The sequence below is a fragment of the Ralstonia insidiosa genome, assembly GCF_008801405.1.
GTDB lineage: Bacteria > Pseudomonadota > Gammaproteobacteria > Burkholderiales > Burkholderiaceae > Ralstonia > Ralstonia insidiosa.
Window position 1 is genome coordinate 458,399 of record NZ_VZPV01000002.1, and the last position, 56,053, is coordinate 514,451.

Annotated in this window: 57 protein-coding genes and 1 riboswitch (2 of these 58 cut by a window edge); of the genes, 21 read left to right on the top strand and 36 right to left on the bottom strand. The window is 63.1% G+C overall.

The features are described from left to right. The 4 genes from F7R11_RS18800 to F7R11_RS18815 form a co-directional block, all read right to left on the bottom strand. Window positions 1-1,097, bottom strand: the 5' portion of a protein-coding gene (locus F7R11_RS18800) for a multicopper oxidase family protein (RefSeq protein WP_064808816.1). 211 nt of this gene lie to the left of the window's left edge; only the first 1,097 of its 1,308 coding nucleotides appear in the window; the start codon lies at window positions 1,095-1,097; its stop codon lies beyond the left edge, outside the window. A gap of 2 nt (window positions 1,098-1,099) precedes the next feature. Further along, entirely contained in the window at window positions 1,100-2,506 is a 1,407-nt protein-coding gene (locus F7R11_RS18805) for a TolC family protein (RefSeq protein ID WP_064808814.1), read from the bottom strand. A gap of 10 nt (window positions 2,507-2,516) precedes the next feature. Continuing rightward, window positions 2,517-2,870, bottom strand: a complete 354-nt coding sequence (locus F7R11_RS18810) for a hypothetical protein (RefSeq protein ID WP_231973334.1) — start codon at window positions 2,868-2,870, stop codon at window positions 2,517-2,519. A gap of 119 nt (window positions 2,871-2,989) precedes the next feature. Next, complete coding sequence (locus tag F7R11_RS18815; protein ID WP_249042861.1) at window positions 2,990-3,460, bottom strand: DUF2946 family protein; 471 nt, start codon at window positions 3,458-3,460, stop codon at window positions 2,990-2,992. A gap of 124 nt (window positions 3,461-3,584) precedes the next feature. On the opposite strand from F7R11_RS18815, the gene F7R11_RS18820 reads away from it, so the two are divergent. Next, window positions 3,585-4,097, top strand: coding sequence for an acyl-CoA thioesterase (locus F7R11_RS18820; RefSeq protein WP_021193017.1), 513 nt, complete (start codon window positions 3,585-3,587; stop codon window positions 4,095-4,097). Between the two features lie 149 nt (window positions 4,098-4,246). Here F7R11_RS18820 and F7R11_RS18825 read toward each other — a convergent pair whose 3' ends face one another. The 5 genes from F7R11_RS18825 to F7R11_RS18845 form a co-directional block, all read right to left on the bottom strand. Beyond that, window positions 4,247-4,792, bottom strand: coding sequence for a cysteine hydrolase family protein (locus tag F7R11_RS18825; protein ID WP_064808810.1), 546 nt, complete (start codon window positions 4,790-4,792; stop codon window positions 4,247-4,249). 6 nt (window positions 4,793-4,798) lie between these two features. Next, window positions 4,799-5,614, bottom strand: coding sequence for an alpha/beta fold hydrolase (locus F7R11_RS18830; RefSeq protein WP_064808808.1), 816 nt, complete (start codon window positions 5,612-5,614; stop codon window positions 4,799-4,801). A gap of 142 nt (window positions 5,615-5,756) precedes the next feature. Further along, entirely contained in the window at window positions 5,757-6,152 is a 396-nt protein-coding gene (locus F7R11_RS18835) for a carboxymuconolactone decarboxylase family protein (RefSeq protein ID WP_064808806.1), read from the bottom strand. A gap of 37 nt (window positions 6,153-6,189) precedes the next feature. Then, complete coding sequence (locus F7R11_RS18840) at window positions 6,190-6,975, bottom strand: sulfite exporter TauE/SafE family protein (protein ID WP_064808799.1); 786 nt, start codon at window positions 6,973-6,975, stop codon at window positions 6,190-6,192. 102 nt (window positions 6,976-7,077) lie between these two features. After that, the gene (locus F7R11_RS18845) at window positions 7,078-7,854 is read right to left on the bottom strand and encodes an NAD(P)H-dependent oxidoreductase (protein ID WP_064808798.1); all 777 of its coding nucleotides are present in this window, start codon (window positions 7,852-7,854) and stop codon (window positions 7,078-7,080) included. A gap of 85 nt (window positions 7,855-7,939) precedes the next feature. On the opposite strand from F7R11_RS18845, the gene F7R11_RS18850 reads away from it, so the two are divergent. Next, window positions 7,940-8,833, top strand: coding sequence for a LysR family transcriptional regulator (locus F7R11_RS18850; RefSeq protein ID WP_064808797.1), 894 nt, complete (start codon window positions 7,940-7,942; stop codon window positions 8,831-8,833). A 28-nt stretch (window positions 8,834-8,861) separates the two neighbouring features. Here the strand turns inward: F7R11_RS18850 and F7R11_RS18855 are convergent, their stop codons facing one another. Together F7R11_RS18855 and F7R11_RS18860 are read right to left on the bottom strand one after the other, a co-directional pair. Then, entirely contained in the window at window positions 8,862-9,500 is a 639-nt protein-coding gene (locus F7R11_RS18855) for a LysE family translocator (RefSeq protein ID WP_064808794.1), read from the bottom strand. 54 nt (window positions 9,501-9,554) lie between these two features. Further along, complete coding sequence (locus F7R11_RS18860) at window positions 9,555-10,001, bottom strand: helix-turn-helix domain-containing protein (RefSeq protein WP_064808792.1); 447 nt, start codon at window positions 9,999-10,001, stop codon at window positions 9,555-9,557. A gap of 74 nt (window positions 10,002-10,075) precedes the next feature. Between F7R11_RS18860 and F7R11_RS18865 the strand changes: the two genes are divergently transcribed. Beyond that, a complete protein-coding gene (locus F7R11_RS18865) occupies window positions 10,076-10,942 on the top strand; it encodes a class I SAM-dependent methyltransferase (RefSeq protein WP_064808790.1) in 867 nt (288 codons plus the stop codon). Then, entirely contained in the window at window positions 10,935-11,441 is a 507-nt protein-coding gene (locus F7R11_RS18870; protein ID WP_064808788.1) for a DUF2938 domain-containing protein, read from the top strand. The genes F7R11_RS18865 and F7R11_RS18870 overlap by 8 nt, the downstream gene beginning before the upstream one ends. A 15-nt stretch (window positions 11,442-11,456) precedes the next feature. Here F7R11_RS18870 and F7R11_RS18875 read toward each other — a convergent pair whose 3' ends face one another. Both F7R11_RS18875 and F7R11_RS18880 read right to left on the bottom strand, forming a co-directional pair. Beyond that, the gene (locus F7R11_RS18875) at window positions 11,457-11,903 is read right to left on the bottom strand and encodes a GNAT family N-acetyltransferase (RefSeq protein WP_064808786.1); all 447 of its coding nucleotides are present in this window, start codon (window positions 11,901-11,903) and stop codon (window positions 11,457-11,459) included. Window positions 11,904-12,319: 416 nt separating this feature from the next. After that, entirely contained in the window at window positions 12,320-13,294 is a 975-nt protein-coding gene (locus F7R11_RS18880; protein WP_064808784.1) for a D-2-hydroxyacid dehydrogenase family protein, read from the bottom strand. A 268-nt stretch (window positions 13,295-13,562) separates the two neighbouring features. Next, window positions 13,563-13,654, top strand: a riboswitch (cyclic di-GMP riboswitch). A 63-nt stretch (window positions 13,655-13,717) separates the two neighbouring features. On the opposite strand from F7R11_RS18880, the gene F7R11_RS18885 reads away from it, so the two are divergent. Beyond that, window positions 13,718-14,560: a spherulation-specific family 4 protein gene (locus F7R11_RS18885; protein ID WP_064808782.1), complete on the top strand. Its 843-nt coding sequence runs from the start codon at window positions 13,718-13,720 to the stop codon at window positions 14,558-14,560. Window positions 14,561-14,783: 223 nt separating this feature from the next. After that, window positions 14,784-15,866, top strand: coding sequence for a calcium:cation antiporter (locus F7R11_RS18890; protein WP_021193031.1), 1,083 nt, complete (start codon window positions 14,784-14,786; stop codon window positions 15,864-15,866). Window positions 15,867-15,884: 18 nt separating this feature from the next. Here F7R11_RS18890 and F7R11_RS18895 read toward each other — a convergent pair whose 3' ends face one another. Beyond that, window positions 15,885-17,198, bottom strand: coding sequence for a sensor histidine kinase (locus F7R11_RS18895; RefSeq protein WP_064808780.1), 1,314 nt, complete (start codon window positions 17,196-17,198; stop codon window positions 15,885-15,887). Next, window positions 17,195-17,935, bottom strand: coding sequence for a response regulator (locus F7R11_RS18900; RefSeq protein ID WP_064808778.1), 741 nt, complete (start codon window positions 17,933-17,935; stop codon window positions 17,195-17,197). The genes F7R11_RS18895 and F7R11_RS18900 overlap by 4 nt, the downstream gene beginning before the upstream one ends. 383 nt (window positions 17,936-18,318) lie before the next feature. Here F7R11_RS18900 and F7R11_RS18905 point away from each other — a divergent pair, with 383 nt between their 5' ends. Both F7R11_RS18905 and F7R11_RS18910 read left to right on the top strand, forming a co-directional pair. Next, window positions 18,319-19,032 carry a cytochrome c biogenesis CcdA family protein gene (locus F7R11_RS18905; protein ID WP_064808776.1) on the top strand — a complete coding sequence of 238 codons (714 nt, stop codon included), beginning with the start codon at window positions 18,319-18,321 and terminating at the stop codon, window positions 19,030-19,032. A 142-nt stretch (window positions 19,033-19,174) separates the two neighbouring features. Next, window positions 19,175-19,639 (top strand): RidA family protein, encoded by a 465-nt coding sequence (locus F7R11_RS18910; RefSeq protein WP_064808774.1) that lies wholly within the window; start codon window positions 19,175-19,177, stop codon window positions 19,637-19,639. 19 nt (window positions 19,640-19,658) lie between these two features. Here F7R11_RS18910 and F7R11_RS18915 read toward each other — a convergent pair whose 3' ends face one another. Continuing rightward, window positions 19,659-20,570: a LysR family transcriptional regulator gene (locus F7R11_RS18915; RefSeq protein ID WP_064808772.1), complete on the bottom strand. Its 912-nt coding sequence runs from the start codon at window positions 20,568-20,570 to the stop codon at window positions 19,659-19,661. 191 nt (window positions 20,571-20,761) lie between these two features. On the opposite strand from F7R11_RS18915, the gene F7R11_RS18920 reads away from it, so the two are divergent. Next, on the top strand, window positions 20,762-21,472 hold the full coding sequence (locus tag F7R11_RS18920; RefSeq protein ID WP_021193037.1) for an SDR family NAD(P)-dependent oxidoreductase: 711 nt from the start codon (window positions 20,762-20,764) through the stop codon (window positions 21,470-21,472). Window positions 21,473-21,490: 18 nt separating this feature from the next. Here the strand turns inward: F7R11_RS18920 and F7R11_RS18925 are convergent, their stop codons facing one another. Both F7R11_RS18925 and F7R11_RS18930 read right to left on the bottom strand, forming a co-directional pair. Further along, complete coding sequence (locus tag F7R11_RS18925) at window positions 21,491-22,870, bottom strand: FAD-containing oxidoreductase (RefSeq protein ID WP_064808770.1); 1,380 nt, start codon at window positions 22,868-22,870, stop codon at window positions 21,491-21,493. A gap of 175 nt (window positions 22,871-23,045) precedes the next feature. Then, window positions 23,046-23,474, bottom strand: a complete 429-nt coding sequence (locus F7R11_RS18930; protein ID WP_064808768.1) for a hypothetical protein — start codon at window positions 23,472-23,474, stop codon at window positions 23,046-23,048. Between the two features lie 205 nt (window positions 23,475-23,679). On the opposite strand from F7R11_RS18930, the gene F7R11_RS18935 reads away from it, so the two are divergent. Then, complete coding sequence (locus F7R11_RS18935) at window positions 23,680-24,189, top strand: DUF1697 domain-containing protein (RefSeq protein ID WP_064808766.1); 510 nt, start codon at window positions 23,680-23,682, stop codon at window positions 24,187-24,189. 1 nt (window position 24,190) lies between these two features. Here the strand turns inward: F7R11_RS18935 and F7R11_RS18940 are convergent, their stop codons facing one another. Further along, complete coding sequence (locus F7R11_RS18940) at window positions 24,191-25,324, bottom strand: helix-turn-helix transcriptional regulator (RefSeq protein ID WP_064808764.1); 1,134 nt, start codon at window positions 25,322-25,324, stop codon at window positions 24,191-24,193. 234 nt (window positions 25,325-25,558) lie between these two features. After that, the gene (locus F7R11_RS18945) at window positions 25,559-26,686 is read right to left on the bottom strand and encodes a DJ-1/PfpI family protein (RefSeq protein ID WP_231973332.1); all 1,128 of its coding nucleotides are present in this window, start codon (window positions 26,684-26,686) and stop codon (window positions 25,559-25,561) included. A gap of 259 nt (window positions 26,687-26,945) precedes the next feature. On the opposite strand from F7R11_RS18945, the gene F7R11_RS18950 reads away from it, so the two are divergent. After that, the gene (locus tag F7R11_RS18950; RefSeq protein WP_231973330.1) at window positions 26,946-27,893 is read left to right on the top strand and encodes a GlxA family transcriptional regulator; all 948 of its coding nucleotides are present in this window, start codon (window positions 26,946-26,948) and stop codon (window positions 27,891-27,893) included. Between the two features lie 4 nt (window positions 27,894-27,897). On the opposite strand, the gene F7R11_RS18955 is transcribed toward F7R11_RS18950, so the two are convergent. Both F7R11_RS18955 and F7R11_RS18960 read right to left on the bottom strand, forming a co-directional pair. Further along, on the bottom strand, window positions 27,898-28,749 hold the full coding sequence (locus F7R11_RS18955; protein WP_064808757.1) for a c-type cytochrome: 852 nt from the start codon (window positions 28,747-28,749) through the stop codon (window positions 27,898-27,900). An 81-nt stretch (window positions 28,750-28,830) separates the two neighbouring features. Then, window positions 28,831-30,168: an aminotransferase-like domain-containing protein gene (locus tag F7R11_RS18960; RefSeq protein ID WP_064808755.1), complete on the bottom strand. Its 1,338-nt coding sequence runs from the start codon at window positions 30,166-30,168 to the stop codon at window positions 28,831-28,833. Window positions 30,169-30,282: 114 nt separating this feature from the next. Between F7R11_RS18960 and F7R11_RS18965 the strand changes: the two genes are divergently transcribed. Continuing rightward, window positions 30,283-30,885, top strand: coding sequence for a DJ-1/PfpI family protein (locus tag F7R11_RS18965; protein WP_064808753.1), 603 nt, complete (start codon window positions 30,283-30,285; stop codon window positions 30,883-30,885). Between the two features lie 10 nt (window positions 30,886-30,895). Here the strand turns inward: F7R11_RS18965 and F7R11_RS18970 are convergent, their stop codons facing one another. Further along, complete coding sequence (locus F7R11_RS18970; protein WP_064808751.1) at window positions 30,896-31,705, bottom strand: 5'-methylthioadenosine/adenosylhomocysteine nucleosidase; 810 nt, start codon at window positions 31,703-31,705, stop codon at window positions 30,896-30,898. A gap of 86 nt (window positions 31,706-31,791) precedes the next feature. Beyond that, complete coding sequence (locus tag F7R11_RS18975; RefSeq protein WP_064808749.1) at window positions 31,792-32,478, bottom strand: DJ-1/PfpI family protein; 687 nt, start codon at window positions 32,476-32,478, stop codon at window positions 31,792-31,794. Window positions 32,479-32,622: 144 nt separating this feature from the next. Between F7R11_RS18975 and F7R11_RS18980 the strand changes: the two genes are divergently transcribed. Next, window positions 32,623-33,558, top strand: a complete 936-nt coding sequence (locus F7R11_RS18980; protein WP_048933782.1) for a GlxA family transcriptional regulator — start codon at window positions 32,623-32,625, stop codon at window positions 33,556-33,558. A 110-nt stretch (window positions 33,559-33,668) separates the two neighbouring features. Further along, window positions 33,669-33,851, top strand: a complete 183-nt coding sequence (locus tag F7R11_RS18985) for a hypothetical protein (RefSeq protein WP_151180546.1) — start codon at window positions 33,669-33,671, stop codon at window positions 33,849-33,851. A gap of 23 nt (window positions 33,852-33,874) precedes the next feature. Here F7R11_RS18985 and F7R11_RS18990 read toward each other — a convergent pair whose 3' ends face one another. After that, the gene (locus F7R11_RS18990) at window positions 33,875-34,534 is read right to left on the bottom strand and encodes a helix-turn-helix transcriptional regulator (protein ID WP_231973328.1); all 660 of its coding nucleotides are present in this window, start codon (window positions 34,532-34,534) and stop codon (window positions 33,875-33,877) included. A gap of 183 nt (window positions 34,535-34,717) precedes the next feature. Between F7R11_RS18990 and F7R11_RS18995 the strand changes: the two genes are divergently transcribed. Next, window positions 34,718-36,574 carry a bifunctional helix-turn-helix transcriptional regulator/alpha/beta hydrolase gene (locus F7R11_RS18995; protein WP_064808745.1) on the top strand — a complete coding sequence of 619 codons (1,857 nt, stop codon included), beginning with the start codon at window positions 34,718-34,720 and terminating at the stop codon, window positions 36,572-36,574. Between the two features lie 14 nt (window positions 36,575-36,588). Here F7R11_RS18995 and F7R11_RS19000 read toward each other — a convergent pair whose 3' ends face one another. The 3 genes from F7R11_RS19000 to F7R11_RS19010 form a co-directional block, all read right to left on the bottom strand. Further along, window positions 36,589-37,575, bottom strand: a complete 987-nt coding sequence (locus F7R11_RS19000) for a threo-3-hydroxy-L-aspartate ammonia-lyase (RefSeq protein ID WP_064808743.1) — start codon at window positions 37,573-37,575, stop codon at window positions 36,589-36,591. Continuing rightward, window positions 37,572-38,486 carry an amino acid ABC transporter substrate-binding protein gene (locus F7R11_RS19005; RefSeq protein WP_064808740.1) on the bottom strand — a complete coding sequence of 305 codons (915 nt, stop codon included), beginning with the start codon at window positions 38,484-38,486 and terminating at the stop codon, window positions 37,572-37,574. The genes F7R11_RS19000 and F7R11_RS19005 overlap by 4 nt, the downstream gene beginning before the upstream one ends. Before the next feature lie 123 nt (window positions 38,487-38,609). Then, on the bottom strand, window positions 38,610-39,524 hold the full coding sequence (locus F7R11_RS19010; RefSeq protein ID WP_064808738.1) for a DMT family transporter: 915 nt from the start codon (window positions 39,522-39,524) through the stop codon (window positions 38,610-38,612). Window positions 39,525-39,799: 275 nt separating this feature from the next. Here F7R11_RS19010 and F7R11_RS19015 point away from each other — a divergent pair, with 275 nt between their 5' ends. Continuing rightward, the gene (locus F7R11_RS19015) at window positions 39,800-41,203 is read left to right on the top strand and encodes a sensor domain-containing diguanylate cyclase (RefSeq protein ID WP_231973326.1); all 1,404 of its coding nucleotides are present in this window, start codon (window positions 39,800-39,802) and stop codon (window positions 41,201-41,203) included. A 48-nt stretch (window positions 41,204-41,251) separates the two neighbouring features. Here the strand turns inward: F7R11_RS19015 and F7R11_RS19020 are convergent, their stop codons facing one another. The 5 genes from F7R11_RS19020 to F7R11_RS19040 all read right to left on the bottom strand — a co-directional run bounded on the left by F7R11_RS19020 (window position 41,252) and on the right by F7R11_RS19040 (window position 45,420). After that, window positions 41,252-41,731 (bottom strand): hypothetical protein, encoded by a 480-nt coding sequence (locus F7R11_RS19020; protein ID WP_064808734.1) that lies wholly within the window; start codon window positions 41,729-41,731, stop codon window positions 41,252-41,254. A gap of 5 nt (window positions 41,732-41,736) precedes the next feature. Then, window positions 41,737-43,287: a tetratricopeptide repeat protein gene (locus F7R11_RS19025; protein WP_064808732.1), complete on the bottom strand. Its 1,551-nt coding sequence runs from the start codon at window positions 43,285-43,287 to the stop codon at window positions 41,737-41,739. 55 nt (window positions 43,288-43,342) lie between these two features. After that, window positions 43,343-44,191, bottom strand: a complete 849-nt coding sequence (locus F7R11_RS19030; protein ID WP_064808729.1) for a hypothetical protein — start codon at window positions 44,189-44,191, stop codon at window positions 43,343-43,345. Between the two features lie 36 nt (window positions 44,192-44,227). Next, the gene (locus F7R11_RS19035) at window positions 44,228-44,830 is read right to left on the bottom strand and encodes a hypothetical protein (protein WP_064808727.1); all 603 of its coding nucleotides are present in this window, start codon (window positions 44,828-44,830) and stop codon (window positions 44,228-44,230) included. Window positions 44,831-44,958: 128 nt separating this feature from the next. Then, window positions 44,959-45,420, bottom strand: a complete 462-nt coding sequence (locus F7R11_RS19040) for a GFA family protein (RefSeq protein WP_064808725.1) — start codon at window positions 45,418-45,420, stop codon at window positions 44,959-44,961. A gap of 164 nt (window positions 45,421-45,584) precedes the next feature. Between F7R11_RS19040 and F7R11_RS19045 the strand changes: the two genes are divergently transcribed. From F7R11_RS19045 to F7R11_RS19065, 5 genes are all read left to right on the top strand, one after another. After that, window positions 45,585-46,328, top strand: a complete 744-nt coding sequence (locus F7R11_RS19045; protein WP_064809121.1) for an alpha/beta hydrolase family protein — start codon at window positions 45,585-45,587, stop codon at window positions 46,326-46,328. A gap of 41 nt (window positions 46,329-46,369) precedes the next feature. After that, window positions 46,370-47,377 carry a serine hydrolase domain-containing protein gene (locus F7R11_RS19050; RefSeq protein ID WP_064808723.1) on the top strand — a complete coding sequence of 336 codons (1,008 nt, stop codon included), beginning with the start codon at window positions 46,370-46,372 and terminating at the stop codon, window positions 47,375-47,377. 79 nt (window positions 47,378-47,456) lie between these two features. After that, window positions 47,457-48,008, top strand: a complete 552-nt coding sequence (locus F7R11_RS19055; RefSeq protein WP_151180547.1) for an invasion associated locus B family protein — start codon at window positions 47,457-47,459, stop codon at window positions 48,006-48,008. Between the two features lie 152 nt (window positions 48,009-48,160). After that, complete coding sequence (locus F7R11_RS19060) at window positions 48,161-49,171, top strand: alpha/beta hydrolase family protein (protein ID WP_064808719.1); 1,011 nt, start codon at window positions 48,161-48,163, stop codon at window positions 49,169-49,171. 59 nt (window positions 49,172-49,230) lie between these two features. Continuing rightward, complete coding sequence (locus tag F7R11_RS19065; RefSeq protein ID WP_151180548.1) at window positions 49,231-49,812, top strand: hypothetical protein; 582 nt, start codon at window positions 49,231-49,233, stop codon at window positions 49,810-49,812. 177 nt (window positions 49,813-49,989) lie between these two features. Here the strand turns inward: F7R11_RS19065 and F7R11_RS19070 are convergent, their stop codons facing one another. The 3 genes from F7R11_RS19070 to F7R11_RS19080 form a co-directional block, all read right to left on the bottom strand. Then, window positions 49,990-50,268, bottom strand: coding sequence for a hypothetical protein (locus F7R11_RS19070; protein ID WP_064808715.1), 279 nt, complete (start codon window positions 50,266-50,268; stop codon window positions 49,990-49,992). 450 nt (window positions 50,269-50,718) lie between these two features. Continuing rightward, window positions 50,719-55,626, bottom strand: coding sequence for a hypothetical protein (locus tag F7R11_RS19075; protein ID WP_151180549.1), 4,908 nt, complete (start codon window positions 55,624-55,626; stop codon window positions 50,719-50,721). 133 nt (window positions 55,627-55,759) lie between these two features. Beyond that, a protein-coding gene (locus F7R11_RS19080) for a restriction endonuclease (protein WP_418324525.1) crosses the window boundary here: on the bottom strand, window positions 55,760-56,053 show its 3' end. Its footprint extends 627 nt past the window's final position; only the last 294 of its 921 coding nucleotides appear in the window; the start codon falls outside the window, past its right edge; its stop codon occupies window positions 55,760-55,762.

The following is a 56,053-nucleotide window of genomic DNA, read 5'->3' on the forward strand; positions in this document are numbered from 1 at the left end:
TCGGCCATGCCGGCCTCGCCCATGCCCATGTAGTCGGGCACCAGGTTGCGCATCTTCTTGGCGAGGTCTTTCTGCTGCACGCCAATCATGGTCGGCACGTTGTGCCCCATGGCGTTCATCGTGTGATGCGACTTGTGGCAGTGGAAGGCCCAGTCGCCCGGGTTGTCGGCAATGAACTCGATGGCACGCATCTGGCCGACGGCGATGTCGGTTGTCACCTCCGGCCAGCGCGCGCTGGGCGGGACCCAGCCGCCATCGGTGCCGGCCACTTCAAACGTGTGGCCGTGCACGTGCATCGGGTGATTCGTCATCGTGAGGTTGCCCATGCGGATACGCACGCGGTCACCCAGGCGCACAGGCAGCGGGTCAATGCCGGGGAAGACGCGGCTGTTCCACGTCCACATGTTGAAGTCGGTCATCTCGGCCACGCGCGGCGTGTACGAGCCCGGGTCGATGTCGTACGCGGCAAGCAGGAAGACGAAGTCGCGGTCCACGCGATGCAGCGCCGGGTCTTTCGGGTGCACGACGATAAAGCCCATCATGCCCATCGCCATCTGCACCATCTCGTCGGAATGCGGGTGGTACATGAAGGTGCCGGACTTCTTCATCTCGAACTCGTAGACGAAGGTCTTGCCCGGCGGGATGTGCGGCTGCGACAGGCCACCCACGCCGTCCATGCCAGCGGGCAGAATCATGCCGTGCCAGTGCACGGTGGTGTGCTCGGGCAGCTTATTGGTGACGAAGATGCGCACGCGGTCGCCTTCCACGCATTCGATCGTGGGGCCAGGGCTCTGGCCGTTGTAGCCCCACAGGTGGCCTGTCATGCCGGGGGCGAATTCGCGCTCGACGGGTTCGGCCACGAGGTGGAATTCCTTCCAGCCGCCGCGCATGCGCCAGGGCAGCGTCCAGCCGTTGAGCGTAACAACGGGGTTGTAGGGCCGGCCGTTGGGCGGCGCAAGCGGCGGCTGCGTGGCGGGCTTCGATTGCAGCGGCGCTTCAGGCAGCGAGGCGGCGCCGGCGCGCGAGACCATCGCCGCGCCCAGCATGGCCGCGCCCGTGCCACTAAGACTGCCGAGAAATTGACGTCGGGAAACCATCTTCAGTGTCCTTGGGGTTGAGAGGAGGCGTCGGCCTCGACCGGCGGGAGCTTGCCGCCCAGCGCCATCTGCAGATCGGTCTGAGCGATCCAATAGCCGCGCAGCGCGTCGATGTAGCCATTGACGGCATTGACCTGCTCGCGTGCATCGGCCAGCAGCTCGAACACGCTCACGAGCATGCCGTTGTAGCGCAGCAGCATCTCGTCGGAGATGGTCTTGCGTACCGGCACCACCTCGTCGCGGTAGTGGCGTGTCAGGTCGTACGCGGTCTGGTAACGCACGTACGACTCACGCACCTCGGAGCGTGCCCGCACGGCCGTGTCGGCGAGTTGATCAGCAGCCTGCATGTAGATCGCCTGCGCACGCGCCACGCGGGCACCACCCCAGTCGAACAAGGGGATCTCGATGCCGATTTCGTAGCCCGTCTCGCGCGGCTCGCCAGTCTTGCTATTGCGCACGTAGCCGAGATCCAGCACGTTGATGAAGCGCGTGGCTTGCGTCAGCCCCAGTGACGAGGCCAGACCATCGACCTGCAGCTTGCCGGCCTGGATGTCGAGCCGGTTGCGTAGCGCATAGGCCTCGATCTGCTGGAGTTCCGGACGCTCCTTCGGCAGGTCGGGCAGACGCTCGGGCAACTTGAAGCCTGTGTCCACGCCCCACACGCCGAGCTGGCGGATGAGCGCTTCGCGCTCGGCTTGGGCTTGTTGGCGCATGCGCGCGAGGTTGGCGGTGGCTTCGGCATAGAAGGCCTGTTCGCGCGCGCGGTCGAGCTTGCTGAAGTTGCCAGCCGCGGCCAGACGCTTTGCAAATTCGGCACCGGCTTCTGCCGCTTGCTGGACCTGCTCGGCGTAACGCGCAGACTGCTCCGCCGCCACGGCGTTGACGTACGCACGGCGCGTATCGGCCACGACCTGCAGCATCTGGTTGGCGACCAGCAGCTTGGTCTGCTCGAAGTAGCGCCCTTCGATACGCGCGGCCACCGGCAGCGTCAGCAGGCTCAGGAACGACAGCGAGAACGTGCGCTCGATCGACAAGTCATCGCCGCTGCGCGTGCGCTTGAAGCTGAAGCCCGGATTCGGCAAGCGGCTGGCCTGCACGAGCGCCGCTTCGGACAGGCCAAGCTCCGCGTACGACGCCTGCAGCCCACGGTTGTTCAGTAGCGCGATCTGCACGGCGCTGTCCATCGTCACCGGCTGAGCCAGCAGTTCGCGCGTGCGCTGGGCGGCGCTGTCGCGGGCTTCGGGTGAGCGCTGCCAGGTGGCGTCCTTGCCGAGCCGGTCGCGAGCGACATCCGCAACGGTCTTGAAGCCGCTGTCCTGTGTGACGGTGGCGCAGCCGCCCAGCAGCAGCACCGCAGCCAGCGCGCCCAGCGCACCTGGTACAAGGCGACGTGTGGAGTGATTCAACATGGCGGCCTCCTCAGTGGTGATGCATGCCGGGCATGGCGTCGCCGGCAGGCTTGACTGGGGAGACCACGGGCTCGCTCGCGGGCATTGCATGCCCTGCAGGCCCAGCGTGAGCGCCATGTGCGTCGTGCCCGGAAGCAGCGCCCGGCTTTGGGTTGACAGCCGCATTGGTCTCGCGCCACGGCGCGGGGCCAGCGTCGCGGTATGCGTGATAGCTATCGAACGTGCGGGGTGCGGACACGGCAGGTACCACCGCCTCCGCATTCAGTGGGTCAGGTGGAGCCGTAGCCGGCGCAGAAGCCGCACCCTGTGCCAATACCCATGGCGACGCGAGTGCCGTCCATGCCAGCAGCGGTGCTGTGGCCATGAACCATCGTGTGAGAAACATGAGAAACCTCGATCAAGCGTAATGACGCACGGCCGCGCACTCGTGCACGGTGCCGTGAAACCAAAGGCCAGATCCGTTCTATGGACGGACTGGTGGCGTCAAACGCGAATCGAGGGTGGGCGTTGCAGCGCTTCGGGAATGAAGCTGTGGAAGGCGGTGGAGAGCTCGCGCGGCGCATCGGCCGGCAACTTGAGCAGCGGCACGCCAAGGCTGGCGGCCAGGGGGATGACCGAACCGAGCGAACAGGCCGCGCAGATCGGGCAAGTCTTGCAGTGCGATTGTGTGGGCGATTGCGTGGGCGCTTTTGCGTCGCCATCGGCGGCCATCGCCTCTTCGTGTTCGTGGCAGGCATCTGCCATAGCGGCGCTGTCGTGCGCAGGCATTGCCATGGCAACGGTCGCCTCGTCCATCACGCCGGCGCGCGCCATCATGGTCGTCGCGGCCATCCCCTGCAGGGGGAGCGCCAGGACAACCAGCCAGAGCAGGAGGCGAGTCAGCAAGCGATGCATGGAAGAGAAATGTCGACCAGAAAGGCGGCCACGAAAGCGGGTAGTGTAGCGCGATGCCATCAATTTTTGCCCAGCGGCGGACAAGACAGCGCACAAAATGGCCCCGGCGCGGCACAATGGCACGCCACAGCGTACCCGTTTCTGCGCGCCGCATTTCCCCATTTTTTTCCAGTTTCAACGCCCCATGAATACGCAATCCCACCAGCTCAGCATGACCGTGCTGATGACGCCCGACATGGCCAATTTCTCCGGCAACGTGCACGGCGGCCACATCCTCAAGCTGCTCGATCAGGTGGCGTATGCATGCGCCAGCCGCTATGCCGGCCGCTACGTCGTCACGCTGTCGGTCGATCAGGTGGTGTTTCGCCAGCCGATCCACGTGGGCGAACTGGTGACATTCCTCGCGTCGGTCAACTACACGGGCCGTACGTCCATGGAGATCGGCATCAAGGTGGTGACGGAGAACATCCGCAACCAGGTCGTGCGCCATACCAATAGCTGTTACTTCACGATGGTGGCGGTGGACGATGACGGCAAACCCGCCGACGTGCCACCGCTCACGCCCGCCAATGCGGAAGAGAAGGAGCGCTTTGAAGCGGCCCAGCAGCGTCGTGCGCTGCGCCAGGAAATGGAAGCGCGCCACAAGGCCATCAAGGCCGCGTACGGTACGCCGGGCACATCGGACACAGTCAGCTAAGACAACATCGGCACCACGCGCGTCTGCCTACGCAGTCAGCAATGCACTGCAAACCGCATGGCGCCGGGCACTCCCATCGTTATCCACAGGCTTACCCACTGTTTCTGTGGATAAATCATGGCGACTGATCACGCTTGCGCAAACGCATATCAAGCGTGCGCAAGCCCTGCCGACACGATCGCCTCGGTAGACTGGGCCACGATCGGCACCCCGAAGCTCTCAATCGACGACAGCGTCGCGTTGTGGTGGCGCCGAATCAGTTCACCGCTGGCGTGCGGCTTGTCATGCGTCGTATGCGCATCGGCCGCTAACGTGATGGCATAACCCAGCGCGGCAGCCTGGCGAATGGTGGTGTCCACACAGAACTCGGTGGCGTATCCGCAGACGATCAGGTGCTCGACACCGAGGCTCGCAAGCAATGCCGCCAACCCTGTGCGCAGAAACGAATTCGGTGTCGTCTTGCGGATCACCGGATCGTTGGGGCGAGCCTGCAATGTTTCGACAAGGCTCCATGCCGGCGAGCCGTAGGGCAGCTCATCGTTTGCCGTCTCGTGCTGCACGAAGATCACCGGCACATGCTCTTCACGCGCACGGGCAATCAGTTGATTGATGGCGGCCAGAACACGTTCGGCCTGCGCAGGCGGCGGCGTGAACAAGCCGGTCTGCACGTCGATCACAATCAAGGCGGTCATCATACGGTTCTATGTCTGTTGTTGAGAGCGTGGCCCCAGAAAGGCCAGCACCGCTTCATTGAACAACTCGGGGCGCTGCAACGGCGCGAAATGGCTCACACCCGGCAGCATCACAAACCGCGCGCCAGGAATCGTCTGCGCCAGATACTGCGCGTGCTCGGGCTGGATGAACTCGTCGTGCGCGCTCTGCGCAATGGTCACGGGCACGCGAATCGCAGCCAGTTCATCGGCCGTGGCGTTCGGCTGTGTCTGCATCATCTCGGTGACGGCAGCAACGAACGCGTCGAAGTCGTCAGGTGTGGCGGACAGCGCAGCATAGTCCTGCCGGTGGCGGCTGAAGCAGCGGTCGATCGTCGGCGTCGGCTGGAAAGGCTTGGCACCGCTCGGGTCCATATTGCAGCCGAAGAAAAACACGCCAGCCACACGCTCGGGCGCTTGCATGGCGAGCGTGAGTGCAATGCAGGCACCATCGCTCCAGCCGACGAAAGCAGCTCGCTCCATGCCTAACGCATCCATGACGGCGCGCACGTCCGCGGCCATGCGCTCGTACGTGTAAGGCCGTGCATCGCGCGTGCTGCGACCGTGCCCGCGGCTGTCGATGAGAAGCGCACGATAGCCCGCAGCCACCAACGCCGGCACCTGATACCCCCAGTTGCCGCCGTGGCCGAGCCCGCCGTGCAGCAAGATCACCGGTGTGCCGGTGCCAAACGTTGCGTACCAGATGCTGGCGCCGTCATGCGCCACATGGCCTTGCTCGGCTGCCGCCGGCAAAGGCACTGCACCTTGCGCGGCAAAACGCGTGAGGTCGTCGTCGGTGAAGTCCACATCAGCCTCCCTGTCAGGTGCCGTATCCCTGCGCCGCAAACTGCTTGCTGCTTGAACCACGAGTAGAACATTGCCGCCAGCAGGATTTCGCGAGCATAGGGAGGCCATTCTCGTCACGCAAGTTGTGTTAAGCGCGTTAACACTAGCGGCCGTCTTCGATGCGCACGCCCAATTCGTTGAGAACCTCATGCGCGCAGCGGAATGCCTCGATGGCTGCCGGAGCACCCGCATAGATGGCGCTGTGCAGCAGCACTTCGCGAATCTCCACGGCCGTTGCGCCGTTATTGATGGCGCCGCGCACGTGGCCCTTGAGCTCAGTGCTGCGGCCCAGTGCAGCCAGCATGGCGCACGTGCACAGGCTGCGTGTCTTGAGGTCGATGCCGTCGCGCTGCCATGTGCTGCCCCAGGCGTGTTCATTGAGCCAATCCTGCAGTGGCGCGGAGAAAGCATCGAGCCCGCTCATCGCCCGCTCCACAAACGCATCGCCCATCACCTGTGCGCGGCGTGCGCGCCCGGCTTCCTTGTCCTGTTCTGCCACGACCCCTCCTCCGTTCCGAAAACCCGTTGCAGGCCGATCATGCTGGCTTGACCAGCAACATCATCAACGCGGTACCCAGCAGCACTGCGCAGAACGTCAGCCGCAAGCGCAACGGCGAAAACCTGTGCGCGAGCGTCACACCCCACGACACGCTGATCATGCCGCCTACCGCCAGCGGAATACCCGTGCCCCAGTTCACATGGCCCGCGTGTGCATACGTTGCCAGCGCGATCAGCGTGCCTGGCACCACCAGTGCCAGCGCCATCCCCTGTGCGCGCGTCTGCGGCATGCCGAAGAAAGTCACCAGTGCCGGCACAACCACCAGCCCGCCGCCCACGGTAAAGATGCCCGACATCGCCCCGCTGGCGATCCCCATCAGCGGCATGGCCGCGGCTGGCATGGTGCGTGGAGGAGCGTGCTCAGCATCCTTGGCCGCGTCCGGCTTGTTCTTGAGTTGCGAAGCAAAGTACACCGCCAGTGCGATCAGGAACACCGCAAACGCGGTGTGCAGATGGTGCGCATCCAGCCCCGCTGCGAAGCGCGCCGCCACATACGTTGCCGCCATCGAGAACACGCAGATCAACGCCACCGAGCGCAGATGCACCGGATGCCGCTGGTGATACCGCAGGAAGCCGATCAGCACATTGGGCGCAATCATCACCAGCGCGGTGCCCTGCGCCAGATGTTGGTCCATGCCGTACAGATAGCCGAGCACGGGAATAGCGATCAGCCCCCCGCCAATGCCCAGCAGCCCGCCCGCCACACCCAGGCCCATACCGAGCAGCAGGTTGAACAGGCCGATGAGAACAGCGTGGGACGTCATGCGCGCAAGGAAAGGAGGAGGAGAAAAGCAAACACGGCGGCGCGCCGTGATGAACACAGCGCGCCGCCGGAAGGTCGAGCGGGAAATTGTAGCGTCAGCGTCTCAAGCGATGTGCGCGGCAAAGCCGGATTTGTCGGGCGCGATCTCTGCGCGCAGCGTGAGGGCTGGGATCTCGTAGTCGCCCGCGTTCTGCTGGCGGAATGGGATCGGATCGATAGTGAACAGCGTATCGAGCCGGTCGCCAAGCGCCAGGGTGGTCTGCGCAAAGCGTGCGTCGTCCATGCGGCCGGCGCGGTGGGTGACGAATGGCGGCAACACATCAAAGCCGGGGTAATGCAGGATGCCGTGCTGGATCGGGAACAACACATCGTCGATCGGACCATTGATGCCACGTGGGCCGTAGTGCGACTCCCAGCCGCCCGTGGTGACGATCAGCATGGCGCGCTTGCCAGCGAGTGTGCCCTCGCCATAGCGATCGCCCCAATGCGTATCGGAGTGCTCGCCCACGCCGTAGGCGAATCCGTACGCATACACGCGCTCAACCCAACCCTTGAGGATGGCCGGCATGGAGAACCACCAGAGCGGGAACTGCAGGATCACGGCATCAGCCCACTGCAGCTTGGCTTGCTCTGCGGCAATATCAGCCGTCTGCAGGCCGTTCTCAAACGCGTGCTTGGAGTCCAACGACGGGTGAAAGTGCTGGCCGATCGGCGCAACGGTGCTGTCGCCTGCGTCGAGCGGGGCCTTCCACCGCATGGCGTACAGGTCCGACACCTGCACCTCGTGACCGGCGGCTTCCAGGCGCTGAACGGCGAAGTCCTTGAGGGCACCGTTGAGTGATTTGGGTTCGGGGTGGGCGTAGACGATCAGGACATTCATGGCAGCAACTCCAATCTGAGAAGGCTCAAGCATGGTGGCCACCAAGGTATATTGGAAATGAATAATCCATATTCCAGGCATAGCCATGAATAATCTCAGACGGCTGGACCTCAACCTGCTGGTGACGTTGGACGTGCTGCTGACCGAGCACAATGTCACGCGCGCGGCAGAACGGTTGAACTTCTCGCAGCCCTCCGTGAGCGTGCATCTGGCCAAGCTGCGCGACATCTTGGGAGACCCGTTGCTGCTGCCCGGCCCGCGCGGCATGCGCCCGACCGCTCGCGCAGAGGCACTGCGCGAACCACTGCGGCAAGCACTGGAGGCGTTGGAGCAGGCCGTTGCGCCCGCCAGCCCGTTTGATCCGGCGCACGCCACCAACACCTGGCGCGTGGCCGCTACCGACTACGGTGAATCGACCATCGTGCTGCCAGCGCTCAACACCCTGCGCGACGCTGCACCGGGCACACGGCTGGCCATTCTCGAACTGGTGCCACCGCGCATTGAAAAGCAGGCCGAGCACGGCGAGATCGACCTCGCCTTCCACACCACCGACGGCGCGCCACCCGGCCTGCGCCGCCGCGCGTTGTTCACCGAGCGTTATGTCTTGATCGGCCGTGCGGGGCACCCGCGCCTCAAGCGCAAGCCGACATTGGCGCAGTTCTGCGCGCTCGACCATGTGATCGTGTCACCTGATGGCGGCGGGTTCTTCGGCGTAACGGACGAAGCGCTCAAGGCTGCCGGTGCCACGCGACGCGTGGTGCTGTCGGTGCCGCACTTCCTGTTTGTGATGACGGCGGTGGCCAGCACCAACATGGTGGCGATGCTGCCCGAGCGGCTCGTGCGCGGTGTCAGCGCACTACAGGTGGTCGAGCCACCGGTGGAAGTGCCCGGGTATGAGATGTCGATGCTGTGGCACGAGCGGGTGCATCGAGACCCGGCGCATCAGTGGCTGCGGGAGACCGTGGCGAGAGCGGTGTAATCCGCCCCGGGGCCACTCAGACGGAGCGTTACAGTCCGGCCTTCGGCGCCGTCAGGATCAAGCGCAGCCCAAGCGTGGCAATCGCAACGGCGGCCACGCGGTCTACCCAGGCCTTGGCGCGCAGATACATCTCGCGCGGCACGCGGCTCGAAAAGCACAGCGCGACGATCGTGTACCAGCCGAACTCCACCAGGAACACCAGCGGCGGCAATACGAAATAGCACCACACTGGCGGATGCTGCGGCAGCAGCGCAGCAAAGATACTGCCGTACCAGATCGCCGTCTTGGGGTTGCTCATCTGCGTGGTGATGCCCGTCCAGAACGACTTGCGCGCGCTGCCGGCCTGCGGGGCAACGCGCTCGTCCATGGCGATGGGATGCTTGGCACCGCGCCAGATCTTCCACGCCATATAGATCAGGTAAGCGCCACCGGCCATCTTCAGGCCGATATAGAGCCACTCGACAGCTTGCAGCAACGTGTAGAGCCCGGCCAGCGCCAGACCGCCAAAGAAGAGCGCACCCGCGCCCATCCCCAGCGCAGTGGCCAGGCCATCGCGACGCGACAACCCGATGGCGTTGCGCGCCACCAGCACAAAGCTCGGCCCCGGGATCATCGCCCCAAGCAGCAGCGCAACGAGAATGGCGAATACAGCAGCAGAGGCGGTCATCGGGGTCTCCTGGTTGGTCATGCGCAACTTGGGGTGCCGAATTCTCGCACGCCGCTAGCGCGCCCGTTGGCGCCGGGTAAGCGGCCCCGGGGTTGCGGTCAGTGCGATTGCGCCCGACGTGGCCGCCCGCACGATCCGCTGAAACGTCGGGCACTCCATGTGGCTTGGCGCGGGGCAGACCGCCGCGTGCCGCAAGCCGTCGCGCATGGCAGTGAGCCGGCGGATCGTCCGGTCCAGCTCGTCGGCCTTGGCGGCCAGCATCGGCCGGTCGACCTCCAACTGCCCGCCGGGCGCGAACATGTGGGCGATCTCGTCGAGCGAGAAGCCCGCCGCACGCCCCAGCGCAATCAGTGCCAGGCGTTCCAGTACATCGGCGTGGAACTGGCGTCGCAACCCGCGTCGGCCGGTCGAGACAATCAGCCCTTTTTCTTCGTAATACCGCAGCGTTGATGCGGGCACACCCGCGTGCTGCGTCACCTCGGCAATGTCCAGTGTGCTCACCGCTTGACCTCAAGTTGACTTGAACTTGCACAGTGTAGTCCTCGCGCCTGGAGTGCGCGCACAGGACACCCATCATGAAGACCATGCCCCCAACCGACGTCAACCAGGCCGCCCTCTGGAACGGCCACGCCGGACACGCCTGGGTTGCCAGCCAGACGGCGCTCGACCAGATGTTCCAGCCGCTTGAAGACCAGCTTGTTGAAGCGGTGAGCACCCAGCGGGCGCAGCACGTGCTCGATGTCGGCTGCGGCACCGGCAGCACGACGCTCGCCATTGCGCGCCAGCTTGGTGCCAACGGTAGCTGCCTCGGTATCGACATCTCAGCGCCCATGCTGCAGACCGCCCGCGAGCGCGCCCAACGCGAACCGACACCCGCGCGCTTCGTCTGTGCCGACGCACAGACCTATGCCTTCCAACCTGCCGCCTTCGACATGATCGTCTCGCGCCTGGGCGTGATGTTCTTCGACGATCCGGTCGCGGCCTTCACCAACCTGCGGGGTGCCGCACGCGATGGCGCAGCGCTCTGTTTCATTGCGTGGCGCGGCCCCGCCGACAACCCGTTCATGACCGCGGCAGAACGTGCGGCAGCGCCACTGCTGCCAAACCTGCCACCGCGCAAACCCGGCGCACCTGGGCAGTTCGCCTTTGCGGACCGCAGCCGGGTGACCTGCACCCTGGCCGCCAGCGGCTGGACCGATATCGACATCCAGCCTGTCGACGTTGCATGCACCCTGCCCGAGCGAGAACTGGTGCCTTACCTCAGCCGGCTCGGCCCTGTCGGGCTGGAACTGCAAGAGGCCGACTCGCAGACGCGTACGCGTGTCATCGATGCAATGCGCACGGCGTTCGAGCCTTATGTGCACGGCACAGAAGTCCGCTTCACTGCTGCGTGCTGGATCGCCCGTGCGCGCGCCACGCGAGTGGAGGCGGCACATGACTGAAACCACACGCACACTGCTCTGCGCGCTGCTGATCGGCACCGGAGCCACGGTCGTCATGGACATCTGGGCCATCATCCGGCAACGGATGCTTGGTGTGCCGCCGTTGGACTATCGCCTGGTCGGGCGTTGGCTTGGCCATCTGCTCCAGGGGCGCGTCCGACACCATCCCATCAGCGGTTCAGCACCCATCGCGGGCGAACACGTGATCGGCTGGACGGCGCACTACATCATCGGCATCGCCTTCGCGGGCGTGCTGCTGGCGGGTTGGGGGCTCGACTGGGTGTGTCATCCAACGATCGGCCCTGCGCTCATCGTCGGTATCGGCAGCGTGGCGGCGCCCTTCTTCGTGATGCAGCCTGCCATGGGTGCCGGCATTGCCGCCAGCCGCACGCCACGCCCGGCGGCGGCGCGGCTGCACAGCTTGGTGACGCACACGGTGTTCGGTCTGGGGTTGTATGCGACGGCGTTGGTGATCAGCGTGGCGATGCGTGTCTGCTAACCACCCGATCCCGCGCTATCGCAAGTCACACCGCATGCACAACGCCGAAGTGCGTTCCGCGCTGCGAAAGACCATCGACGCGCGCACTTCTGCCGGCACCTTTTCCGCCGGAAACAGCGAGAAACCCCAGCGTGCGAAGTAAGACGGCGCGGTCGTCGACAAGAGATACGCCTCACGTGCGCCGGTACCGCGTGCGCGTAGCAGCAGCGTCTCGATCAGCCGGCTGGCGATACCGCGGTCCCGGTAGATGGGGTCGACCGCCGCCGAGCGGACCACGATGGCGCGGCCGCCTTGCTCTCCCGCCACGCAGCCGATGATGCGGCCCTTGTCCAGGGCCACGTGAAAGGCGTCGATGCTGCCCTGGGTGTCTTCTGCGGGCAGCCCGCAGCGCCTGAGGAGCGCAGCGACATCGCTCCAATCGTCGAGCGAAGCCTGGCGCAGATGAATGTCGTCGGTCTGCATGTGGACGTGGTCTCCGGGAGCGCGCTCGCCGGCAATGCACTACCTGCGGCGCGCTTCTATCGTCATGCGGCAAACTGTTTTGCCGCGCCCTTCTTCAAGCCTTCTGGGGTATGAGGCCACCGTCGAATAGGTGCGCGTCCAGACTAGCATCCAGACCCGGCAGGAAAAAAGAAACCCGTGCGCCGTCTACGGACATCGATCGGTCCCGGCGCATCAGCCGGATTGCGCGCAGGCATCACGCAAACGCGTTCTTATTGGCTTGGCAGGCGGGCTCCGGGAACGCGGCCCCAGGCAATCAGGGCAATCCCGTCCGTCATCTGGATAGCATTGCAGCAACAACATCACGCAGCTGGAACGTCCACCATGCATCGAGCCCCCCTTGACCTGCCCGTCATGACCCGTATTGCGCCCGCACGTTAGCGCGTCAGCACCTGCGGATTGATCATGTTCACCGGGGCGCCGGCCTCGTACGCGAGGATCTGCCGGAAGACGTCGGTGAACTGCAAGTCCCACTCTTCGTAGGTGACATAGCCGATGTGCGGTGTGCACACGACGTTGGGCATTGTCAGCAGCGGATGCGTGGTGTCGGTCAGCGGCTCCTGCTCGAAGACATCGAGCGCCGCCATGCCCGGGTGTCCCGCTTGCAGTGCAGGCACCAGGGCGTTGGGTTCAATCAGACCGGCACGGCTGGTATTGACCAGCAGAGACCCGCGCTTCATGGCTGCCAGATCCGCGGCGGTCACGATACTGCGGGTGGCATCCACCAGCCGCATGTGCAGCGAGACAACGTCACAGGTCGAGAAGAACTCCGCCTTCGAGGCAGCCGTCTCGTAGCCATCCTGACGCGCACGCTCCAACGATTCCGGGCGCGCCCAGACCAGCACGCGCATCCCGAAGGCGCGCGCATACCCTGCCACCTCCCGGCCAATGCGCCCATAGCCAAAAATGCCGAACGTCTTGCCACGCAAGGTATGACCGACACCACACTGCCAGCGCCCCTGCCGCATCGACTCCACCTGCTGCGGCAACTGCCGCATGGCGGCCAGCACCAGCGCCCAGGTCAGCTCGGCTGCGGCGTACGACGGCGTGCCGGCATGCAGGTCGGAGCAGACGAGCACACCATGCTCGGTACAGGCATGGATATCGATATGCGGGTAGACGCTGCGCTGGCTGATGAGGCAGAGCCTGGGCAAGCGCGCAATCAACTCACGGCGGATGGTCGTGCGCTCGCGAATCAGGACCAGGGCGTCGGTGTCGGCCAACCGTTGTGCAAGCACATCGGTGTCCTCCACATGATCGGTCCAGACGGTCACCTCGTGACCTTCTAGCAGGGCATAGCAAGGCAGCCGGCGGAGGGTGTCGAACCAGTCGTCGAGGATGGTGATGTGCATGGCGGGCGCGGGAGACGTGGCAAAAGCGGGCAACGGAAAACGTTCGCGGGAATCTTGCGCCGCGCCTCCCCCGCTGTGAAATGAATTCGAGGCGCCGGTTGATGCACGAAATCTATGAATCCACGCACGGCGTCAATGCTCTGTTTCGCGTAAGCGCGCGCTGCGTCGGTTTCCGACAACGCTCTCCGGCAATCCCAGCGCATTTGCGCAATCTGTATTTGCCGGCGGCACGGCGCCCCGGTAGAGTTTTCAGCCAATGGGCGAGCGCCCAGAACTTTGGCAAAACCGGAGTGATCCGGCGACGCAAAGCTATAGGGACTTCCAGACGGTGAACCGCCAGGAAGTCAGCCAGTTGCCCGCCGACCCGCAATGGCGGCGGGCCAATTGACGGACGCAGATTTCTGCGCCGTTAGGAGGCACACAATGAAAAAGACAGTCACGGGGGGGCGCACGCCCGCATTCGCCACGCGTATCGTGGCGCGTTTGGTAGCACGTTCGGCGCGGATCTTCGGGTCAGCCGTTGCCTTTGCGGCATGCGCACTGGCAGGCGCATCGCACGCCAGGGCAGAGGGCCTGCTGGTACCGGCCTACATCTACCCATCCGGCAGCGGCGCAACGCAGTGGAACACGCTCGCCAACACGGCGCGGTCGGTACCGACCACCGTCATCCTCAATCCCAATAGCGGCCCGGACACCACGCAAGACCCGAATTACGTTGCCGCCGTAGCAAAGGTGCACGCCGCGGGCGGCAAGGTGATCGGCTACGTGTCGACTTCCTATGCAAAGCGGGCGTTGTCGGCCGTGGTGCAGGACATCCACACCTACCTGGCGCTGTACCAGGTTGACGGCTTCTTCATCGACGAGATGACTGCCGACAGCGTGACCGCACACGTGCAGTTCTACCAATCGGTCTACAACTACATCAAGGGCCTGTCACCCGCATACACGGTCATTGGCAACCCGGGCACCAACGTGCCGGAAATCTACGCCAGCCTGCCGGTGGCGGACCATATCGTCACGTTTGAAGACAGCGCGCACCACTACACCAAGTACGCGCCGCTGGCCTGGCAGGCCAACTACCCGGCCAGCCGCTTCGCGCATATCGTGTACGCCGCATCGGCCACGCAAATGCAGACCTTCATGCGCGGCGCGTCTGCCAAGGATGTAGGCAGCGTGTATTTCACGTCCAAGACGCTACCGAACCCGTATGGCGCACTACCAAGCTACTGGAGCCAGGAAGTCTCGGCTGCGGCCGCTGCAAAGTGATCCTGGCAGGTTGACGCGCCCGGCAGTTGTGCTGGCGCGTCAGGGCTGACCACCCCACGGCGCGCGCCCTGACGGCCAGCGCGCGGGAGAAGGCGGCGCCGTGCCGTCACAGACAGTGACAGGCGATGACCGGTCGGTAGCGGCGCATGCTATATATTTGGGGCACCCCGAATCCGCGCCCTTCGCCGCCCACTGGCGTTGAGACAACAACAAGGAACCCTCCATGGCCGTCACCTCCAACAAGCTGCCGCATTGGACCATCGCCGCCCCGATACTCGCGTGGGTGGTGCTGGTGGTTGGCACGCTCATGACACCCCCCGGCTGGTTGATCGCGCTGATGGCACTGGCACTGGCCGGTGCCGTCTTTGCCGCCGTGCACCATGCCGAAGTAGTCGCGCACAAGGTGGGCGAACCGTTCGGCACCCTGGTGCTGGCCATTGCCGTGACCGTGATCGAGGTGGCGCTGATCGTGTCGGTCATGTTGTCATCCGGGCCCGAGAAAGCCGGACTGGCGCGCGATACGGTATTCGCGGCGGTCATGATCATCTGCAACGGCATCGTCGGCCTGTGCCTGTTCGTAGGCGGCCTGCGGCACCGCGAGCAAGCATTCCAGGCACCGGGCGCCAACGCCGCGCTGGCCGTGCTGGCCGCGCTGGTCACGTTGACCATGGTGCTGCCCAACTACACCAGCTCCACACCCGGCCCGGTCCTGACCTCTTCGCAGCTCGGCTTTGCCGGTGTGACATCGCTGGTGCTGTACGGCTGCTTCGTGATCGTGCAGACCATCCGCCACCGCGATTACTTCCTGGTCGACAGCTCAGACGAAGACGTGCACGCCCCACCCCCGCCGACCCGTGTGGCCGTAGCCAGCGCCGTACTGCTGATGGTGTCCCTGGTGGCGGTGGTGGGCTTGGCCAAGGTGCTGTCCCCCTTCGTGGAAGCGGCCATTCTGAACGCGGGCGCACCGGCGGCAACGGTGGGGATCGTCATTGCCGCGCTGGTGCTGCTGCCCGAAGGGCTGGCTGCCGCACGCGCCGCCAACGCCGACCGCATCCAGACCAGCCTGAACCTCGCGCTGGGCTCGGCACTGGCCAGTATCGGGCTGACCATCCCCACGGTGGCCGCCGTGTTCATCTGGATTGGCCGGCCGCTGGAACTGGGCCTGGGGCCGAAAGAGATGGTCTTGCTGTTCCTGACCCTGATCGTGTCAGCGCTCACGCTGGGCAAGGGCCGCACGACGATCCTGCAGGGCGTGGTTCACCTCGCAATCTTTGCGGCCTACCTGTTCCTCTCGATCGTGCCCTGACGGCGGCACGATCATCACTCACGCAGGCAACGTCAGCGTTGCCTGCAGCCCGCCCCCTTGACGGTTGGCCAGCGCCAGACGTCCACCCATGGCCTGCGCCAACTGCTGCGCAATCGCCAAGCCCAGACCCGTACCGCCCGTCCCCCGGTTGCGTGACGTCTCCAGCCGGTAGAACGGCCGCATTACCCGCTCCAGTTCCGCCTCGGGAATGCCTGGGCCCCGGTCCAGCACGGCAATGGCGAGGCTGCCGGACTCGCGCGACACCGTCACCTCCGCATCACCGCCAAACTTGATGGCGTTGTCGATCAGGTTGGTCAGGATGCGCCGCAGCGCCTGCGGCCGGGTTTCAACGGGCGCCCCGACCTTGCCTTCCACCATGATGGGTGTGCCGCCGTCCCGGTAGTCGTAGCTCAGGCTGTCGAGCAACGCGTCGATGTCCACACGGGCGGGGGCTTCGGCACTGCCGTGCAGCGTGCGGGCGTAGGTCACGCCTTCGCGCACGAGATGCTCCATCGCGCGCAGATCCTGCACCAGTCGCTCCTGCGTTTCAGAAGGGTCCATCAGATCCAGCCGCAGGCGCATGCGGGTGATGGGCGTCTGCAGGTCATGCGAGATCGCCGCCAGGATCTGCACGCGCTCGGCCAGATAGCCAGCAATGCGCTGCTGCATGGCGTTGAAGGCCGCCGCTGCGTGCGCTACCTCCACAGGGCCGTGTTCGGGAATCACCTCGCTCTTGAGATCGGGACCGAGGCTTTCTGCGGCGGTGGCCAACTGCTTGAGCGGGCGGGTGACCAGGCGCACGGCCAGCCACGCGCATCCGCCCAGCAACACAAGCTGCACAACCAGCAGCACCGGCAGCCAGGTCGACAGCCCCATGGGATTCGGATGCACGTCGATGGTGAGTGGGCTGCCGTCGCTGAGTGTCAGGTGCACCTGGTACTGATTGCCGCCACCGGGCACCGCGTTGGCGGTGACGTTGTACCGCCCCTCCAGCGCGCGACCGATGGTGGCCGCCGCCTCGCGGGACAGGGCATCGCGCGGCGGCGTGTCGCTGCGGATGCCGGCGTCGAGTTCGTAGCGATAGGTGCGCCGGCTCAAGCGGTCAGCCCAAAGCGCGCGCTTGGCCGCGGGCAGCATGTCGAGCATGGCGACGGAGCTGGCCACGTCGGTTTCCAGGTTGCCGAGCATCAGCCGGTCTGCCGCATCGGCGCGCTCGTGCAGCACAAGGCTGAAGGCCAGCCCCTGCGCCAGAGCCAACCCCACCAGCAGGATGACCATCAGGCGCGCAAACAAGGTGCGGGGCCATAGACGTAGGGTACGCAAAGCCGTCATGCGCGCTCCTCGCGAATCTCCACCGTCGAGGCAAACACGTATCCGCCATTGCGCACGGTCTTGATGTACTTGGGCTCGCGCGCGTCGTCGCCCAGGCGTTGCCGCAGGCGGCTCACCATCAGGTCGATGGAGCGCTCGAACAGCTCGGCGTCACGGCCTTGCGTGAGGTTGAGCAGTTGGTCACGGCTGAGCACGCGCTGCGGGTGGTCGAGAAACACGCGCAGCAGCTTGTACTCCGCGCCGCTCAGGGCAACGACCACGTCCTGGGCATCCAGCAGGTGCCGCGTCGTGGTATCGAGCCGCCAGTCGCCAAAGGCCAGCAGCGTAGCCGCCTCGGTGATCTGCAGGTTGGGCGGCAACATGCGCGTGCGGCGCAGCACGGAACGCACGCGGGCCAACAGTTCACGCGCGGCAAACGGCTTCACGAGGTAGTCGTCGGCGCCCATTTCCAGGCCGAGAATGCGGTCGGCCTCTTCGTTGCGGGCGGTCAGCATGAGGATCGGCAGGTTCTTGCGCGGGCCGGCACGCAGGTCACGGCACAACGCCAGGCCATCTTCACCGGGCAGCATGAGGTCGAGCACGATGAGGTCGACCGAGCCCTTGTCGAGCGCGGCGCGCATCTCGCGCCCATTGGCCGCCAGCGTCACGCGCATCTCGTTGCGTTCCAGGTAGGTGCCCACCAGCTCGCGGATCTCGCGGTCGTCATCAACGATGAGGATGTGATCGGGCTGGCTCATGGTTTGCGCTCGATGGGGGTAGAACGTGGCGTAGGAAGGGGGGTGGCATGCCGGCGCCGGTCAGACGTACTGGCCGGCCCGGGCGCCGCCCAGCGGCACACGCCCGCACCGCCCAGTTCACAGGTCAACGCAGAAAACATCATGGTGGCAAGCAGCAGCAGACCCCTCATGGCACGCATCCTTTCAGCAGTCGCACCGTAACACCGACGGCATGCGATGGACGCATTGTGCGGCGGCTGGGGGACCATGTGGGGGCCTTTTGTATCGCTCTGTATCTGGCGGGCTCTTGAACAAGAAACATTGCACTTGCGCAGGCCTGCGGAAACAGCGGCGATACGTGCGGGGCATGCAATGCAGTCATCGGATCAACCAGGAGACGCCCGATGATTGACCTCATTCTTGCCGCACTGGCCGGCGTATTGACGATTGCATCACCGTGCGTGCTGCCGGTGCTGCCCATGGTGCTGAATGCGTCCAGCGACGAGTCCAGCGCGCTGCGCCCCGTGGCGATTGCATTGGGCTTCGTGCTCGCGTTTTCTGCGCTGGGCGTGGCATTTGGCGCGCTCTCCAGCTCGCTGGCCTGGGCGCAGGACGCCGTGCGCACCGTGGCCATTTTGATTCTGCTGCTGTCAGGGCTGGCCCGCCTGTGGCCCAGCGCATTCGAGCGGCTTCTGGCACCACTGGGCGGCATCATCGATCGCTTTGCGGGGGTGGCCGCAGGTATCACATCTGGCACGGGCACGGGCCTGGCGGGCGGGTTCGTGCTGGGCATGACGCTGGGCGTGGTCTGGACACCATGCGCCGGCCCCACGCTGGCCGCCATTCTGGCGCTGGTGGCCAAGGCACAGGACCTGGGCCGCGCCGGGGTGCTGCTGGCGCTGTTCTCCGCAGGCGCCGCCATTCCGTTGCTCGTCATCGCCTATGGCGGCCGCTATGTCACCGCGCAGGTCCGCAAGGTGTCACGGTATGCGCAGCGCCTGCAGCAAGTGTTTGGCGCTGCCGTCGTTGTTACCGCCGTGGCGATGCTCTTCCAGGTCGACACGCTGGTGGTGGCGCGGTTGAGTACGGTGCTTCCGTCGATTCACCTGGGGGTGTGAAGCATGCGTCGCGCCCGAAACGGCCGCCGGGGGATTTGTTCCTTGATGTATTGAGTCCTGTTCCCGCCCGTACCTTCATCCGGGCGGCGGCCGCGCCTAGAGTCGGTTCCATGCTCACAACCGCTTGAAACCCGGAGCCGCCATGACCATCGAAGAACGCCTTGCCGCACGCGGCCTCGTGCTGCCCCCTCCCCCGCAGCCGCTGGGCAGCTATGCCGCTGTCAGTCAGGCGGGTGATCTACTGTTCGTGTCAGGGCAGTTGCCGCTGGCCAACGGCAAGGTGGTCTGGCAAGGCCAGGTCGGCAAGGACCTGACCCTGGAAGATGGCCAGCGTGCCGCAGAACTTGCTGCGCTCAACGTGCTCGCGCAAATCCACGCGCATCTGGGTAGCTTCGAGCGGTTGGACCACATTGTCCGTGTCGAGGGACATGTCACCAGTGCACCCGGCTGGCTGCAGCAGCCTGCGGTGGTGGATGGCGCATCGGACTTCTTCGCGGATGTGCTGGCCGAGAAGGCCGGGCATGCGCGCATGGTGATCTCGCACTTCCAGCAGCCGGCCAACGCCGCCGTCATCCTGCTCGTGATCGCACAGGTCAAACCCGCCTGATTGCCCTGTCCCTGCCCACTCAGGGGGAGCACTTCTCCACCAGGAAGTCGACGAACACCCGCACCCGGCGCGTCACGTGCCGGGCCGACGGGTATAGCAGGACGAACGGCCGCGTACTGCCGCCGTAGTCCTGCAACACCTCGACCAGCGTGCCGTCGCGCAAATCCTGCTCGACCACAAAGCGGTACGTCTGAAACAAGCCTGCCCCGGCGCGCGCCAACGTGGCGCCGCCGAGCGCGTCTTCCGACGTGCCATAGGTGCCCGACGTCAGCAGATCCGTCTCTTCACCGTTGACCTGGAACACCCATGGCAGCTTACGGCCACTGCTGGGCACGTCAAACTGAATGCATTCGTGCTGCTGCAGGTCTTCCGGCGTGCGTGGCGTGCCGGCGCGGCGTAGATAGTCGGGCGCGGCCACCACCACCATCTCGGCATCTTCCAGCTTGCGGGCGATGAGGTTGGAGTCATCCGGTGCGCGTCCGCGCACGGACAGGTCATACGTGTCATCTGCAAAATCGACATTGCGGTTGCTGATGTGCACGTCGACTTCGACATCCGGGTATTGCGCCCGGAACGCGGGCAGGATGGGCAGCACGCGATAGTGCGCATAGGGCGTCGGCAAGCTGATCCGCAGCAAGCCCGAGGGCGCTGCGCGCTGGCCGCTGATCTGCCGTTCCGCTTCCACCAATTGCGCCAATGCGCGGCGGCTCTGCTCGAAGTAGATCCGGCCCTCTTCAGTCAACCGGATCTGCCGCGTGGTGCGCACGAACAGGCGCACACCCAATCGCTCCTCCAACCGGAACACGGTGCGGCTGACCGCCGGCGGTGTCACGCCTGCAGCGACTGCGGCGGCCGTAAAACTGCCAAGCTCTGCCGCCAGGCAGAACAGCTCGATGCTGCCGAGCTGGAGATCATCGAACTGTCGCGTCATGGCGCCTACCGCATCAATGCAAAGGCCCCATCATAGTGCGGGATGTGATGCATCGCATTTGTTCCCGCTGCGCATAAGTGTTTGTGCGCGATGGGCATTCTTCAGCACAAGCGTGCGGCCTACATTGGACCTCAATCGATCCCGTCGGATCGACCGGCTTCACAGCCATCCACCAAACATGAGGTTCCAAAATGAGCACCACTCAAAAAGTCGCCGTCATCACCGGCGCATCACAAGGCATCGGCGCAGAACTGGTCAAGTCGTACCGCGAACGCGGCTACCGCGTGGTGGCAACGGCGCGCAGCATCAAGCCGGTGGATGACGCTGGCATCCTGGCCGTTGCCGGTGACATTGCCGACCCGGCAACGGCACGCCGCGTGATTGCCGAGGGTGTGGCGAAGTTCGGCCGCATCGATACGCTGGTCAACAACGCCGGCATCTTCATGGCCAAGCCCTTCACCAGCTATACGGCGGAAGACTACGCAGCCAACATTGGCGTGAACCTGACCGGTTTCTTCCACATCACGCAGCTCGCCATTGCCGAGATGGAGAAGAACGGCGGTGGCCACGTGGTCAGCATCACGACCACCCTGACGGACCATGCCATCAGCGGTGTACCGTCGGTGCTCGCCTCGCTCACCAAGGGCGGTTTGAACGCGGCGACGAAATCGCTGGCCATTGAATATGCGAAGCGCGGTATCCGCGTGAATGCGGTGTCGCCAGGCGTCATCAAGTCGCCAATGCACGCACCGGAAACGCACGACTTTCTTGGCGCGCTGCATCCGGTTGGCCACATGGGCGAGATGCGCGATATCGCGCAGGCTGTACAGTTTCTGGAGTCCGCCCCCTTTGTGACAGGCGAGATCCTGCACGTGGATGGCGGCCAGAGCGCAGGGCATTGAACCCACCTGCGGCCGGTGCTACACCACCGGCTGCATCTCCTGCAGCAGCGTCGGCACCAGTTCCGACACGGTCGGGTGGATGTGCATGGCACGGCTGATGGTGGTGTACGGCGCCTTGGCGTACATCACGTCGAGCAATGCATGCACGACCTCGTCGCCGGTCACGCCCAGGATCGCCGCGCCAAGAATTTCGTGACTCTGCGCATCCACCACCACGCGCATGAAGCCTTGGCTTTCTCCCTTCTCCACCGCACGCCCGACGCGCGTCATGGGGCGGTTGCCGACCAGCAGCTTGCGGCCCGAATGCTTGGCCTCGGTCAGCGTCATGCCAACGCGGCCAAGCGGTGGGTCGATGTACATGGCGTACGCCTGGATACGGTCCGACACCCTGCGCGGATCGTCATCCAGCAGGTTGGCCGCGACGATCTCGTAGTCGTTGTAGGACGTATGTGTGAACGCGCCGCGCCCGTTGCAATCGCCCAGGGCCCAGATGCCGGAGACGTTGGTGCGCAGTTGCTCGTCGACGCAGATATATCCGCGTGCATCGGTTTGGACGCCTGCCTTGTCCAGGCCGAGATCATCGGTATTGGGTACACGCCCCACGGCCAGCAGCAGATGCGAGCCCGACACTTCTCGCGCGCCGCCCGAGCAATCCAGCCCAACCACCACGTTGCCTGCTTCGCCGCGCACGCTCAGGCAGTTGGCGGCCACCTGCACGTCGATGCCCTCCGCTTCCAGAATCTCACGCACCGCCTGCGACACGTCTTCGTCTTCACGGGCGATCAGGCGCGGGCCTTTCTCCACGATCGTCACGCGCGCCCCGAAGCGCCGATACATCTGGCCGAACTCCAGCCCCACATAGCTGCCACCGATCACGATCAGGTGCTCGGGCAGGAAGTCCATGTCCATCATGGTGGTGTTGGTGAGATAGGGCACCTGATCCAACCCCGGCATCGGGGGAACCAGCGCGCGCCCGCCAACGTTGATGAAGATGCGCTCGGCCTCCAGCAGATCGTTGCCGACACGCACGGTTTGCGCGCTCTCAAAGCGAGCATGCCCCTGGAAGACGGTGCAGTGCTCCAGGCCGCGGACCCACTGCTCCACGCCGTGGCTGGAGCGCCCGGAAATTTCGTCCTTGCGCGCCTTCACACGCGCCATGTCGACATTGACCGGCCCATCGATCATCACGCCGTACTCGGCAGCCCGTTGCGCGAGGCGCGCGGCGTATGCGCTGGCGACCAGTGTCTTGGTGGGAATGCAGCCGGTGTTGACGCATGTGCCGCCAAACCGCCCGCGCTCGATGATGGCAACCTGCATGCCGGCGCCGGACAACCGCGCGGCCAGCGCCGGGCCAGCTTGCCCGGTACCGATGATGATGGCGTCGAAGCGTTGCGTCATGGCGGTCTCCTGCGTGGCGGCATCGATTGCCACGGTATGGTAGACCGCACAGGCGTCAACGGCGACCCGGCGTCAGCGATATGTCTTGGGAAGGGGTGCCACCAGCCAGAACGGCGGATGGAAGGCAGGAAAATCTGGGCACCCGGGAGTGCAAGCCTCCCGGGTGGACATCCCATCAGTGGTGATGGTGATGCTTGCCGTGGCGACGGCGGCCACGATCGTCGTGGTCGGAGTATGAGTTGCGCTGCACGTTGCCGCCCAGCGCCGCACCCGCGCCGCCACCGAGGCCCGCGCCGACGATGCCGCCCGTGCGGCCGCCCATGGCGTTGCCCGCAGCAGCGCCCACGCCACCGCCCAGTGCGCCGCCAACAATCGCGCCCTTGCGCTCGTGGCCGTTGGCCGTCAAAGCGCCGCCGGCGCCACCGCCAATCGCACCGCCAATCACCGAACCCGTCTGGCCGCCGATTGCACCACCCACGGCTGCACCACCCGCGCCGCCCAGTGCGCCACCAAGTGCGTTGCGCAAATCATCGGCCGCCGCCGGCAAAGCCGTCAGACCGGCGAGCGCGGCAACAATCAACGTCGGGGCAATCTTCTTCCACATGCTGGGTTCTCCTTGTTTGCACATGCTCAAATGCAGGATGCGCCACACCCCCGTTGGCGGGCCGTTCCTGGGTCAATCAATTCGCGGCGCAGAATACCGGGCGTGCAGCGTGGCGGGTTATACATTCCCGTCACACGAGTAACAAAATGTACGCAAGCCCCTCGCGTCGCTAAGTTGACCGACAGACTCAGGAGAGACCTCCCCCATGACGACTTATGTCGCCTTCCTGCGGGCCGTGAATGTTGGCGGTACCGGCAAGCTGCCCATGGCCGACCTGCGGGCGATGTGCGAATCCATTGGCCTGACCAACGTGCGCACCTACATTGCGAGCGGCAATGTGGTCTTTCAGAGCCGGCTGTCGGAAGCGTCGGTCAAGGCCAAGCTGGAGCGCTGCCTGGAGGAATACGCCGGCAAGCCCGTGGGCGTGCTCGTGCGCACGGGTGCGGAACTGGCAGCGGTGCTGGAGGGCAATCCGTTCAAAGCCCAGGCAGCCAATCGGACGGTCGCCATCTTTCTGGATGCGCCACCGCCCGCCGATACGTTGGCAACCCTGAGCGGCCGGCAAGCGGAAGAAGTCGCCCTGGGCGCACGTGAGATCTACGTGCACTACGGCGATGGCATGGCGCATTCCAAGCTGAAGATTCCTGCTGCCAAGACGGGGACGGCGCGCAATATGAACACCATCGCCACGCTGGTGGCGTGGGCGGCGGCGTAGCTCAGGCAGCCGACTGATCCGGGTGAGGCACGTCGACCGCGGCAAACAGCGCGACGACCTCGGCGATCCGGCGGCAGCCGGTCTTTGCCAAGATGGCCTTGATCTGGCTGCGTACGGTGCTGATCCGTATGCCGCTTCTCTCGGCGTGCTCCCCGGGCGTCAGGCCTTCGATCATGGCAGCCAGCGCTGCCATTTCTGCATGGGTCAAACCGTAGGGGCGATGCGCAGAACGCGGCCATTCCGTCCGGTAGAAGGGACATCGCAAAAGAACCATCGCCATCGGCTGTGCCGGCATGACGTCGGCAGCAAGATGCGGCTGCAAGGGAACGACGTGCATCTCGATGGAGACCCGACCGCTCTCGTCCGTCATGTACAGCGGAACAGGATCGACCTGCGGCATCGCATCACATGCCGCCCTCACCCGGCGTACCAGCAGCGGTGCGAGCGCCGGAACAGTGCAGCCCAGGCGGTTTGCGCTGACCCGAAGACCCGTCGACTGGTGCAGCAGGGCCTCGGCGGCGGGGTTGGCGTAGTGGATGCCCATGCCCGCGTCCACGATGACCACGCCGCGTGGCAGTGCAGCGAGTGCCGCGCTCGACAGTGTTGCACTGTCATGCCCGCGCATGGCCATGTCCTTCACGCGAAACACATGCGGCAGATGGTGCAGCACCCGCTGGAGTTCACGCACGGTGTGCTGTTCATACGGCCGGTGGCCCACCGGGCGATGCACCGCCAGGATCAAGCGCCGGTTGCCGTCGAACAGCGTGCCGCCGCATGAGTATCGAAGCCCTTCCGGGACGTAGAAATCCTGGTAGTACTCACTACGTGCCACGACGCTGTTCGGCACATAGCGGTGCATGGGGTACATCGTTCCCGCCGGCTGGCGCAGCAGCACCCCGCGTGCAAGATCAAGGCTGTGATAGTGCTTCGCGTAGTCGTCTGCCCACTGGGTGCTGTAGCCGACGAAGCGGTACTCGAGAAAGCGCTCCGTGATCGCGTCATGCACGAAGCAGTTTGCCGCGCGGGCATCGGCCAGGTGCCGCAGTGCTTCCAGCGCGGTATTCCACCCCTTCGGATCGACTGCGGCGGAATACAGCGCTGCAATGACGTTGTCGGCCGAACGCTCGGATGCCATGCTGATCCTCCCCTTCCTCGTGACAGCGGCTGCACACACCAGCGCTGCGGCGGGGCTCTATGCAATCGCGACCCTACGCTGCACGCTCGGTGTCATGCCGTCATGTTTGGCAGAAGTCGTTTGTCCGGGCTATCCCCAAATTTGGGGAGGTGTCGTCTGGCAGCATCACCAGTGCGCATTGGAAAACGTTTGCGGGTCAGCTCACGGTTTGGATGCCGCCCCGATGCACCCCGCCTAGCGCGCTGACCGCATCCCACGAGGCATCGGATATTCCATCTGAAGCGCGACAAACGCTGCGGTATCGCCACCGTGGCGTTGTGCAATGTCTTCCAGTGCCCGATCCAGCGCGACCACTGCGCGAGGCAGCTGCGGCGTGCTGGATAGCGGCGGTAGTGCATTCGCTGCCGCCCCCACCCGGTCGGGAAGAAACACCAAGCCGCTGCCCATGCGCACACCGCCCGAGGTATCTGCCGTTGCCAACACGCGCGTGAAATAGGTACGGGCATGTGCATCGGCCACCAGCGCCAGGGCAACGTCATCACCACCGGGTTGCAAGGCAGCACCGAGCGTTTCGCGCCGCCACAGCGACAGCATGTTGCTGGCCGCCGTGTACAGATGCCGTGGGCTCAGCCTGAAGCCTGCACTTGCGTGTTCGGCTGACCAGTCCGGCGCGCCGATGGCATCGGCCACCGCGTGGGCACGCTCTGCCCCGCCAATCGTCTGGATCAACGCCAGTGTGACGGGCACCGAGGCGGTTACGCCCGTCGTCGTCACAACACGGCCATCGGCCACGTAGCGGCGACCGGACACCCATTGCGTCTGCGGAAACTGCTTCGCAAGCGCATCGCGCGCATACCAGTGGGAAGTCGCGTGGCGGCCCGCCAGCAGGCCAGCACGCGCGAGCACCCATGCACCGTCACATACGCCGATGACCGTCGCGCCCTTGGCCCACTGCTGGCGCACCCAGGCCAGCAGACGCGGATCGTCATCCTCGTGCACGGCCGGCACCACCACATAGTCCGCTCCGTCGGGAAAGCGCGCGTCGAATGCGTCGATGGTGGCATCGGGTTCCAGCCGAAACGCGGGAAACATCTGCATCGGCCCCGGCTGGGTGCCGAGGGCGATCACATCCGCCACGTCAGCACGCTTGAGCACGCCATAGGGGACCACGAAATCGGTCAACTCCGTATTGGCGTTATGCCCGACCACAGCCACGAGCGGCCGTGCGCGCAACGGGTGCGCATGGTTGGCGGGAATCTCCGGCTGCGCGGCAGATGCGTCTGCATGCTGCACGGCAGCGGGCACACCACCGGGGTCCTGATGCACCTGCAACGCAAAACAGCCGGCCAGGCCGACAGCCATTACGCACACACTCCAGCCGACTAGCAGAGCGCGCCGCACGGTCAACGCCCCTCCCGGGCAAGCAGGCAAGCAAACGTTGAGAGAAGAGCGAGGTTCATGGTCAGGCGTGTATGCAGTCTTGGGAAATCCAGCGTAGCTTGACGCCCCCATTGGCAGCAATGACAATGATTTGTCGATTTCTGCCAATAGTGTGCTCCCCATGTCATGCGCTTCCACTGCGCCTCGTTCCGATACAAGCCACTGCCCGACAGGCCCGCGCGTGGTCGCGCTGGTTGCCTACCCGGCAGTGCAGATGCTGGACGTGGCAGGCCCAGCCGATGTATTTGCCATGGCGAATGCCTTCAACGTGGAGCCGGCCTACCGCGTCATGCCGGTCTCGTCGCAGGGCGGGCTGGTGCGAGCGTCGAATGGCATTGCCATCGATACGGAATCGATCGCCTCGCTGGCACCCGCCACCATCGACACCCTGATCGTTGCCGGCGGCGAGCGCGAAGGCTTGCTGGCGACGGGTGCCGATGCACCACTGGCGCAGTGGGCCCGCGAGGTATGCGTTTCGGCAAGGCGGTTCGGGTCGGTCTGCACCGGCGCGTTCGTGCTGGCGCACTGGGGCCTGCTCGATGCGCACCGCGCCACCACGCACTGGGCATCCGCGCAGTTGCTCGCGCAGGTGTTTGCGAACGTTGCGGTCGAGCCCGACGCGCTCTACGTGCAAGACGGTAAGGCGTGGACGTCAGGCGGTGTCACGGCGGGCATCGACATGTGCCTGTCGATGGTCGAGCAGGATCTCGGCCGCTGGGTGGCGGCGCGGGTGGCCAAGCAGTTGATTCTAGCTGTGCGGCGGATGGGCAACCAGTCGCAGTACTCGCTGGCACTGGAAACCCAATCTGGGCAGTACGCTGCGCTGGTCGACTGGCTGCGCTCGCGCCTGCGCGAACCGATCGACGTGGAGCAGATGGCTGCGGCGGCCGGTGAGGCGCCCCGCACCTTCCACCGCCGCTTCACCAAGGAAACCGGCATGACACCGCGCGCCTTTCTGGAAACGCTGCGGCTGCAAGCCGCCCGCGCGCATCTGGAGGCAGGCGACTCCGTCAAGCGCGCCGCCCGCGATGCCGGCTTCGGTTCGGAGGCGCATCTGGCCAAGGCGTTCCGACGCCGGTTTGATCTCTCGCCGTCGCAATACCAGGCGCAGTTCGGGCACGGCGGCTAACGCTTCAATGCGCGGCAGCTGCCTTGCGATGCGCCATGTGGTGGAAGTACGCCAGTAGGTCATTGAGCTGCGCCTCGGACAGCGTCTTCTCATCAATGGACGACATGCGCGCATTCGGCCACCAGCGTAGCGACTGCGGATCGCGGATAAGGTGGCGCAGCTTCTCGTCTCCGAGATACTCCACCGGGCTGTAGGGCACGTTCAGATCGGGGCCCAACTGAGCATCGCCCGCGCGGTTGAGCGTGTGACAAGAGAAACAGACGCGCTGGAAGGTGGCAAAGCCACGCATGACAGGGCCATCTGCAGGCAACCCGGCTGCGGGCCGGATAGCCGCAAAGCGCTCCTGCGGCTGCGCGGCCACGTCAATGCGCACGATGTTGTACGTCCACAGGCTTTCATTCACCACGGAGGCCTTGGCCGGCGGCGCCGTCCAGATCAGGCGGAACGGCCCGATGTCCTGACCCTTGAGCGTCGGCCACGGGGTGTCCGGGTCTTCCACGGCGAGCCAGGCGCGCGGCCCGTCGGGGCGATCAGCCAGCAGCAGGCGCATCGGCAGATGCGATACGTAGCCGTCGCTGGCGACAGTGGTGGCGCTGGCATCCGGGCTGGTCGGCTGGCCCTTGAAGAATTCCGTCACGGGGACGGCCTTGAAGGTCAGGCGGCGCTTCAGGTTTTGGTCTTCCACGGTAACGTCGGTCAGGTGCGGGTTGTGCAGCAGTGCTTCGCGCGTCCACATGCGCGGCTGCGCGCCAACGGCAACCGTCAACGTAGCAAACTCGGCCGCGTACGCCGTGCCGCTCAGCGTTGCGCAGGCGCAGATCACCCATCCTGCCAGTGTCACAAGCCAGTGCTTCATGTGTTCTCCCATCGGTCAAGCCTTCGGATGTCGTTGTTGGGTGTGAGTGTATTCAAGCTGGCAGACATGGGTTGCGCACTTTCATCGGTCAATCTGTTCCTCAATGCGCTGCCTGACGACGTGCAGCACGGCCTGCAACCGGTCAAGCGCCACAGAACCCAGCGCCAGGCGCACGGCATGCGGCACCTGCTTCGATGTCGCAAAGGGTTCTGCCGTGGAGACGGAAATGCCGTCTGCCTGCAGAACTGCCGCAACATGGTCTGCGCGCACTTCCGGCGGCAAGACCAGCCAGACAAAATACGACGCCGGATGGCTGATGAGCGTCAGCCCGGCCAGGGCCTTGCGGGCGATGGCCTGACGTTCAGCCGCATCGCGCCGCTTCTCAGCCTCCAGGCGGTTCACGGTGCCGTCGTCCAGCCACGCGCACGCCAGGGCCGTGACGACCGCGGGCGTGTTCCAGGTGGTGGCGCGAATCGCGCGTTCGAGCTTGTGCACCCAGGCCGCCGGTGCCGCAACAAAACCAAAGCGCAGGCCCGTGGCCACGCTCTTGGACAGCCCCGATACGTAGACCGTCGCCTCCGGCGCAAGCGCTGCCAATGGCGTAGGCGCATCCTCTGCAAGGAAGGCGTAGGCGGCATCCTCAATCACGATCAACCCGTGTCGACGCACGATGGCGGCCAGCCGGCGCCGCCAGGCAATGCCGCTGACCCAGCCGAGCGGATTGTGCAGCGTGGGCATGACATAAACGGCGCGAACACGGCGGCGCGTGCACACGCGCTCCAGCGCATCCAGATCCATGCCCTGCCCCGCTGCGGGAACCGGCGCCAGCTCCAGATGCAGCATCTCGGCCAGCACCTTGAAGCCCGGGTAGGTCAACGCGTCCACGGCCACCACATCGCCCGGTTTCAGCAGCGCCATGACCGTCACGGCCAGCCCGTGCTGCGCACCATCGACGATCAGCACGTTGTCCGGCTCGAGCGTCAGGCCCTTGCGTGCAAGGTGCCGCGCAACACAAGCACGCTCGTGCGGCCGGCCGCCGTGCGGGGCATAGCGCAACAGCGCTTCAAGATCGCCCTGGGCCGCCAGTTGCCGCAACGCACGGCTCAACAGTTGGGCCTGCCCCGGCAGCGACGGGTAGTTGAAGTTCAGATCCACTACCCCCGCCGCCACGGCCTGCTGATCGACCCCCAGGCCACGCGGCAGCACGGCTTCGCGCACAAAGGTGCCGCGGCCCACCTCGCCGCTCACCAGCCCCATTGCTTCGAGTTCGGCATACACGCGCGTGGCCGTTACCAGCGCAATGCCGTGGTGTTCCGCCAGCCGGCGGTGCGTAGGCAGGCGCGTGCCGGGCAGCAGATCCCCCGAACGGATCTGTGCGGCCAGTGCATCGACCAATGGCTGATAGCGGGCTTGCGTCATTGCTGGGAGTACCGGATGTACTAAGGACAATTTTTTGATTGTATTGCCATCGCACCCTAGCATGCCCCACATACCCCACCCAATCGGGCCCTGGCCCGCACATTCAGGACTGCCATGCACATCGCCATCCTTACCTTTGACGGATTCAACGAGCTGGACTCACTCATCGCCCTGGGCGTGCTCAACCGCATCAAGAAGCCTGACTGGCGCGTGACGCTGTGCTGTCCGCAGGCGCAGGTCACGTCGATGAACGGTGTGACGGTCCATGCGCAATCGCTGCTGGAAGAGGCGCGCACGGCAGATGCCGTCCTGGTCGGCAGCGGCGTGCGCACGCGTGAGGTCGTCGCCGATGCGGGGTTGATGGCGCGCCTGGCGCTCGACCCCGCGCGTCAGCTGATTGGCGCGCAGTGCTCGGGCACGCTGGTCCTTGCCAAGCTGGGCTTGGTCGGCAACGTGCCGGCATGCACGGACTTGACGACCAAACCCTGGGTGCAGGAGGCGGGGGTGGAAGTGTTGAACCAGCCGTTCTATGCAAGCGGCAACGTGGCGACGGCAGGCGGGTGTTTTTCTTCACCGTACCTGGCAGCGTGGGTCATTGCGCGCACCGAAGGCCTGGAAGCCGCCACTGCAGCGCTGCACTATGTGGCGCCCGTGGGCGAGAAAGAAGCGTATGTGGAGAACGCCCTGAAGAACCTCGTGCCGTACTTGCACGGGTAGTCCGTGTAACTTAGCGGCGCGCCACCCCAACCAGCCATTGGCGCAGGATTGCCACGCTGTAGCGCGAATCCACCTCCGCAATGAATTGCGCAAAGTCCACGCTGGCCGCATCGTCTGCGCGGTCGGAAATCGTGCGGATGGCGGCAAACGGCACGCCCCACTCGTGGCAGATCTGCGCCACTGCGGCGCCTTCCATTTCAACGGCCAGCGCGTCGGGCAGGGCTGCCCGCAACGCAGCGCTTTCGGCTGAGGTGGAAACAAAGCGGTCCCCGCTGATGATGAGACCGGCGTATGCCTGCGGCGCGGCAATGCCGAACGCCTCCATGACCGGCTGCCCCAGCAAACCGAGCGGATCGGCCAGCACGGCACGGGCGCTTTCGAGCAACCCTTGGGCCAGCGCGGCATCGGCCTGAAAGCGCGCCACGCCCGTCAGCGGAATCTCCCAACGCGGGAACAGCGGCGAGGCATCGACGTCATGCTGCAGCAGTTCGGACGACACCACCACATCGCCCACCGCCACCCCGGGTGCCAGCGCACCGGCCACGCCGGCAAACACCACCGCCCGCACACCAAACTGTGCAACCAGCATGGTTGCGGTGGAGGCTGCCGCCACCTTGCCGACGCGCGACAGCACCACCACCACGGCCTGGCCATCCAGCTCGCCCGTCCAGAAATCCCGGCTGCCGACATGCACGGCGCGTGCGCCAGACAGCAGCGTCAGCAGCTCGTTGATCTCTTCATGCAGCGCGGCCACGATGCCAATGGGACCACTGGGGCCACCGGGGCCGTTGGCGTTCAGGTTCAGGGACGGTGTGTTCATGTGCGGTGCGGCGCGCCGATTGCGGCGGCAATGACATCGGGAAAGGACGCCATTGTCGCCGCAATCGGCACGTACACCTTACACATTCAGAGCAGTTGGGCTGCCTTCTGCACCGCTGCGTGGCGATCCGCGCGCAGGGTATTCAGGCGCGTCTTCACAGCTGTGAGGACTTGCGGCGCGGCCAGCTCGGGGCGTCCGCACTCGAACGGCGGCGCCGGTGCGTACTCGATGCCGAGTTGCACTGACTGCGCATACTCGGCGCCGGCAATGTCGGCCATGACAGTGAGCGCCATGTCGATGCCCGCCGTCACGCCGCCGCCGGTGATGAGGTTGCCGTCACGCACCACGCGGCTCTCGTCCACAGTGGCACCGAAGGGCGGCAGCAGATCACGCCACGCCCAATGGCAGGCCGCACGCTTGCCTTGCAACAAACCAGCCGCACCCAGCACGAGCGAGCCGCTACACACCGAGGTGACATAGCGCGAGCCATCCGCCAGCCGGCGCACTTCACGCACGAAGTCGGCATCGGCCATGGCTTCGATCACGCCAAAGCCGCCGGGTATGCAGATGAGATCGGCGCGCTCAATGTCAGCCAGACGCTGCACATTCGTGATGGTGAGGCCGCCATCTGCGCGGATCTCTCCGCCACGCGCCGATGCCATCACGCACTGCGCGCCGGGCAGGCGCCAGAACACCTCGTCGGGGCCGGTGAAATCCAGCTGGGTAACGCGATCGAACAGAGCAAACACAACGATGAAGGGGGAAGCACTCATGACACGAATCTCCTGTTGGGTGAGTTAACGCTTGGGTTGACGGTTCACAGCATCGCGCTCTATCGTGTTGGCAGCAATGTCATGCTTCCCGCATTTCCTGCCATCCGCACCCACCTGCTACACACCTGAGACCCACCCGCCGCCATGCCCCATCGCATTGCCGTTCTTGTGTTTCCTGACTTCCAGGTGCTCGACGCCGCCGGGCCGGTGGCCGCATTCGAGGTGGCCAGCCGCTACCGGGATGACCACTACGCCCTGCGGGTCGTGGCCGCACAGCCCGGCCTGGTACGCAGTTCGGCGGGCGCGCTCTGGGCCGCCGAGGCGCTGCCGCCCGCAAGTCAGGTCGACACCCTGCTCGTGGCCGGCGGCGATGGCGTGGACGCCGCCATGCTGGATGCACGCACGCGCCGTTTCGTGCAGCGCTGCGCGGCACGTGGCGCACGCGTGGCCAGCGTGTGCTCAGGCAGCCTGCTGCTGGCGTCCACGGGCTTGCTGGACGGCCGGCGCGCCACCACGCACTGGTGCCGCAGCGAGCAGTTCGCGCGCGACTTCCCGCAGGTGCAACTGGAGGCCGACCACATCTACGTGAACGACGGCCGCTTCTGGACCAGCGCGGGCATCAGCGCCGGTATCGACCTCGCACTCGCGGTCATTGCTGACGACCTGGGCGAGCGCGTGGCACGCGCGGTGGCACGGCAGTTGGTCGTCTACTACCGGCGCCCCGGCGGGCAATCGCAGTTCTCGGCGCTCAACGAAATGGACTCCGCCCGCGGCCGCTTCAAACCGCTGCTGGACCACGTGCGCCGCAACCTGGGCGCACCCCACCGCGTGGGCGACCTGGCCGAACACGCCTGCATGAGCCCGCGCCACTTCGCACGCGCCTTCCAGGCCGAGACGGGCCTCACCCCAGCCAAGGCTGTCGAGAAGCTGCGTGTGGAGGCCGCCCGCGCCGCGCTGGAGAGCGGCGCCACATCCATGCAGCGCGTGGCGAACGAATGCGGATTTGGCGATACGGAACGGATGCGCCGCAGCTTTCAGCGTTTGTTGGGCATGCCGCCGTCGGTGTTGCGGGCGCGGTAGCACCGTCTGAGGCGAGAAGAAATATGGCGTGCAGCTCGTACAGGTCGTGCGCCACAGGGCAACGGCATTTCAATGCGTAGTTCCTGGCGCTGGTGATCCAGGTGCTGATCGTGGGTGTCCGCGATGTCACCGCGTTGCTGCCCCACCGCGCGGCCGAGACGGATCTCTACGCCGCCAAGAAGTACGGACGCAACCGTGTGAAGGCTGCGCAGCTAGGCGAGCACAAGACGCTGCCGACACCACAAGCGCTGGCGACCGCGGACCCTGCTTGTACGGCAACGCCCCTCGCCTGACGGCGCGCCGGCCAACCTACGCCCTACGCCAGCACCGCCAGCTTCACCAGATCCACGATCCGGTTGCACCGCATCTTCCCCTTCATGCTGGTGATGTGCGATCGCACGGTGTGCTCCGACACGCCGTTCTGCGTTGCAAGTTCTGACGGTGCCAGCCCGGCCACCAGCCCTGCCAGCACCTTCGCCTCGGTTTTTGTGATCTCGAACGCGGTGATCAGGTTGTCGGCATCGGCCTGCTTGAGCGCGCTGTTGCGGCGCATCCGCACGAACACGAGCGGCGCGTCCGATGGAAACAGCTGCGGATTGGCGGGGGCCATGTCCAGGCTCAGGGTCTCACCCCAGGCGAGTGAGACCGTCATCTTTGCGCGACACCCGGTGTGCAAGGTGGTCGCCATCACCTTGGCCAGGTGATTCAGCACCGACGGGCTCGGGTGCCAGAGCCTGTCATGCCGGACCCGCAGGCCACACCGGTTGTCGAGCAATGACCTGGCCAATGCGGATGCATGCACGACCGCGCCGCCTTCCGACAACAGCAGCACCGCCTCATCTATGGCAGAAAACGCGTCTTCCAGCAGGCGGAGCATCTGCGTGGCGGGCGAATCGGCCCACGCGGGCATTGGCCAGCCGCCGCGCTGCGGCGCTTGCGTGCTGGGCGTGGCACCGCCCACCAACAGATTCGTCATGTGGCCTCCCCAGACCCTGTCGTGCATGCCGTTGTGCATTCGGTTGAGGCTCATGGTGGACGGTGCACCGGCAAGATGCATCACCCGTTCGGGGTATGCGTTGCTTGCCTGGGCCGTGTCATGATCGGCCCCGGTATTGCTTGGCTATTACTCGATTCTGGTCATGCCACGCGGGAGGCGCCGATGCGCGAGACAGTGGATATTCCGGCGGAAGCGCTCTCCAGGCTCATTGGCCTGATTTACGGCGCCGCCAGCGACGACGACCTGTGGCCCAGCCTGCTGCAGGCCATGGCCGACTTCCTGATGCAGAGCGGCGCGCAGGACGCACGGCCCGTCTCGACCGCTGAGACCGATGCCATCGTCGCCAGCTGGTTTGGTGACACCAGCAGCCCGCTGCCGAGCACTGCCAGCGCGGCGGAACAGCAGGTGTTCCAACTGCTCGCGCCGCATTTCGTGCGCGCGTGGGACATGCGCCAGACCCAGGCCGATGCAGAAACGCATCGCCGGATCAGTGACTCCGTATTGGACCGCCTGCCGGTGGGCGTGGCGCTGGTGGAAGACACCGGCGCCGTGGTCAGCATGAACCGCGCGCTGCGGCTGATTCTGGACAACAACGACGGCCTGGTACTCGTTGCCGGGCGCATGGAATCCCGCCCAAGAAAGCTGTTGGAAGATGCGCTGCGTGAAGTGGCCGCGGTGGCCTCGGTGGCCTCGGTGGCATCGACCGCCGCACACGCAGGCACCCGCACGGCATTCCGCCTGGAGCAGGCCGCCGGGCCGCTGTCCGTGCTCGTCAGCAAGCTGCAGCCGACCAACGAGAGCACCCCGCTGGCAATGCTGTGGGTGGCGAGCGCCGACGTGCCGCTGGTGCCCGAAGGCGGCCTGCGTGAACTGTTTGGGCTGACCGCCGCAGAAGCGCGGCTTGCCCAGCGGCTGGTGCGCGGGCTCACGCTGGAAGAATCCGCGCAGGATCTGGGCACCACCACCAACACCGCCAAGACGCAGCTGAAGGCCATCTTTGCCAAGGTGGGCGTACGCCGCCAGCCAGAGCTGGTGCAGGCCATCTGGTCAACGCCGCTGTGGCTCGACCAGGGTGGCGGCCAACCCAATCGCTTATCGCTCGGCAAGCACGCCACACTCGCGCCCACACCCCGCACATCCGCAGGAGACGGCCGCATGGTTCTGCCCGATGGCCGCGCACTGGCGTGGTCAGACAGCGGCGACCCGGATGGGCTGCCCGTGATCCAGATGCATGGCCTGTCTTGCTCGCGGCACTTGCGGCATCCGGACGATGCGCTGCTGCGGGAGGCGTCGATCCGCCTCATCATTCCCGAGCGGCCGGGCACGGGCGACTCGGACCCGATGCCCGGGCGCAAGGTGGCCGACTGGCCGGCTGACGTGCAAGCGCTGGCCGACCATCTCAAGCTCGATCGCTTTGCCGTGCTGGGGTACTCGGCCGGCATGCCCTACGCGTTTGCCACCGCACAGGCGATGCCCGAACGCGTGAGCGCCGTCTTCATTGTGGCAGCCACGCCCCCGGTTGAACGCGTGGACGACATCAAGGCCTACTCGGCGCACTTCCGCATGGCGCTCATGGTGGCGCGCTACATGCCGAACCTGTTGCCGCCGCTGCTGCACGTGGTGGTGCGCAGCATCCGCAAGGATGTCTACCGTTACATCGAATCCATCTTGAAATCCATGCCCGACGTGGACCAGCAAGTCTTCCGGCAAGCCGCGTTTCGCGAAAACTACGCGCAAGAGTTGCTGGCCGGCGTCAAACACGGCGGCCAGCATTTTGTGGTCGAGACACTACTGAACGTGCACGGCTGGCAGGTCGACGGCCACCGCTTTGCCATGCCGGTTGAATTCTTTCACGGCGCGCTGGATTGGCACGTATCCGTCAACGCTGCGCGCAGGCTGGTCCAGCGCATTCCGGGGGCGCAGTTACATGAGGTGGAGGATGGTGGCCACTTTTTGATCTACTCACATTGGCGGAACATCCTGCGCGCCATGCAGGCGCGGCTGTCCTGCATCGCCTGATGCAGCCGCAGTGCCTAAGCTTCCTGCAGCAGGCCGAGGTAGCGCGGCAGATCAATGTTGCCGCCCGTCACGATCACGCCAATGCGCGCCCCCTTGATGGGCAATCCGCCATAGCGGGCAGCAGCTAGGCCAAGACATGCGGTGGGCTCCACCACCAGCTTCATGGCCTGCGCAAAGCGGCGCATGCACGCCACCAGCATCGCGTCTTCCACGGAAACGATCTCTGTCACACCGCGCTGCAATAGCGCGAACGTCAGCGCACCGAGATGCTGTGCGCGCGCACCGTCCGCTATCGTGTCTGGCGGGTCGATATGCACGATGTGGCCGGCTTGCAATGACTGCCGGCCGTGGTTGCCCGTCACCGGCTCCGCCCCATACACCTTGCAGGCCGGCGCCAACGCAGCGGTCACCAGTGTTGCGCCGCCGAGCAACCCACCACCGCCCTGGCTGGCAAAGATGGCATCCAGCGGCCCCACCTCGTCGATCAACTCGCGCGTGACGGTGGCCTGGCCGGCAATGACGTCGGCATGGTCATAGGGCGGAATGAGCGTCAGGCCGTGCGCTTCAGACAGTTCACGTGTGATGGCTTCCCGGTCATCGGTACGCCGATCGTAGAAGACGATGTGCGCACCGCAATGCCGCGCCGCATCCACCTTGCTGGCCTGGGCATCGTGCGGCATGACCACGGTGACGGGAATGCCAAGCATCTGACCGGCCAGCGCCATGCCCAACGCATGGTTGCCACCCGAAAATGCCACCGCGCCACGCTTGCGCTGCCCGGCGTCAAAGCGCGCCAGTGCGTTGAACGCGCCCCGAAACTTGAACGCCCCGGTGCGCTGCAGGTTCTCGCACTTGAAGTAGACCTGCGCCCCAACCCAGGCATCCATCTCGGGGGAACGCAGCACCGGGGTGCGCAGCGCATGGCCGGCCAGGCGTGCGCTGGCGGCTTCCACATCGTTCCAATCCGGCAGCACGGGGGCTGTTGCGGCAACAGCGGTCACTCAACCGCCTCGTCCGACGGATGCTTCCATGCGGCCAGCACTTCTGGCGTCGGCGTCAAACCCAGAACAATGCCGCGCGCGCCAATCGGCTGCTGGAACCAGCGCTTCTGCAGCGCAAGCACATCTGGGCTGGCGAACAGCGCGGCCAGTGTCTGGTCGACCAACGCCTTCCATTGCACATCGGCCTTGGACAGCATCAGCGCGTTCCGCTCCACCGACAGCGTGGGGCCGACCACCTCGTATTGCGCCGGCGTCTTTGCGTTGGCGCGCAGGCCATAGAGCACCACATCGTCAAGCACGAACGCCTGCGCACGCCCCGTGTCGAGCATCAGGAACGATTCAACGTGGTCCTTGGCATAGACCTCGCGATAGCCGTACTGATCCTTGAGGCGACGCACGTGGCGATCGCTGGTGGAGCCGGCACTGGTCACCACGGTCTTGCCGCGCATGTCGTCAAACGACTGAATACCCGAATCCGTACGCACCAGCATGCGCACCGCCGAGACGTAGTACGCCAGGCTGAAATCCACCTGCTTCTTGCGCTCGGCCGTAATGGTGTTGGGCGCGCAATCAATGGCGACCAACCCGTTGACCACTGCCGGCACGCGGCTCTGCGCGGTCAGCGGCAACCAGCGTACTTTCAGTTCCGGCAGATTGAGGCGGCGCTGCGCCGCTTCGGCCACGCGCAGGCACAGGTCCACCGCATAACCGGCGGGCTGGCCCTTGGCGTCAGAAAACGAGAACGGCACCGCGCCTTCGCGGTACCCCAGGGTGATGGTGCCGGACTGGCGAATCTGGTCAAGAACGGGCGTCGGGCTCTGGGCCTGCGCCGGTGTGGCCACCGCAATCGACAGCGGCAGCAGCAGCGCGGCAAGTGCGCGCGAAACGATCGGCAATGCGGAAGACGACATGGTGATCCTTGACGAAAGCGGCAAGGATAGTCACCTGCCCCGTGGGCGCGAACGATCGATTGGCTATATGAGCATCCTGTGGCCGGGCATGTGCATATACGTCGTTCGCATATGCGCGTGGCGTTAGCTGCCCGACGATGCCGGCGATGCAGCGGACGACAGCGCCATCGCCATGCGCCGCTCCCGCGCCGCCACCCAGGTGCCCGCCGCCCCGCACATCGCAATGGCCAGGATGCCCGCCACTGACCAGCCATCCGGCACATGCGAGAAGACCAGCCAGCCGCCAATCATGGCAAAGCCGATCTGCATGTAGAGGTAAGGCGTGAGCATTGCCACCGGCGCGCGGGTGTACGCCAGGATGAGCAGGGCATGGCCGGCCGAACTGACAACGCCCATCAGGATCAGCAGCAGCCACCACGTCCACTCCAGCGCCTGCCAGCCGAAGGGCAGCGCAAAGGTCAGGCACAGCGTGCCGACGGCGCCCGTATAGAAGTGGGTCGTGCCTGCCTCGTCCACGTTGGCCAGCCGGCTGGTGACAATCTGGAAGCCGGTGTTGGCAGCCACCAGCCCCAGTGGCAGCAGCATGCTCCAGCCAAAGGTGCCGCCGCCGGGCCGGAGCACCATCATGGCGCCAAGAAACCCGCCCGCCATGAACACCCAGCGCACGGCGGAGACCTGCTCGCCCAGCAGCAGGGCCGCCACCAGGGTGATGACCAGCGGGGTCAGCATCACGATGGCCGTCACCTCGCCCACCGGCATCTGCCGCAGGCTCAGGAACGCAAACAGGCTGACCGACAGCAACAGCACCCCGCGCAGCACCTGCAGCCAGGGCCGGCGCGTACGCAGCAAGGAGCGCCCCCTGCTGGGCAGCAGTGTCACGCCCGTCGTGACCGTTTGGAACAGGTAGCGGAACCAGAGCGCCATGGCCACCGGCACGGTGGTGCTGACATATTTGGTGAGTGTGTCGAACGCGGCAAAGAGCGCGACCGCTGCAATCAGAAAAGCGATCCCCTGCAGAGGGTGTTGGGCACGACGCAAGGTGGTCGACTCCGAGAGCGGGCTGGGTGGGTGTGTCGCTGGTGCGACGCATCATACGCCCACCCTCATGCGCTTTGCCCGTGCATCACGTTGTGCGTTGACATCGGCCACCCGCGTGACTATCACCGATAAGTGGGAATCGACGACACGCAAGGCTCTTGGGGGAACAGACACCCCCGCACAGCGATAGCCGCGCGATGCAACAAGACGAGTGACGCAGTCACCGCTGCAAGGGGGCCATTTTGAGATCGGCACATCTTGAAGTGCAGCCGGGCTTGTTGCTGAGCCTGTCACCGGGGCGAAGGACCTATCTGACGGCACAGGCAGTGGCCCTGCTGTCGCTGGTGGTCTTCATCTCTGCTCTGCCATTTGCCAAGGTGCAGTTGGCACAGTTGCCCTCGTTCATCCCCACGTACGAATCAGCGCTCATTCTCAATGACCTGATTACAGCCGTCCTGCTGTTCGGGCAATTTGCCATCACACGTTCACGCGCCATGCTGGCGCTGGCCTGCGGCTACTTGTTTACGGCAACCACTGCCGTCGGCCACCTGCTGTCGTTCCCCGGGCTGTTTGCACACGGTGGCCTGCTGGGCGCAGGGCCGCAAAGCACCGCCTGGATCTATATGTTCTGGCATGCGGGCTTTCCATTGTTCGTGATCGTGTATGCCGTGCTGAAAGTGCGTGAAGACCGGGAGCCCGATCGGTATATCGAAACCCCGCTCACGCGCGGGACCGTCCTGCTCGTCATCACTGCCGTGCTGGCAGCCTCCGCCGCGTGCGTGGCACTGGCCACAGCGGGCGAACACCTGCTGCCGGCCTTCATGGTGGGCAATCGTTATGGACCCGCACAAATGGCGGTGGCCGGTACAACATGGCTGATCTGCATGGTCGCTCTGATCGTGCTGTGGCGTTGCAAGCCGCACCTGACCATCGACGTCTGGCTGATGGTGGTGCTGTGCGTGTGGCTTTGCGACGTCGCGCTCAGCGCCGTGCTCAACGCCGGGCGCTACGACCTCGGCTTCTACGTCGGGCGCGCGTTCGGGTTGCTGGGCGCGAGCTTCGTCCTGTTGCTGTTGCTGATCGAGAACAGCGTCCTGCACTCGCGCTTGGCTGCTGCCCGCGCAGAACTCAAACGCCTGGCCGCCACCGACCCGCTCACCGGCATCCCCAACCGCCGTGCCTTTGAAGCTGCCCTGAGCGAAGCCTGGCGGCATGGTGCGCATTGGGAAGCACCGCTGTCGCTGCTGACCATCGACATCGACGTCTTCAAAGACTTCAACGAGCGCTACGGCCCGATCCTGGGCGACCAATGCCTGACCACCGTTGCGCAGTGTCTAGCCAAACAGATGCGGCGCGAGGCCGACCTCGTCGCCCGTTACAACGGCGATGCGTTTGCCGTGCTGCTGCCGAACATCGACATGGCAACGGCAGCAAAAACCGCGCAGCGCCTGTGCGACGCTGTGGCCGCGCTGGCCATTCCGCACGCAAGCTCCAGCGTGGCAGGCTACGTGACCGTGAGCGTGGGGGTGGCGAGCGGATGGGCGCAGGAGGGTGTGTTGCCGCAGGTGCTCACCAAGGTGGCGGACAGCGCGCTGCAGATGGCCAAGGGGGATGGGGGGAACCGCGTGGTGGTGGTGCCGGTGCCTGCGCAGTTGGGGCGAGGGGTGGTGGCGGTGTAGGGCCGTCGAACCCGTCTCACAGGACCCGCCGAAGTGCACCGCACTCCATCAATGCGCCGCGATCACACGCACCGTCGCCCAATCCAACCGCAAGAGGCCGACCGAAATTGCGGGTCCACCGGCAGGCAGCAGACAGTACTCAGTACCGCCCGGCGCATAGCCCAACGCGGTCCAGTCCAGTGAAAGCAGTTTGCCCCATTGAAAGTCCTGCGATTTAATAGCCGCCCGCAGAGCGTCACTTGTCGCCAACTCCGACCGGATCGGCTGGCTCTGCAAATACTCGATGACACCCTGCTCCGTGTTAATCAGCGGCGTCACAATCCTGACCAGATAGGGGTCCCTCGGCGGAAAGCTCCTCGTCAAGCCAGTGACCGTTGCTGAGCCATCGCTTTGCTCGATCTCGATCTGTTGTTGCGTATCGACCCAGTCATTGTTCAGCCAATCATAGGTAACGCCATCACGCGGCACCATGATCAATGCCGACTCAAATTCGAGCTTCAGCGTGCCCAGATCAATCGAGTACATCATTTGACTCACATCCCTGGCGCAAATGGGGCATTCAGATTGAAAACACCCAGCCCGACATAGCCCGGCAGTTCTGCCTCGACCGGCAGGTCCTGCCCTACCCGCCATGTCCGTGTGATGTGGCTGACGCGCATACGCTGGTCGTACGAGAGGCCGAGCTCACCGTCCTGGTAATGCTGCTTGGCGAACTCGTACCCCCGTTCAGCCGAGATGGCCTGCCATAAGAAGCCACGGAACGGATCGCGCCTGACGCCTTTACCGTCGTAGTACGCTGAACCAAGGCTGTACTGCGCCTTGGCGTGGCCGGCAATTGCCGCCAGACGCAGCCATTTGATAGCGGCCACGTAGTCGGCCGGCGCGTACTTGCCCCCGAGGTACACACCACCGGCCGCAGCCCGCGCGTCAAGATCACCCTGCTCCGCTGCGCTCAGCAGCCAGCGCATGCCGATGGCACTGTCCTTCTCAACGCCACGCCCGATCAGGTAGTACCGTCCCACCTCCCGCTGCCCTTGCACATCGCCATGTTCGGCGGCCTTCTTGTGCCAAGCGAAAGCCTTGGCGTCATCTTTCTCAACCCCTTTGCCTTCTGCATATAGGAACCCGATACCAGCTTCACCGGCCGGTGCGCCGGCTTCCGCCGCCTTGGTGTACCACCGCATTGACGCTTGGAAATCCGGTTTGCCGTCAATGCCCTTGTAGGTCAGATAGCCGAGTTCAGCGTACGCAGCTGGGTCACCAAGATCGCCAGCCTTACGCAGCAACTCGAACGCTTTCGCACCATCCACCTTGACACCGCCGAGCCCTTCTCCATAGATGGTGCCCAAGCGGGTCTGCGCGTACACGACACCCTGCTCGGCAGCCTTCTGATACAGCACAAATGCGCGCTGCAGGTCGACGGGCACGTGACGGCCGGTCTCGTAGAGTGCCCCCAAGTTGTATGTGGCGTAAGCCAGCCCGCCATCGGCAGCCTGCTGGTACAGGCGCAAGGCTTTGTCCACATCGCTCGGCACCCCCAGCCCAAAGTCATACAGATAAGCGAGCCCATTCAATGCACAGACGTTGTGCTGATCAGCGGATCGTTGATACCAATGCGCAGCCTGAACATAGTCGACGGGAACGCCGTACCCGTACAAATACATGGTGCCGAGACCGTATTGCGCCTGTGCATCGCCTTCCTGCGCGTGCTTGCGGTACAACACCAGTGCCTTTGCGTAGCCCTCCGGGCCGGGCTGCCGCATGACGTAGAACCCGGCGAGCCCGTTGTCGCCCAGCGCGGGGTTCGTTTTCGCCAGCTTGCTGAACGTCTCCATTGCGGCCTTGTCGTCTCGTGGCATGCCGAGCCCATACATCATCAGCGTACCCAGGCTTGCTTGGGCTCGCGCGTCTCCATGCTTGGCTAGCGGCTGGAGTTCCGCCACGGCTTCGCCATAGCGTTGCTGCCGCATCGCTTGTTCAGCGCTTTTCATATCAGCATTGGCCGACAGGGCCAAACCGCACAGCACGGCGGCGGCAACCACGCCCGCGCCGGACACAATGAAGGAAGAACGAGGCTTAAGCATGGACTCAGTTGGTGATCTGCAGATGGGCGATTTCGCCAGCACGCGCGTGCTGCGCTCAGCGGTAGTCCGGCCAGGAAAGTGGCTTCGTCGGCTCTGGCGGCTTTGGCTGTTTTGGTTCGACGACCTGACCCTTGCGCAGCATCCACACAGCAAGCAGACCGAACAGAACCTGCATCGTGTTGATCACCTTAAGGTCGATGACGTATTCACGGTAGCCCGGCCCGAGCAGACGGACCAACGGCGATGCATACGGCAGGTACCCCAGTACAGTGGCAGCCATGATCACAACCGACACCATCAACCCCATGCCGAAGGCCCAGGCCCGTTTGTCCTTGGGCATCAAGCCCGCCCCTATCACCAGCCCGAGCAGCGCGCCAAGAAACGACACCCCTGGGCGGTGGAACACCGTAAGCATCCACCCGAGCCGCAGCGTGACGCCCTGATAGCTGATGGTGAACACGATGGCGGATACCGCCAGGATGGCGATGGCAAAGAAGGTGCGCTTGGGAGGCATCGCAGACACAGCCGGCGCGTCCGTCAAATAGCGGGTGCCCAAGCGACTCAGCAAGATTGCGCTTGTCGCCGCGAGCACGGGCACAGCGCTCAGTGCCAACACCCAAGGCTGGAGCACGAAGTACGCAATCACGGCAACAACCGCGGCCGATACATAGAGCGTGCGCCCCCATGCACGCCTGCGCAGCAACGCAGCGCCAGCAACCAACGCGGCAAGCGACCATAGCAATGCAACCGCCCACACCCAACGCTGCTTGGCCGGATAGGCGGCAAACACCTGCTCCCATTCGCCCCGGTACCCGATGAGGTAGGTCGCAATTGAAACCAGGGAAAGCGCCGCCGACAAGGTCAGCGCGTAAATGGCAATCCGGACTGTGGTGTGGCGCCGCATGGGTGATTCTCTTGTTGCATACCTTCAATCATCGGCTTACGCCGGCGTACAGTACTTGCCGTACGGCGTGCGATCTGTGATGGAGCGCTTGCTTGGCCTCTCCACCCGGAGCGTTGCCGCGCGATTCACCTGAATCTTCGATTCGACGGCATTTCCTGCACCCGCCAGGGCTTTGGCGTACTCATCCAGAATATCGGCATAGCCAGCCGGTGCTCTGGACGCAGCCCCGTCCTTGTCGAGCTCAGGCAACGCGCGCTCAAAGTACTCCACAGACTGCGCGAACTTCTTCTGATCCAGGCTCAACCTGGCCAGTTCGACCAAGGACAGATACAGCGGTTGACCTGCCTGCTTGTCGAATTCATAGGCGGCATTGAGCTCGTGCTCTGACTGATCAAAGAAGCACGTCACGCCCAGTGAGCGTCCGTACTCGTAGTGCAGGATCCCTCTGCGGCCGGCAGGCAACCCAGCCTGATCAGCATTGACGCTTGCGCGTGCATAGGCCCGGCGTGCGGTATCCCAGTCACCACGCGCTTGAGCTGCCGCCCCTTGCACCATGTAGTTGTTCGATATGCGCTCCTCGACAGCGGAGGCGCATCCGGCCAGCAATACGACCACGAGTAATGCGCTGACTGACTTCATTCTGTTTTTTGATCCTGTGCGGAACACGGTGTGAGAAATGGCAACGCTTTTAGCACGGGCGCGCGCCCAGCGTCATCCCCCGATGCGTTGGATACACAACGCGTTGGCATGGATCACAGCAGTAGGGCCTAGCCCAGCCCCCGAGCCACCCGCCACAACCGCACCAACTCCCCCTGCTCTGCCGGATACGTCTCAAACTGCGCCACCCCAGGCGGGATGAGAAACCACGGCTGCTTGCTGCGCGTATACACATGCGCGACGGGCACGAAGGCTTGCTGATGCTCCAGCGTGCCGGGCCGGAGCAGGGCGATATCCGGCTTATCCAGCGGCTCGGCCCATAGGCGCGTGTCGCAACGCGGGCAGATGCGGGCGCGCCGAGTATGGCCGTTGCCGAGGTCGAACTCGGCGAGTGGTGCGTGGCCTTCGAGAATCTCCAGATCCGTACGCCGGACCCACATCACGGGGAGTGCCGCGCCGCCAGTACGGCGCTGGCACATGGTGCAATGGCAGACGTAGAACGTGAGCGGATCGGCAATGAGCTGGTACTTGACGTTGCCGCACAGGCAACTGCCTGGATAGGGTGGGTGCATGTTGGACTCACGTGGAGCGTGACATCGACACAGGCTGGCAGCAGAATCGCGCGAACGTATCGGTCGTATCGGTCACGATTGCTTCAATCCAATGTCCAATAGATAGGGAGGCCCACTTGCAACCGCCCAACAACGCCGACGATCTCATGGCGACGCAGCCGTTCATGATAGTGGACCTCCCCGGCCTTGGCCGCCTCTACGAGCCCCCTGGCAATACCCGCGTGCCCCATGTGCTGGTGCTGCACGGATCGGAGGGCGCGTGGTCTGGCTTTGCACACCTGCAAGCCGCCGGCTTTGCTGCCAGGGGTATTGCGGCACTGCCGTTTGGGTACAGCGTGGGCGGCAACGGCTGGAACGCGGGCCAGATCGAGAACGTGCCCATCGACAGAACCGCCGCCGCGTTGGATGCATTACGCAGCCGCCCAAGAACGACCGGCAAGGTCGGGGCTTACGGCGCATCACGCGGGGCTGAGCACGCGCTCTTGCTCGCGGTGCTGATGGCCACCGACGGCACGATGCGCGCGCCCGACGCGGTTGCAGTCCATGCCGCGCCCGACGTCATCTGTGGCGCGTTCAACGCTAAAGAATGGCGAGACTCCGGTGACCCAGGCTGGCAAGCGTGGGACCCGGCACGACGCGCCTGGACGTGGAAGGGCACATCGGAAAGCCTGCTCCCAACACAGCCCATCGAGATTGAACGGTACCCCGGCCCGCTGCTCATCAGTGCCGCCGGGAACGACACCACGTGGTCTTCCGCCATGAGCTGGCGACTTGCCGACCGGTATGCCACCGGGGGCCGCGTTGCCGAGCTGTTGGCGTTTCCCGGAGAGGACCATATCTTGTCTGCAGAGGCCACGATGGTTCGCGATGCACGGCTGTCGGCGTTCTTTGCCGAGCATCTGGCGTAACGACAATGCACGCCCCCGCCCCCACGGACCCCGGCCCTGCGATGACCACCCTGGACGCATGGCTCGAAGCAACGACGGCTACCGGCACCATCCCCGGCGTGTCGATCGCCACCCTGCGATCGGGCAACGTCATCACGGAACGTTGCTTCGGGATTCGAGGCACGCACGACCCAAGCCCCGTCGACGCGCAGACCGTGTTCGAGGCTGCCTCACTCACCAAGCCGTTGGTGTCCTTCATTGCCTTGCAGCTTGTTGACGAGGGATTGCTGGATCTGGATATGCCGCTGCAGGATCTCTGCGGCGAATACGTGCCCAACGACACCCGCGCCCACCGCATCACGAGCCGGCACGTGCTGACGCACACCAGCGGACTGCCCAACATCGTGCGCGAAGCCGCGCCTTTGCAGACCTACTTCACGCCTGGTAAGCGTTTCAGCTATGGCAGCAGCGCATTCGCCTGGCTACAGCGCGCGATGCAGACCGTCGCAGATCGCCCGCTGGAAGCGCTGGCCCGGGACCGGGTTTTTGCGCCGCTTGGCATGGCGCACTCAAGCCTGGAATGGCAAGACCGCTTTGCCGCCAATCACGCCCAAGGGCACGAGTGGGAGGGCGAACCCGTGCCCAAGCGCCGTGTGGAAGCGGCGCAAGCATCGTGGTCGCTGCTGACCACCGCATCGGACTACCTGCGCTTTGTCCGCGCTGTGCTGCATGCGGAGGGACTCTCCAGCCGTTCTCACGCGCAGTGGTTTGCACCCGCGGTGCAAGTACGCCAGGGTGACAACGCTGAAGACTTGTCAGGCGCCAATCCACCCGACCCGAACGTGGCCTGGGGACTGGGCTGGGGGTTGGAGCCGGCGCAGCAGTGCTTCTTCCATTGGGGGCACAGCCCCGGTTTCCGCGCTTACGTGGTCGGCAACCGCGCGACTCGGGATGCGGTGGTGTGGCTTGCCAATTCCGCACGCGGTTTGCGACTGGCGCATACCGTGCTTCCGGAGACGGTGCCCGGAGAACACCCCTCCGTGCAGTGGTTGCAGATTGGGAAGTTGTGAGTCCGTAACCCAATCCTTCGCGTCGTCGGTCTAAGATCCACGGCACAACAACATTGCACGTTTCGGGGGGCGAAACTTGATGCAAAAGATCATCTCTCTAGTCTTGGCCTGCGCTTGCGCCATGAGCCAGGCGGCATTCGCGCAGACCACAACCGAGCTGGCCAGCACGGAGCCCGTTATCAAGGCCAACCACGACTACTGGGCACTCGATGGGCTAAGCGCGCGCATGCACAAGGCGACGGCCGTCACGCTGTACCTGACCGACCCCGGCATGCTGCCGCTCAGGGCCATGGACGAAGACCGCCTGAAGCAAGCTGGCTGCGAATACGCCACTGAAGACACGGCGCTCATTGCCAAGCTCGTGCAAGCCGTGGACAGCGCCGGCTTGCGCCACGCTACGTTCTCGCCGCAGTTCGAGCCACGGGAAGCGATCTATCTGACGCTGAGCGGCGGCGGCCAGATTCGGCTCTTGCTTGAGAAGCCCTACTCGGAGCAAGCGGCACTGCTCGGCCGCGTAGATGACCAACCGGTGACTGTGAACAAGGGCCTTGTCGAAGCGCTGTACCAATGGGCGGCCAATGTGAGGCGCGTTGGCAAGTGCGAGCACTTTGTCGGCAAGTACCGGGGTTAGGGATGCATTGAGGGTGGGGATTGAGCAGTTGCAGCAGTGCACACCGTTTTGGGGGTTTACAGGCGATCGACAAACGACACCCCTCGTCCATCAAACATGCCCGAGCGCTCTGATAACCTCGCCGCGCATTCTGGCCAGCCAGGAGTGATGACATGCGTTGGGTAGTGCCCCTTGTGATGGCAATCGTATGCACGTGCCCCGCGCTGGGGGAACCGGCCGCATTCAACGCGGGCGTCGTTCGCCTCACGGTGGCAGATGGGGCTGCTGCGCTCGACACGGTGGTCTTTTACCCCACGCATGCGCGTGAGGTGCCGTGGCAAGCGGGTCCCTTCACGATCGAGGCAACACGCGATGCCGCCCCCGCACCCGACGAGCGCCTCCCCGTCGTATTGATTTCACACGGCCGAGCCGGTAGCCCGTTCAGCCACCGTGAATTGGCGACGGCGCTGGCTCGGGCAGGATTGATCGTCGTCTTGCCAACACATGTTGGCGATGCTTCAGGCCTCCCCCGAGCGCAGTCTCAGGCGCAGATTCTGATGGATCGCCCCCAACAAGCGGAGGCCGCGCTCAATACCGTTCTTGCCGATCCACGGTTCTCCGCACACGCCGATACCAGCCGCATTGGCATGATCGGATACTCGGCCGGTGGCTACACCGCGCTGATCCTGGCGGGTGCGAAACCCGACTTTGCCTACGCCAGTGCGTACTGCGCAAACCACGATGATCCGGGATCGTGCCCCCAACCAGCAGCCAGCACGCACGCACAGGGCACCCAAGGCAAAGCGGCAGTCCCCGCTGAGCTGCTTGCCTGGCAACCGCCCGCCGATCATCGCCTGAAAGCCTTGGTGCTAATGGACCCACTGGCCATGCTGTTTGACGCATCTGGGTTATCTGCCGTGCGCATACCGACCATGCTCTATCGACCGCAAGACGATCGCTATCTCGGCTCTGCGCGAAACGCGCTTGCGATTGCGTCTGGCTTGGCCGCCCCACCTGCGGTGCACGTTGTGCCGGGCAACCACTTCGTTTTTGTTGACCCGTGCCCAGCGGCAATTGCAGCCAGTGCGGCGGCAGTTTGTGAGGATGCTCCCGGGGTGGACCGTGCGGCGGTGCATCGCCAGATCGAACATGAGGTCGTGGAGTTCTTGCGCACAACTCTATAAGGCGCTGTTGGCCCACGCACTGCGCAGGTCAAAGCTCGGTGAATGATGCTTTTTGCTCCGTGCGCCAAGCTCCAAGCTCGGCGTTTGGGGTTCTGAACCCGGTGGTGGAGCTTGCCCGCCACGAAACGCACTCGACCATGCTCGTTCGCAACATCGCATTGCTCTGCGCCACGGCGTTGATCGCTGGGTGCATGACCTATCAGGACCCTCGCAGCCGCGCAGAGCAGCGCGCTGCATTGCACGCGGCCGCTGACGAACTCGCCGGGTCATACGAGGTGGCGGACAGCCGTAACGACGATGGCCGCGGCTACGCGCAGGTGGTCGTCAGCAAGCAAGACGGCACGGATCAACTGAGCCTTGTGATGACGAGCCCGAAAACCGGCACCACGGCGTTGAACGGATCGGGCTGTCGCGGGTGGCACACAGACAACCACCGCTACACGGCCGTGCAGTGCGATGCGGACATCCGCGAGATCAACTTCTTTTCACTGCAACGGCAGGCCAACCCAGACCCTGTGAATTCCGGCACCCTGCCGGCCTCGTTCGCGACGATGGTGGTTCCGGAGGGGGGCTACGTCTTTGACATTGCGGACCGCAGTGGGCGGCATCACTACTACGTGCTGAGGAAGGTGGTGCGGTAGTGAGTGGGAAAGGAGATGCAGGAATGCGCGGAAACTAACGTTGCCTCCAACTAAGCGCCGGCAGCCATCCGGTTGGCAGCCAGGGCCAGAGCGCTGAAGATTTGCGCGGCGGCATTGCCTGCGTTGATTGACGCCCCCGCCCGTCTCGGGGTCGCGTTTGCTGCGGTTCTTATATTTCTATTTCTGCCGATTTGCGCGTTCCAGCACGCGCAGGATTTCCCACCGGTACAGGTCAACCAGCACGCCCTCCAGCGTGGTCAGCATGTACGCGCCAATCGCATCCAGAAACCCGGCCTGATATTCGGCCGGCTTGCCTTGGATGTGGAGCTGGTATTCCCAGCGCAGCGTCTTGGGCTCGAACTGGCGATGCAGCTTCAGGCCCGCCTGCGTGCGGCGCAGAAAATCTCGGCCGCTCAGGGCGCCTTGCAAATAGTCGCGCTTGGTTTCAAGGCTCATCGGGCGCCTCCGGACGGAGGATGTTGCGCGATGCGGGTGGGATGACAGATTACGGGGCGACGCCCGCGTGGGATGGGTACGGCTTGGGTCGGTTGATCCATTGTCTTGCCCTCTACTGATTGAGTGGGGAGCCACCCACCGGTGAGGGTGGGCGGGCACACGACAAGGTCTGCAATACCGACAAGTGTTTCCAAGAACCGGCAGGGCCGAGGCCCTCCCTGTCGGGCCCGCCCGTATAGGCGAACGACGACACGCGAGGGCTATATCGGCACTCACGGGAAATACTTGTTCGGGATTGCAGTCCCGGCTGCGCTTGTTTGCGACAGCCGGCGAAGTTTAGCGACAGGCAAGAGTGCAAGCAAGAGATCTAGGCAATCGGATACCGCACAAGAATATGACCGAAACACTAGATCACACCTAGCAAACCGGTTTTCCTCTATTCAAAATCTTTCATAGAGAAAACCGAGTTTTTGTCAAACGATGGCCTTGCCAATCCCGAGTATTTCTTTGCAATACATTCCGAATTTGCCTAGCTCTGTCAAAAGCTTGCTCCTCATCCAACTCGGATATCTCGGATATGCGCAAATAACCAAGAGAATTCGCCGAGGTACCAAGTCGAAGGCCAGTTGATTCAGCAACGATCCATCGATCATGGATCGGATGCTCCCCTGCAGCACCGAACCCGATAACAACTATCTCCGTTGCGGGGGGAGGCTGTTCGCAGAGGTCATCCCAAGCATCACGAAATGCCTCTTCAATATCTCCATCACGAACTCGTTGAGTCATCTGCTTACGACTAGTAAGAATTTCAATTTCTAAATCTGGCCTAACCTCGGCTATCGCTTTAATTATGTCAAGGTCATCTGGGCCGAAAAACGGATCCGATATTTGAATCTTTCTAATCGCATCGGAGGCAACCCATTGCTGTATCCGGGAATATACGACCTCTCGATCCCCCGGACCGACACTATCGCTGTTGTGCACCGGGTCGGCGCGCTCTGCCACTTCACTGCGTCTCACAAGCACTAGGGCAACATCCGCAGCGGCAGAGAGCGCATCAAAAACTGAAGGCAAAATCTTCGGCCCAGCCTGCTGAGTTGCCTTCCTAAGTCCGTTTTCCAAAATCCACTGCCAAATCGGGTAAGCCTGATCAACCGGGTTATAGCGAATCTTTCTGACCAGCCCAACAAAGTCCTTTGTTGGTTGGGCCAATTGCCTCCCCGCGTTCAAAGCCGCAAGATTTCTAAAAGATATCTCAATCAGATCATCGACATTCAGACCATCAGTTTGAAATCTATCAATACCCGACGCAGCTTCTTTTCTACAATTCAGAATCTTCGAATAATGCTTTAGATCCTTCTTTACGATCTTCGCCTCATCATCGTCCAGCAAATCAATCAACTCGTCACAAAAAGCCGGATCTATATTATGCGCGAGATCTAAAACTTTCTGCCTAACACTATCAACTTTATCAGATTCACCTAATTGATTTGCAAAATTCATTGCATCCCTAAGCAAAATTCTGGCGACATTCTTGTCCGATGACTCCAAAATTTCTGCCGCCCATCGCAATCTATCAAGATGATCAACATCCGAGGGAATTAGTGCCACGTCGCTACGTAGGCGAGTAAACCATCCCGCATCAACAAAAGGCTCAACGCGCCCCGCACATGAGGCGACGATACTTACTACGATCACGCGATCCGCGGCATTGGTTATCTTCTCCGCTGCCGAAAGCAGCGCCTTCCAATCATTCTTTTCCCCACCAATACCAAGTGCCAACCTGCATTTGAGGAGGTGCGCTTGGCAGGCGATTAAAAACCCATCGTGCTGAATATTATTCCTGTCTGGAAGTTGACTGGAAATAATTACCGACACTTCCGTAAGAATATCGGTTAGCTGACTCTTTCTGAGCACTCCTCTGTTCTTCTTTGCCGCTAGACTGGCGCACAGATCGCTCACGACGTTATATATATGCGAATCAGTTCTAACCTGTTTCAGCAAAGCCAGAATATCGCTCGCCTCCGAATAATCCAAAGAGAATTCCGAATTAACTCGATCCTGAAATGGAAGCGAAGCGCATTGCTTTCTAAATATCACATTACAAACAACTGATCTAGCGGCGTCACGACCAGCCTGATAAGAAATTTGATTAATTAGTGCGTTAGCCCCTGCCGGATGATTCAGATACAATGCCGGAGAAACGATGGAAATAAGAGAATGCTTTACTAGACTATTATTTTCAAAATTCTGAGAAAGTAACGGCTCAATCTTATCCTTAACTATTCGCCCGCTTAGATTTCTCTGTTTCTGAAAATGCAACGCCACAGACACAGAATTCCATATGGCGGCGCGATCTTCCTGCAAAGAGATTATTTCCACATAGCTATCAAGCTTATTTATGATCTTTTCATAGTCTCCAGGAACCGCCCCAATAACGGCAGTCGCCGCCCGCGAAACTAGTAGCGTCATAAAATAGAGATGGCTATTTCCGGCGATAGATAGCGATCTATCAATTTTTAATTCACCCCTTACTCGCATCAGCCATTCTTTCGCCAACACCTTGTCGACCGGCGCAAGCTCTCTGACAACCCAAAATCCGAGTCTCCATTTAAAACCGCCAGGAGGAACATCGCTCCAAATTCGCTCCGCCTCGGTAAGAAGCTCCATGATTGGCGTCACACTATGAGCAAGAAGATGAATTTTGTACGTGAGGACTATTGCCTCAAGTCTTTTGTATGAAAATTTTGATTGCTTCCAAAGAACCAGTAACCTTGGATCAACAGGCTCTACACCGTTTTCCTTCAAATTTTGGCAAATTGCACCCAAAACGCGAACAATCAATTCCTCACGCTCACGCTCGTTCTGGACTGCCTGAATACACTCGCAGATTACATTAGCAGATATGTTGTGCAATCTCCCCTTGGCCAGATTCACGGCTATTGCCCTATAGGCCTCCTCTCGCCGATATTCTGTATTAAGCTTTTTGGCCAATGCCATCGCCAATTCTGGCTTTGACATACAAATTGCACGGATCGCATCCTTTGCACATCGAAAATGCTCAGCCGTCTGCCCCAGTAAGATCTCAATCGACTCCATTAGACATCTTGTCGTTTCACTAATTACTGAGGTGTTTCCTTCTATCACATCCTTATCATTCATGAGATTGAGGTGATATAGCATCCAGGCATAACAAGCAGTCTTGTTTCCAACATCCTGTACTTTTTCTATTGAATGATGGAGATCAACCAGATCTTTCTCAACAGTTGAATCCGAATGCTTTCGCTTAGCTCGAAGAATTAGCATCTCAAGCCGAACAGCGTCTTCAGTGGTACCGTTCGACGTGAGACTACGTCGCTGAGCATCCAGCCGCTCTATCACCTCAGTTGCTTCGCTTTTGGATGAAATATGTGGAACCACAATCGCTATTTCGCGCAGTTCTTTGAGTCTCGGAGCCCTCGTTGTTTCAGCGAGCGCAACTGAAATCGCGACAAGTGCTACTCGAGCTGCTTCTGGATGGCGGCGATGGCGTTCCAGCCACCGTAGTAAGAGGAATGCTTTGTGCCGTTGCTCCAAAGGCTCCACTTTGGCAAGAACCTCATCCACCGACAACTTATTCACCAGAGTCGATGCAGCCTCAAAAAGCGGCTTGAGCTCAATCGCCGCCTCTTGATGAGAACCTGCATCCGGAGCGCCAGCCCGTCGTCCAGGCTCCTCATCCCCGCGTGCTGGTTTCGTGCTTCGGCGCGAAGATAAGACTCTTTCTGTGAACTCCCGACTATGCAACTTGGCTGCCACACTTAGAGCTAGATCTATATCCACGGACAACAGGTCCGACGATATAGACGCTAATACGGTATCGGGGAGATCGTCTGCGACAGTTGAAATCAACTCTCGCAGCGGTTGGTTAACTTGACCTGGAATGGGCTTCTCTCTACGGCTGAAACACGCAGCGACGGCCGCGAGACGTTGAACCCGTTCTTCCACAACGGGGGTACTTAGCGCCAATGCGCAAGCCTCCTCATCGTAGTCTAAAGCGAGTAGCGCTTCGATTTCTAAAGAACTTCCCCCTCCAATCGAGGCACTGCTAACACTGGCACCAGTAAGCGCAAATCGCAATTGAGCATTGAGATCATCTTCCTCTCGTGCGGATTCCAGGCCAAACTCGGCATGCAGTCTCAGAGGTTTCAGTGAATTCTCCAAAGACAGGAGCCTTGCAAAATGATGAGGAGTCAACTGCCCAAGGGCTTCCGCATGCCGCCCGGCGTTAATTAATTGCGATGGCAGATTTATTGTTGACTCAGGAGCATCCGTACTCATCATGAGCCTTTCTATTAATTTTCCCTCTATTTCATTCTTCTTATTATTGAGTTTCTTCTTTACAAAACTCCTCTGCAGATCCGCTCGAATCAACCAAGAATCACTAGTTTCATCGAAAGCAACCAGGCGACAATTTGACAAAATATTGTTCACATCCCCCCTTGGTAGCCCTGTCAAATCAGACAATGCATTCTCAGTGAGTCTAGCTTGTGACCATGCAAGAAAACCCAATATCCTATTCAGGTCCTCACTCTTTGGAAGGCGATCCCACTCTATTTCAAGAATGCTTGTCAACGATTGATCTCGCTCACAAAGCAAATCAGATACGGATACCCCATCAGCGAGAAGTGCGCGAATCTTTTCGAGAAATCCGATATTCCCACCGCACAATCTATATAGCGCATCGATGTCAGGCGAATCTAGCGAAAGATCCTCAAGATATGATTCAGCCTCCTCCTTACTGAGATCGACCAACGTAACCTTCTTTACTCCACCCTTGTTTGAAAAAATCGAACTGGAATATAGCTTCTCGGACCCGGTAAATAGAAACCTAAACTCAGATTGCCCCAACGGAAGCATCCGCATAATATCAAGCGCTATTTGACGGTCCGTCCCCTCTTCATCACTCAACCCATCCACGATAAATGTAATGACTTTTTTCTTCGCTACCCTTTGCAATCGTAGAAGTAAAGTAGAAAATTCTTTATCGTCAATTACGTAGTCATCTGGGCAAGCCGTCATATTGTTAACCAGCATGTAAGCCTGCTCACCGAGAGTCTGTCTCGCGAATACCGGAGAATAAAAGACTGGGGTATTTGGCGCTAAAAATGCAGCAATTGCCTGACCTTCGTGCCTACGCATAAATTCCGCGACGCACTCAGTTTTCCCAGATATTGCATCCCCTTCCACAAACACAATATCTGACTTGGAGAACGATTTTTCAATCGCCTGTATGAGATTATCGCGCGGCAATCTCCGCTCTGGCTCTCTGGGTGCATTTCTGGAGTGCCCAATTACTGTATCAATTACGATTTTCATAGTCTCTCTCGCTAACTCTCACGTGCGCAATATCATTTTTCTTACTCCTATTACCTTACCAACACCGCCCCAATCGCCCTGAATTGCGAGCGTGTGCGCATCATCTAAATCCATTACTCCTGCTCTTTTTCGACTACGCCGAGGACTTCATCTGCAACGTATACCGACACCCCGGGAAATTAATGCATCCCCAAAACGGCCCCGCCGTTCCCTTTCTTGCCACCAGCTTCACCCCACAAGCCGGGCACGAAGGCGTCTGGTAATCCCCCTCAAACACCTTCGCCAGCAGCGCGACTTGCTTGTCCTGATCGAGCGCGCGAATGCGCTCAAGAATCGCTGGCCCATCCAATAGCTGGATACCAGCGCTCTCCGAAAACTCCTGCACCGGATTCCCGACATAGCCGGACAGAGACCAGAACACGCCTCG

Coding starts and splice junctions, on each gene's coding strand:
- F7R11_RS18955 (WP_064808757.1), bottom strand. CDS start 28,749: ATGAAGCACTGGCTTGTGACACTGGCAGGATGGGTGATCTGCGCCTGC.
- F7R11_RS19040 (WP_064808725.1), bottom strand. CDS start 45,420: ATGCACCCACCCTATCCAGGCAGTTGCCTGTGCGGCAACGTCAAGTAC.
- F7R11_RS18820 (WP_021193017.1), top strand. CDS start 3,585: ATGAATACGCAATCCCACCAGCTCAGCATGACCGTGCTGATGACGCCC.
- F7R11_RS18940 (WP_064808764.1), bottom strand. CDS start 25,324: ATGGCATCCGAGCGTTCGGCCGACAACGTCATTGCAGCGCTGTATTCC.
- F7R11_RS18970 (WP_064808751.1), bottom strand. CDS start 31,705: ATGAACACACCGTCCCTGAACCTGAACGCCAACGGCCCCGGTGGCCCC.
- F7R11_RS18910 (WP_064808774.1), top strand. CDS start 19,175: ATGACCATCGAAGAACGCCTTGCCGCACGCGGCCTCGTGCTGCCCCCT.
- F7R11_RS18960 (WP_064808755.1), bottom strand. CDS start 30,168: ATGACGCAAGCCCGCTATCAGCCATTGGTCGATGCACTGGCCGCACAG.
- F7R11_RS19045 (WP_064809121.1), top strand. CDS start 45,585: ATGATAGTGGACCTCCCCGGCCTTGGCCGCCTCTACGAGCCCCCTGGC.
- F7R11_RS18825 (WP_064808810.1), bottom strand. CDS start 4,792: ATGATGACCGCCTTGATTGTGATCGACGTGCAGACCGGCTTGTTCACG.
- F7R11_RS18975 (WP_064808749.1), bottom strand. CDS start 32,478: ATGAGTGCTTCCCCCTTCATCGTTGTGTTTGCTCTGTTCGATCGCGTT.
- F7R11_RS19005 (WP_064808740.1), bottom strand. CDS start 38,486: ATGTCGTCTTCCGCATTGCCGATCGTTTCGCGCGCACTTGCCGCGCTG.
- F7R11_RS19020 (WP_064808734.1), bottom strand. CDS start 41,731: ATGATGTACTCGATTGATCTGGGCACGCTGAAGCTCGAATTTGAGTCG.
- F7R11_RS18890 (WP_021193031.1), top strand. CDS start 14,784: ATGGCCGTCACCTCCAACAAGCTGCCGCATTGGACCATCGCCGCCCCG.
- F7R11_RS18885 (WP_064808782.1), top strand. CDS start 13,718: ATGAAAAAGACAGTCACGGGGGGGCGCACGCCCGCATTCGCCACGCGT.
- F7R11_RS18930 (WP_064808768.1), bottom strand. CDS start 23,474: ATGTGGAAGAAGATTGCCCCGACGTTGATTGTTGCCGCGCTCGCCGGT.
- F7R11_RS18875 (WP_064808786.1), bottom strand. CDS start 11,903: ATGCAGACCGACGACATTCATCTGCGCCAGGCTTCGCTCGACGATTGG.
- F7R11_RS18845 (WP_064808798.1), bottom strand. CDS start 7,854: ATGAATGTCCTGATCGTCTACGCCCACCCCGAACCCAAATCACTCAAC.
- F7R11_RS19055 (WP_151180547.1), top strand. CDS start 47,457: ATGCAAAAGATCATCTCTCTAGTCTTGGCCTGCGCTTGCGCCATGAGC.
- F7R11_RS18870 (WP_064808788.1), top strand. CDS start 10,935: ATGACTGAAACCACACGCACACTGCTCTGCGCGCTGCTGATCGGCACC.
- F7R11_RS18965 (WP_064808753.1), top strand. CDS start 30,283: ATGCACATCGCCATCCTTACCTTTGACGGATTCAACGAGCTGGACTCA.
- F7R11_RS18865 (WP_064808790.1), top strand. CDS start 10,076: ATGAAGACCATGCCCCCAACCGACGTCAACCAGGCCGCCCTCTGGAAC.
- F7R11_RS18815 (WP_249042861.1), bottom strand. CDS start 3,460: ATGGCATCGCGCTACACTACCCGCTTTCGTGGCCGCCTTTCTGGTCGA.
- F7R11_RS18850 (WP_064808797.1), top strand. CDS start 7,940: ATGAATAATCTCAGACGGCTGGACCTCAACCTGCTGGTGACGTTGGAC.
- F7R11_RS18925 (WP_064808770.1), bottom strand. CDS start 22,870: ATGACGCAACGCTTCGACGCCATCATCATCGGTACCGGGCAAGCTGGC.
- F7R11_RS19030 (WP_064808729.1), bottom strand. CDS start 44,191: ATGCGGCGCCACACCACAGTCCGGATTGCCATTTACGCGCTGACCTTG.
- F7R11_RS19035 (WP_064808727.1), bottom strand. CDS start 44,830: ATGAAGTCAGTCAGCGCATTACTCGTGGTCGTATTGCTGGCCGGATGC.
- F7R11_RS19070 (WP_064808715.1), bottom strand. CDS start 50,268: ATGAGCCTTGAAACCAAGCGCGACTATTTGCAAGGCGCCCTGAGCGGC.
- F7R11_RS18945 (WP_231973332.1), bottom strand. CDS start 26,686: ATGGCTGTCGGCCTGGCCGGCTGTTTTGCGTTGCAGGTGCATCAGGAC.
- F7R11_RS18905 (WP_064808776.1), top strand. CDS start 18,319: ATGATTGACCTCATTCTTGCCGCACTGGCCGGCGTATTGACGATTGCA.
- F7R11_RS19025 (WP_064808732.1), bottom strand. CDS start 43,287: ATGCTTAAGCCTCGTTCTTCCTTCATTGTGTCCGGCGCGGGCGTGGTT.
- F7R11_RS19060 (WP_064808719.1), top strand. CDS start 48,161: ATGCGTTGGGTAGTGCCCCTTGTGATGGCAATCGTATGCACGTGCCCC.
- F7R11_RS18895 (WP_064808780.1), bottom strand. CDS start 17,198: ATGACGGCTTTGCGTACCCTACGTCTATGGCCCCGCACCTTGTTTGCG.
- F7R11_RS19050 (WP_064808723.1), top strand. CDS start 46,370: ATGACCACCCTGGACGCATGGCTCGAAGCAACGACGGCTACCGGCACC.
- F7R11_RS19075 (WP_151180549.1), bottom strand. CDS start 55,626: ATGAAAATCGTAATTGATACAGTAATTGGGCACTCCAGAAATGCACCC.
- F7R11_RS18805 (WP_064808814.1), bottom strand. CDS start 2,506: ATGTTGAATCACTCCACACGTCGCCTTGTACCAGGTGCGCTGGGCGCG.
- F7R11_RS18995 (WP_064808745.1), top strand. CDS start 34,718: ATGCGCGAGACAGTGGATATTCCGGCGGAAGCGCTCTCCAGGCTCATT.
- F7R11_RS18855 (WP_064808794.1), bottom strand. CDS start 9,500: ATGACCGCCTCTGCTGCTGTATTCGCCATTCTCGTTGCGCTGCTGCTT.
- F7R11_RS18810 (WP_231973334.1), bottom strand. CDS start 2,870: ATGGCCACAGCACCGCTGCTGGCATGGACGGCACTCGCGTCGCCATGG.
- F7R11_RS18915 (WP_064808772.1), bottom strand. CDS start 20,570: ATGACGCGACAGTTCGATGATCTCCAGCTCGGCAGCATCGAGCTGTTC.
- F7R11_RS18920 (WP_021193037.1), top strand. CDS start 20,762: ATGAGCACCACTCAAAAAGTCGCCGTCATCACCGGCGCATCACAAGGC.
- F7R11_RS18840 (WP_064808799.1), bottom strand. CDS start 6,975: ATGACGTCCCACGCTGTTCTCATCGGCCTGTTCAACCTGCTGCTCGGT.
- F7R11_RS18880 (WP_064808784.1), bottom strand. CDS start 13,294: ATGCACATCACCATCCTCGACGACTGGTTCGACACCCTCCGCCGGCTG.
- F7R11_RS18980 (WP_048933782.1), top strand. CDS start 32,623: ATGCCCCATCGCATTGCCGTTCTTGTGTTTCCTGACTTCCAGGTGCTC.
- F7R11_RS18935 (WP_064808766.1), top strand. CDS start 23,680: ATGACGACTTATGTCGCCTTCCTGCGGGCCGTGAATGTTGGCGGTACC.
- F7R11_RS18900 (WP_064808778.1), bottom strand. CDS start 17,935: ATGAGCCAGCCCGATCACATCCTCATCGTTGATGACGACCGCGAGATC.
- F7R11_RS18990 (WP_231973328.1), bottom strand. CDS start 34,534: ATGACGAATCTGTTGGTGGGCGGTGCCACGCCCAGCACGCAAGCGCCG.